This is a genomic window from Pantoea sp. X-Soil-MYKO-1289 (genome assembly GCF_059730625.1).
Map to the genome: position 1 here is coordinate 3,157,638 of NZ_AP036004.1, position 57,671 is coordinate 3,215,308.

Sequence of the window (57,671 nt, forward strand, 5' to 3'; positions counted from 1 at the left end):
CGTACCCGCGCCTGGACCGGCTGTCTCTCTTTCGCCAACTTTAGCGTGCTCTGGACGTCGATGGCGTTTCTGCTCGCCTCGCCGCCTTACGGCTACTCTGAAGGGGAAATCGGCCTGCTGGGACTGGTCGGCGCGGCGGGCGCGCTGGCGGCGCGTCAGGCCGGATCGCTGGCGGATAAGGGCAAAGCCAGGCTCACCACCACGCTCGGCCTGCTGATTATGCTCGCCTCCTGGGGGATGACGGCGCTGGGCGCGCACTCTCTGGCCGCGCTGATTGTCGGCATTCTGCTGCTCGACCTGGCGGTTCAGGGGGTGCATATCACCAATCAGAGCGTGATCTATAGTCAGATGCCCGAGGCGCGCAATCGCCTTACCGCGGGCTACATGACCAGCTATTTTATCGGCGGCACCTTTGGTTCGGTGCTCTCCGCCAACGCTTTTCACGTTGCCGGCTGGTACGGCGTATGCGCCGCTGGCGTGGTGATGACGCTGCTCAACCTGCTGATTTGGTGGCGCGGTTACCGCTTCGAAACCCACTTAAGTAAGTAAATAAAATACCAAACATGTGATTGAGTCTGGTCACGAATGGTTAGTTTTGTTATGGTTAGCAACAAACCTATTCACACAAGTTATTTTTTCTTGCGAAATTATTTAGCAAAAAAAAAGTTTCTTCCCGTTTTAGATATCGTGCTCTGCGGCGACAAACGGCAGAGCGCGAGGGTTTCGTGCCCAGGGTCAGGGAGCGGCCTGGAACCACCTGATGACGACAGTGTGATCTTCTGAACAATTGCGCGGAGTAAAAATGACTACGCTTAATCTGTCACCATCGTTACTATATTAGTTGCAACTAGTGAGGTTTTTTTATAATGGAAAGTTCGTTTACTCCCATTGAACAGATGCTTAACATCCGCGCAAATCGCCACAAAGATTTCCCGCTGCACGAAATCATTCTGACGCGTCTGTGCATGCACATGCAGGGAAAGCTGCTGGAAAATCGCAATAAGATGTTAAAGGCGCAGGGAATTAACGAAACCTTATTCATGGCGTTGATTACGCTGGATGCGCAGGAAAACCAGAGCATTCAGCCCTCCGAGCTGAGCGCCGCGCTGGGTTCTTCACGCACCAACGCCACGCGCATCGCCGATGAACTGGAGAAACGCGGCTGGATCGAACGTCGCGAGAGCGATAACGATCGTCGCTGCCTCCATCTGCATCTCACCGAAAAAGGGAATGAGTTCCTGCGTCAGCTGCTGCCGCCTCAGCATCAGAGCCTGCAATATCTCTGGTCTTCGCTGTCGAACGACGAGAAATCGCAGCTGGAAGGCATCACGCGTAAATTGCTCAATCGTCTCGACAAAATGGACGAAGACCAGGTCATCGCCTCCCTCTCTCGCTAATAGCAAGAACTGCGACACAATCACCTGTCGAAACCGTTATTTTAATCCCCTTTTATCCGGCCAGCGCCTTGTCGCTGGCTTTTTTCGACTCGGGCTCCGTGAAAAGGGACGATCGCGCCCCGGCATATGAAACAGTTGGAGACAGAGATGAGTGCAACAGCGGAGGCGCAAAACCCGCAACAGCCAGCCCAAAAAAAGAAAACGCGTAAAAAAGTGCTGATTCTGCTGGCGCTGCTTTTTGTGCTGGCTGGCATCGCCTGGGGCGTTTACTGGTTCCTGGTGCTGCGGCATTTCCAGGAAACAGACGACGCTTACGTGGCCGGAAATCAGGTGCAGGTCATGGCGCAGGTGTCGGGCAGCGTTAACAAGGTCTGGTTTGACGATACCGATTTCGTGAAGAAAGGCGACGTGCTGGTTTCGCTGGATAAAACCGACGCCGAGCAGGCGTTTGAAAAAGCGCAGACCGCGCTGGCCACCAGCGTGCGTCAGACCCATCAGCTGATGATCAACGCCAGGCAGTATCAGGCGAGCATCGCGCTGCAGCAAACCGCGCTGGCGCAGGCGGAAGCGGATCTGAAACGCCGCGAGCCGCTGGGAGCCTCTAACCTGATTGGCCGTGAAGAGCTGCAGCACTCGCGCGACGCGGTCGCTACCGCGAAAGCGCAGCTCGACGTGGCGGTGCAGCAGTACAACGCCAACCAGGCGATGATCCTCAACACGTCGCTGGAGGAGCAGCCGGCGGTAAAACAGGCCGCCGCGGAACTGCGCGACGCCTGGCTGGCGCTGCAGCGTACCGATATTCGCAGCCCGATGGATGGCTACGTATCGCGCCGCAGCGTGCAGGTCGGCTCGCAAATCAGCACCAGCACCCCGCTGATGGCGGTGGTGCCCGCCACCAATCTGTGGATCGACGCTAACTTCAAAGAGACGCAGCTGGCCGGCGTGCGCATCGGACAGGACGCGACGGTGGTGGCCGATATCTACGGTGACGACGTGGTCTATCACGGCAAAGTGGTCGGCCTGGATATGGGCACCGGCAGCGCCTTCTCGCTGCTGCCTGCGCAGAACGCCACCGGCAACTGGATCAAAGTGGTTCAGCGTCTGCCGGTGCGTATCGAGCTTAACCAGGACGATATCGCGAAGCATCCGCTGCGTATTGGTCTGTCGACGCTGGTGAAAGTCGATACCACCAATAAAGACGGCAGCGCCCTCGCCACCAGCGTTCGTCAGCAGGCCGCCTATAGCAGCAATGCGCTGGCGATTGACCTGGCGCCGGTGAACCAGCTGATCACTGATATCGTTCGCGCCAACGCCGGATGATCACGCGGAGGCTGTCATGGCACAAAAACCGCTAGAAGGCGCGCCGCTGGTCCTGATGACCATCGCGCTGTCGTTGGCGACCTTTATGCAGGTGCTGGATTCGACCATCGCTAACGTGGCGATTCCGACCATCGCAGGCAATCTGGGCGCCTCCAACTCGCAGGGCACATGGGTCATTACCTCGTTTGGGGTGGCGAACGCCATCTCTATTCCGATTACGGGCTGGCTGGCGAAGCGCGTCGGCGAGGTGAAGCTCTTTACCTGGGCGACCATTCTGTTCGCTATCGCCTCCTGGGCGTGCGGCATGTCAGAAAGCCTGGAGATGCTGATTTTCTTCCGCGTCCTGCAGGGCGTGGTGGCCGGTCCGCTGATCCCGCTCTCCCAGAGCCTGTTGCTCAGCAACTATCCGCCCGCCAAGCGCAGTATCGCCCTCTCGCTATGGGCGATGACGGTGATCGTCGCGCCCATCTGCGGGCCGATTCTTGGCGGCTGGATCAGCGATAACTACCACTGGGGCTGGATCTTCTTTATCAACGTGCCGATCGGCGCGGTGGTGGTGATGCTGACGCTGCAGACGCTGCGCGGCCGCGAAACCCGCACCGAGGTTCGCCCTATCGACGTGGTGGGTCTGGTGCTGCTGGTGGTGGGCATCGGCTGTCTGCAGGTGATGCTGGACCGCGGTAAGGAGCTTGACTGGTTTAACTCCACCGAGATTGTGGTGCTGACGGTGGTCGCCGTGGTGTCGCTGGCGGTGCTGCTGGTGTGGGAGCTAACCGACGATCACCCGATTGTCGATCTGGCGCTGTTTAAGTCGCGCAACTTCACCATCGGCTGCCTCTCTATCAGCCTGGCCTATATGCTCTACTTCGGCTCGATCGTGCTGCTGCCGCAATTGTTGCAGGAGGTATACGGCTACACGGCGACCTGGGCCGGTCTGGCGTCCGCGCCGGTAGGGATTATTCCGGTGATCCTGTCGCCGATTATCGGCCGTTTCGCCCACAAGCTCGATATGCGACGGCTGGTGACCTTCAGCTTTATCATGTACGCCGTCTGCTTCTACTGGCGCGCCTATACCTTCGAACCTTCGATGGACTTTGGCGCGTCGGCCTGGCCGCAGTTTATCCAGGGCTTTGCGGTCGCCTGCTTCTTTATGCCGCTCACGACCATTACCCTTTCGGGTCTGGCGCCCGAGCGGCTGGCGGCAGCGTCGAGCCTGTCGAACTTCGTGCGTACCCTGGCGGGCTCGATCGGCACCTCGATTACCACCACTATGTGGACTAACCGGGAATCGATGCACCACAGCACCTTTACCGAGTCGATTACGCCCTACAACCCCAATGCGCAGCAGATGTATACGCAGCTGGAGGGCATGGGGATGAGCCATCAGCAGGCATCGGCCTATATCGCGCAGCAGATCACCAACCAGGGGTTGATTATCTCCGCCAACGAGATCTTCTGGGCCTCGGCCGGCGTGTTTTTGATTCTGCTGGTGCTGATCTGGTTTGCCCGCCCGCCGTTTGGTTCCGGCAGCGGCGGCGGCGGCGCGCACTGATTTAAGAGGTGGGTAAACAGCGCTGACATGACAAAGTGGGTGGTACAGGCAGAAGAGCAAAGCGCCACAAGGACAGAAACAAAAACGGGCCTTTCGGCCCGTTTTTTTATGCGTTCTGGCGCCACCATTCGGCAAGCAGTATGCCGGTAGCCACCGAGACGTTAAGACTCTCGACGTTGCCGGTGCCGCCAATCGACAGGCTGATATCGCCCTGCTGGAACGCGCTGTCGGACAGGCCTTCGCTCTCCTGCCCCAGTACCAGCACCATCTTCGCCGGCAGCTCGGCTTTCGCCAGCGGCGTGCCTTCATGGCTAGAGGTGGTAACAATGGTATAGCCCGCCTTGCGGAACGCTTCCAGACCGGCGGCAAAGCTTTCGCCGCTGATCGCCTGAACGTGTTCTGCGCCGCCTTCAGCGGTACGCACCGCCGCGCCCGACTCCAGCAGCGAGGCGTCGTTCACCAGCAAACCTTTCACGCCGAAATGCGCGCAGCTGCGCATAATTCCGCCCAGGTTGTGCGGGTTGCTGACATCTTCCAGCGCCAGCACGCAATCTTTCTCACCGGCCTGGCTCAGCCACTCGCTGACCGCCATGCCCATGCGTTTTTTGATAATAAAGCAGACGCCGCCGTGGTGTTCGGTGCCGGAGGCCTTCGCCAGCTCGGCATCCTCAACGACGTGATAGGCTTTGCGGTTCGCCGCCAGCCAGCGCAGCGCTTCGCGGAAACGCGGCGTTACGCTCTGCACGAACCAGGCGCGCACGATCGCTTCGGGGCGGCTCTGGAACAGCGCCTGACAGGCGTTTTCGCCGTAGACGCGCGTCTCTTCCTGACGCTGGCGACGGATCACTTCCGGATCGATAGCGACTTTGCCGCCCTGCTCCGGCTGTTTCTCTTCTACGGAGGCGCGCTCGCTCGGCGGACGCGACACGGTACGCCAGGGCGAGAAGGCTTCGTCGCTGCGCGGTTTGCGGCTACCTTCGTTGCTGCGAGGACGACGGCTGCCTTCATCGCTGCGCGGCTTGCGGCTGCCGCCCTCTTCGCTGCGGCGGCCTGGGCCAGAAGAACGACGAGAATCTTCCTGACGGGCTGGGCGGCCACCCCCTTTACCGGTACGCGGGTTCGGCGCGCGTGAGCCTGACTCGCCCTCATCTCGCACGTACATCACTTTTACCTTGCCACTTTTGCCTTTAAATTCGTCGTTCATCTGTTCCTCCTGCATTGAGAGCGCGCAGATTACCTGATGTATTAGCGCTTAGCTATCAACTATTGAACCTATTGGACAATCCAGTTTGAGGGCGGTTCGCAACCTTCTCATAATGGAGAACATTTACAAGACTGGCACCTGCAAACCCTTTGAGGTAACTATGAATACGGTATGTGCTTCCTGTCAGGCAACCAATCGCGTTCCCCCCGAGCGCGTCGCCGATGGAGCGAAATGCGGCCGCTGCGGCAGCGATCTGTTTAATGGCGAAGTCGCTAACGCGACCGCCGATACGCTGGATAAATATCTGCAGGACGATCTGCCGGTAGTGGTCGATTTCTGGGCGCCCTGGTGCGGCCCCTGCGTTAACTTCGCGCCGGTGTTTAAAGAGGTGGCGCAGGAGCGCAGCGGCCAGGTGCGTTTTATCAAGGTGAACACCGAAGCGGAACCTTCGCTGAGCGCGCGTTTTCGCATTCGCAGCATTCCGACCATTATGATCTTTAAGAAGGGCGAGATGGTGGACATGCTGAACGGCGCGATGCCGAAGGCGCCCTTCAACGAATGGCTGGATGAATCGCTGTAGGGCTCTCTGGGCCTTTTCTCCCCATTCTCAGGCCAGCCGCGCTGGCCTTTTTCTTTTCGCGCGCGCTTCGATTACACTAGCGTTTTACTTTTCTCCCTGAGCCATGACTGATAACGCCGTTCTTCGCCTGCGTGCGCAGCGCCTTGCCCGCGCCACTCGCCCTTTTCTCGCCCGAGGCAACCGCGTCGTGCGCTGCCAGCGCTGTTTGCTGCCGCAAAAAAACTGCCTGTGCGCCACTATTGCGCCGCAAAGCGCGCGCAGCCGCTTTTGCCTGGTGATGTTCGATACCGAGCCGATGAAGCCCAGCAACACCGGGCGGCTGATTGCCGATATTCTGCCGCAGACCGAGGCGTTCGGCTGGTCGCGCACCGAGCCCGACCCGGCGCTGCTTAGCGCCGTCGCGCATCCCGACTATCAGCCGATGGTGGTATTTCCCGCCTCTTATGCCGATCCCGGCCGCGAAGTGCTCACCGCGCCGCCGCTGAGCGGCAAGCCGCCGCTGTTTATTATGCTCGACGGCACCTGGACCGAAGCGCGCAAAATGTTTCGCAAAAGTCCCTGGCTCGATGCGCTGCCGGTGATGTCGCTCAACGTCACCGCGCCGTCGCGCTATACCCTGCGCGAAGCCCATGGCGAAGGCCAGCACTGTACCGCCGAAGTGGCCGCGGCGCTGCTGGAGCAGGCGGGCGATCTGGCGGCGGCGCAGGCGCTGCGACAGCACTTCGAGCATTTCCGCCACGCCTATCTGGCCGGCAAACCGCATCATCCCGCCCATCAGAGCCTCATCGCCGAAAGCCTGTAGCGCGCCGGCGCGGCGCAAATACCGGCGCGGCTCTCACCCTGCCATCGCTGAACCGGCAAAGCGCGTTAAAAGCGATTACAATCATGCCAGTCGACTTCGGGAGGGTGGGATGAGCCAACGCGGACTGGAAGCGCTGTTACGACCTAAATCCATTGCGGTGATCGGCGCCTCGGACCGGCCGGGACGCGCGGGTCACTTTATGATGCGCAATTTGCTGGCGGGCGGTTTTAGCGGCCCGGTGCTGCCGGTGACGCCCAAATATAAAGCCGTCAGCGGCGTGCTCGCCTGGCCCACCATCGACAGTTTGCCGTTCGCGCCCGACCTGGCGGTGATCTGCACCCATGCGAAACGCAACCTCGAGCTGCTGCAGCAGCTGGGCGAAAAAGGGTGCAAGGCCTGTATTATCCTCTCCGCGCCCGCCAGCCAGCTGGACGAACTCAAAAGCTGCGCCGCGCAGTGGCAGATTCGCCTGCTCGGCCCCAACAGCCTTGGGCTGCTTGCGCCCTGGCAGGGACTCAACGCCAGCTTTTCGCCGGTGCCGATAGAAAAAGGGCGCATCGCCTTTATCTCTCAGTCGGCGGCGGTCTCCAATACGATCCTCGACTGGGCGCAGCAGCGCAGTCTGGGCTTCTCCTGGTTTATCGCGCTGGGCGACAGCCTGGATACCGACGTTGACGATCTGCTCGATTTTCTGGCGCGCGACGGCAAAACCAGCGCCATTCTGCTCTATCTGGAACACCTGAGCGACGCGCGGCGCTTCGTTTCCGCCTCGCGCAGCGCCTCGCGCAATAAACCCATTCTGGTGATCAAAAGCGGCCGCAGCCATCAGGCGCAGGCGCTGCTCGGCACCCACAGCGGGCTGGACGCCGCCTGGGATGCGGCGATCCAGCGCGCCGGCCTGCTGCGAGTGCAGGATACTCACGAACTCTTCACCGCCGTAGAATCGCTCAGCCATATGCGCCCGCTGCGCGGCGACAGGCTGATGATTGTCAGCAACGGCGCCGCGCCTGCCGCGCTGGCGCTGGATGAACTCTATGCGCGCAACGGCAAGCTCGCCGTGCTGAGCGAAGAGACGCTGGCGGCGCTGGCCGCGCTGCTGCCGGAAGGCGTGGGACGCGGCAATCCGCTCGACCTGAAAGATGACGCTACGTCGCAGCGCTATGTCGACTGCCTGAATATCCTGCTGGGCAGCCACGAGCTTGATGCGCTAATGATTATCCATGCGCCCAGCGCGGTGGCGCCCGCCACCGAATCGGCGCAGCAGATGATTCAGGCTATTGCCGCCCATCCGCGCGGCAAGCAGGTAACGCTGCTGACCAACTGGTGCGGCGAGTTCTCCTCGCAGGCGGCGCGGCGCGCCTTTACTCAGGCGGGCATTCCCACCTGGCGTACCCCGGAAGGCACGGTCACGGCGTTTATGCACCAGGTGGAGTACCGCCGCAACCAGAAACAGCTGCGCGAAACCCCGGCGCTGCCCGCCAGCCTGAGGCAGGACAGCGCCCAGGCGCATCAGCTCTTGTCGCAGGCGCTGGCGAAGGGCGTCACCACGCTCGACACCCATGAGGTGCAGCCGGTGCTGCAGGCGTATGGACTGGCGACGCTGCCGACCTGGATTGCCAGCGACAGTCTGGATGCCGCCGCTATCGCCGAGCGTATCGGCTATCCCGTGGCGCTCAAGCTGCGCTCGCCCGATATCGCGCATAAATCAGAGGTTCAGGGCGTGATGCTCTATTTGCGCAACGCTGCGGAAGTGCAGCAGGCGGCCGAGGCGATCGTCGATCGGGTTAAGCAGACGCTGCCGCAGGCGCGCATCGAAGGGCTGCTGGTGCAGAGCATGGCGAACCGCGCCGGGGCGCAGGAGCTGCGCGTCGTGGTGCAGCAGGATGCGCTGTTCGGTCCGGTAATTTTGCTGGGCGAAGGCGGCGTAGAGTGGCAGGCGGACAAGCAGGCGGCGGTGGCGCTGCCGCCGCTGAATATGACGCTGGCGCGCTATCTGGTGATTCAGGCGATCAAAAGCGGCAAGATCCGCAGCCGCGGCGGGCTCGATTCGCTGGATATTCCTGCGCTCAGCCAGCTGCTGGTGCAGGTCTCCAACCTGGTGGTGGACTGCCCGGAGATCCAGCGGCTCGATATCCATCCGCTGCTGGCGGCGGGCAGTGAATTTACCCTGCTGGACGTCACCCTCGATCTGGCGCCGTTCAGCGGCGACAACGAAGCGCGGCTGGCGATACGCCCCTATCCGCAGCAGCTTGAAGAGCGAGTGACGCTGAAAGATGGGCAGAGCTGCTTGTTCCGCCCTATCCTGCCGGAAGATGAGCCGCTGCTGCGCGCCTTTATCGCACAGGTCACCAAAGAGGATCTCTACTACCGTTACTTCAGCGAGATCAACGAGTTCACCCATGAGGATCTCGCCAATATGACGCAGATCGACTATGACCGCGAAATGGCTTTCGTCGCGGTGCGTCAGCAGCAGGAGAGCAGCGAGATTATTGGCGTCACGCGTGCGATCTCCGACGCCGATAATATCGACGCCGAGTTCTCCGTGCTGGTGCGATCCGATTTAAAAGGACTCGGCATGGGACGGCGGCTGCTGGAAAAAATGATCCGCTATACCCGCGATCATGGCCTGCAGCAGCTCAACGGGATCACTATGCCGCACAACCGCGGCATGATTACCCTGGCGCGCAAGCTGGGGTTTGAGGTAGAGGTTCAGCTAGATGAAGGTATCGTCAGCCTTCATTTACCCTTACACAGGGACATCAGCTAACCTTGTAGAGAAAGGTAAAAAATGGCCGACCGCACCAGGTTGATGTTATTATTTACCGTTATGACCCTGATTTGATGGCAAAAGGCCATGCAATGAAACGAGAAGAAGCGCACTGCGATGCTGACTAAATTCAAACGCAATAAGCATCAACAACACCTCGCACAGTTGCCGAAGCTGTCACAATCCCCTGCGGACGTGACAACGCTCTACTCGCCAGCCGACTTCCGTCGCACGCTGCTGGAAAAGATCGCAGCGGCGCAGCACCGTATCTGCATCGTCGCGCTCTACATGGAAAACGACGATGCTGGCCGCGCGGTAATGGATGCGCTCTATGCGGCGAAGCGCGCGCGTCCTGAGCTGGATGTCAGCATTCTTGTCGACTGGCACCGCGCCCAGCGCGGCCGCATCGGCGCAGCGCGCGGCGTCACCAATGCCGACTGGTATTGTGAGATGGCGACGCAGCATGCGGATATCGCCATCCCGGTTTACGGCATCCCGGTCAATACGCGCGAAGCGCTGGGCGTGCTGCATCTGAAAGGCTTTATTATCGACAATACGCTGCTCTACAGCGGCGCCAGTATTAACGACGTTTACCTGCATCAGCACGATAAGTATCGCTACGACCGCTATCAGCTGATTCGCAATCCGCAGCTGGCCGACACCATGTATGAGTGGATTAACGTCAACCTTAAGCAGTCGGAAGCGGTCAACCGCCTCGACCGCGAAGAGCGTCCGTCCAGCCCGGAAATCAAAAATGAGACGCGCCAGTTCCGCCAGGATCTGCGCGGCTTCAACTACCAGTTCACCGGCGATGGCCATAACGAAGAGCTGACCGTGACCCCGCTGGTTGGACTAGGCAAACGCAGCCTGCTCAACAAAACCATTTTTCACCTGATGCCCTGCACCGAGCAGAAGCTCACCATCTGTACGCCCTACTTCAACCTGCCGGCCATTCTGGTGCGCAGCATTATTCATCTGCTGCGCGAGGGCAAAGAGGTGGAGATTATCGTCGGCGATAAAACCGCCAACGACTTCTACATTCCGCCTGAGCAGCCGTTTAAAATCATTGGCGCGCTGCCCTATCTCTATGAGATTAACCTGCGCCGCTTTCTGAGCCGTCTCCAGTATTACGTCGATAACGGACAGCTGGCGGTACGCCTGTGGAAGGATGGCGAGAACAGCTATCACCTGAAAGGCATCTGGGTCGATGATGAGTGGATGCTGATCACCGGCAATAACCTCAACCCGCGCGCCTGGCGTCTCGATCTGGAAAATGCGGTGCTGATCCACGATCCGCTGCAGCAGCTCGCCGAGCAGCGTGAAAAAGAGCTGGCGCTGATCCGCACGCATACTGAGGTAGTGAAGCATTTCCGCGATCTGGAAAGCATCTCCGACTATCCAGCTAAGGTGCGCAAGCTGATTCGTCGTCTGCGCCGTATTCGTATTGACCGTCTGATTAGCCGTATTCTCTGACGCGCTGCCTGCGGCACTCAATGCCGCAGGCAACCGCTTCTCTGTCAAAGGTGCTGGTTTTCTGCCCGCCTGGCTGCGCCATCTCCCCTCTACAGCTTGATGCCCTTGCCGCGCTTATGCAGCAGCAGCGACACCAGAAACGCCAGTGCGCCCATCGCCGAAACATACCAGAAGAAGGTAGTCTCGATGCCCTGCTGCTTCATCAGCAGCGCGACATACTCTGCCGAACCGCCGAAAATCGCATTGGCTACGGCATAGGATAAGCCGACGCCAAGCGCGCGCACTTCTGGCGGAAACATCTCTGCCTTGAGGATGCCGCTGATGGCGGTATAAAAGCTGGTGATCAGCAGCGCCAGCATAATCAGGCAAAAGGCGACAGTCGGACTTTGCACGCTTTGCAGCGCCGTGAGGATAGGTACGGTGCAGACAGCGGCGCCCGCGCCGAAAATAAGCATCGAACCCCGACGGCCAATTTTATCGGACAGCGCGCCGATAACCGGCTGTATCAGCATAAAGACCAGCAGCGCGGCGGTCATCAGGCCGCTGGCGCTTTTCGCATCCATGCCCGCCGTGTTCACCAGATACTTTTGCATATAGGTGGTAAAGGTGTAGAAGCTCAGCGAGCCGCCTGCGGTAAAACCCAGCACCATCAGGAAAGCGCGCGTATGGTTGCGCAGCAGTCCGGTAATGCTGCCGGCGTCTTTATGATGGCGACTCTGATTATCTGAGGTTTCATGCAGCGATCGCCGCAGCCAGAGAGCGACGACCGCCAGGATCGCGCCGAGGAAAAAGGGGATGCGCCAGCCCCAGCTGCGCAGATCCTCTTCGCTGAGGATAAACTGCAGCACCACCACCGTCAGCACCGCCAGCAGCTGACCGCCGATAAGCGTCACATACTGAAAGGATGCGTAAAAACCTTTGCGTCCTTCCAGCGCCACCTCGCTCATATAGGTTGCGCTGGTGCCATATTCGCCGCCCACCGACAGTCCCTGAAACATGCGCGCCAGCAGCAGGAGCGCCGGGGCCGCGATGCCGATAGCGCCATAGCCAGGCAGGCAGGCGATGACCAGCGAGCCGAAGCACATCATGCATACGGAAATAAGCATCGACTTTTTACGTCCGTGCCGATCGCCGATATAGCCAAATAGCCAGCCGCCAATGGGACGCATCAAAAACCCTGCGGCGAATACCCCTGCGGTTTGCAGCAGCTGCGTGGTGGTATCGCCTTTGGGAAAGAAGATATGCGCAAAATAGAGTGAGAAGAATGAGTAGACGTAAAAGTCGAACCATTCGACCAGATTACCCGACGATGCGCCGACGATCGCCCAGACGCGTTTTTTGCTGATCCCTGGCTCTTCTGCCCCCGTTCGGGATGAGCGCGAATTAATTTCTGCCATGCTTTACCTCAAGTTCCCTGCTGATAAGCAGCGTTAAAACAATGAGTAAAGCATTTCATCCGGGACAACGAAACGTTATCGCTGTTGTGCTGCGGTAAATGTGATGCGCAAGAGGTTTAGGTGTAACGCGTGTAACTGAGAAAGTGTTTTTTTGCAGGTCTGAAAATGCAAAAAACCCTGACCGTGAGGTCAGGGTTATCGCAGTTGGATGCCTGGCAGTTCCCTACTCTCGCATGGGGAGGCCCCACACTACCATCGGCGCTACGGCGTTTCACTTCTGAGTTCGGCATGGGGTCAGGTGGGACCGCCGCGCTAAGGCCGCCAGGCAAATTCTTGTGCTCGGAACGAATCTTTTACGCTGCTGCTGCGTTGGCTGCTCTCGTAAAGTCAGTCACATACCTCAGTATGCTCCTTCCTTTACCACGCTTGCCGCCTTGCTTCAGCGCAAAATCTTTCGTTCCCGCTAGTTCTTTATCCGGTACAAGCTGAAAATCTCGCGTCTCGCAAAACGCCTCTGGCGTTGTAAGGTTAAGCCTCACGGGTCATTAGTACCGGTTAGCTCAACGCATCGCTGCGCTTACACACCCGGCCTATCAACGTCGTCGTCTTCAACGTCCCTTCAGGAGCATCAAGTGCTCAGGGAAAACTCATCTCGGGGCAAGTTTCGTGCTTAGATGCTTTCAGCACTTATCTCTTCCGCACTTAGCTACCGGGCAGTGCCATTGGCATGACAACCCGAACACCAGCGGTGCGTTCACTCCGGTCCTCTCGTACTAGGAGCAACCCCCCTCAGTTTTCCAGCGCCCACGGCAGATAGGGACCGAACTGTCTCACGACGTTCTAAACCCAGCTCGCGTACCACTTTAAACGGCGAACAGCCGTACCCTTGGGACCTACTTCAGCCCCAGGATGTGATGAGCCGACATCGAGGTGCCAAACACCGCCGTCGATATGAACTCTTGGGCGGTATCAGCCTGTTATCCCCGGAGTACCTTTTATCCGTTGAGCGATGGCCCTTCCATTCAGAACCACCGGATCACTATGACCTGCTTTCGCACCTGCTCGAGCCGTCACTCTCGCAGTCAAGCTGGCTTATGCCATTGCACTAACCTCCTGATGTCCGACCAGGATTAGCCAACCTTCGTGCTCCTCCGTTACGCTTTGGGAGGAGACCGCCCCAGTCAAACTACCCACCAGACACTGTCCGCAGCCCGGATTACGGGCCTACGTTAGAACACCAGCCATTAAAGGGTGGTATTTCAAGGACGGCTCCACGCAGACTGGCGTCCACGCTTCAAAGCCTCCCACCTATCCTACACATCAAGGACCAGTGTTCAGTGTCAAGCTGTAGTAAAGGTTCACGGGGTCTTTCCGTCTTGCCGCGGGTACACTGCATCTTCACAGCGATTTCAATTTCACTGAGTCTCGGGTGGAGACAGCCTGGCCATCATTACGCCATTCGTGCAGGTCGGAACTTACCCGACAAGGAATTTCGCTACCTTAGGACCGTTATAGTTACGGCCGCCGTTTACCGGGGCTTCGATCAAGAGCTTCTCCTTGCGGATAACCCCATCAATTAACCTTCCGGCACCGGGCAGGCGTCACACCGTATACGTCCACTTTCGTGTTTGCACAGTGCTGTGTTTTTAATAAACAGTTGCAGCCAGCTGGTATCTTCGACTGGCCTCGGCTCCGGGAGCAAGTCCCTTCACCTACGCGCCAGCGTGCCTTCTCCCGAAGTTACGGCACCATTTTGCCTAGTTCCTTCACCCGAGTTCTCTCAAGCGCCTTGGTATTCTCTACCTGACCACCTGTGTCGGTTTGGGGTACGATTTCGTGTTGCCTGGAGCTTAGAGGCTTTTCCTGGAAGCAGGGCATTTGTTGCTTCAGCACCGTAGTGCCTCGTCGTCACGCCTCAGCCTTAAGCATCCGGATTTGCCTGGATGCTCAGCCTACACGCTTAAACCGGGACAACCGTCGCCCGGCCAACATAGCCTTCTCCGTCCCCCCTTCGCAGCAACACCAAGTACAGGAATATTAACCTGTTTCCCATCGACTACGCCTTTCGGCCTCGCCTTAGGGGTCGACTCACCCTGCCCCGATTAACGTTGGACAGGAACCCTTGGTCTTCCGGCGAGCGGGCTTTTCACCCGCTTTATCGTTACTTATGTCAGCATTCGCACTTCTGATACCTCCAGCATGCCTCACAGCACACCTTCAACGGCTTACAGAACGCTCCCCTACCCAACAGTATCGCTACTGCTGCCGCAGCTTCGGTGCATGGTTTAGCCCCGTTACATCTTCCGCGCAGGCCGACTCGACCAGTGAGCTATTACGCTTTCTTTAAATGATGGCTGCTTCTAAGCCAACATCCTGGCTGTCTGGGCCTTCCCACATCGTTTCCCACTTAACCATGACTTTGGGACCTTAGCTGGCGGTCTGGGTTGTTTCCCTCTTCACGACGGACGTTAGCACCCGCCGTGTGTCTCCCGTGATAACATTCTCCGGTATTCGCAGTTTGCATCGGGTTGGTAAGCCGGGATGGCCCCCTAGCCGAAACAGTGCTCTACCCCCGGAGATGAGTTCACGAGGCGCTACCTAAATAGCTTTCGGGGAGAACCAGCTATCTCCCGGTTTGATTGGCCTTTCACCCCCAGCCACAGGTCATCCGCTAATTTTTCAACATTAGTCGGTTCGGTCCTCCAGTTAGTGTTACCCAACCTTCAACCTGCCCATGGCTAGATCACCGGGTTTCGGGTCTATACCCTGCAACTTAACGCCCAGTTAAGACTCGGTTTCCCTGCGGCTCCCCTATACGGTTAACCTTGCTACAGAATATAAGTCGCTGACCCATTATACAAAAGGTACGCAGTCACCCCACAAAGAGGCTCCCACTGCTTGTACGTACACGGTTTCAGGTTCTGTTTCACTCCCCTCGCCGGGGTTCTTTTCGCCTTTCCCTCACGGTACTGGTTCACTATCGGTCAGTCAGGAGTATTTAGCCTTGGAGGATGGTCCCCCCATATTCAGACAGGATACCACGTGTCCCGCCCTACTCATCGAGCTCACAGAATGTGTGTTTTCGTGTACGGGAGTGTCACCCTGTACCCTGCGACTTTCCAGACGCTTCCACTAACACACAAGCTGATTCAGGCTCTGGGCTGCTCCCCGTTCGCTCGCCGCTACTGGGGGAATCTCGGTTGATTTCTTTTCCTCGGGGTACTTAGATGTTTCAGTTCCCCCGGTTCGCCTCGCAACACTATGTATTCATGTTGCGATAGTGTGTCGAAACACACTGGGTTTCCCCATTCGGACATCGCCGGCTGTTGCGGTTCATATCACCTTGCCGGCGCTTTTCGCAGATTAGCACGTCCTTCATCGCCTCTGACTGCCAGGGCATCCACCGTGTACGCTTAGTCGCTTAACCTCACAACCCACAGGCGTCTTGCGACGTCGCGGATGTGATTATTGAGAGACTCGAACGCGCCGCCTTTATTCCCTGTTACGGGGGAATAACGCCGCGCGTCGTTTCAATTTTCAGCTTGTTCCGGATTGTTAAAGAGCATAATACTTCGCAGCCCACCGTTTCCGGTACGCTCTGAAGTATTTCAGAAAACAGTATGGTGGAGCTAAGCGGGATCGAACCGCTGACCTCCTGCGTGCAAGGCAGGCGCTCTCCCAGCTGAGCTATAGCCCCATACAGTTACTGCAGAGACCGTCTACTACCAGGAGTGGCATTCTTCGTGCGAGGAATGCGATTTTTTCTCAGGCAAGGCGTGGCGATGCGAAGCATAGTTCACTATGCGAGCCGTCGTCACAACGCAGCATGAGGGAAAATCTGGTAGGCCTGAGTGGACTTGAACCACCGACCTCACCCTTATCAGGGGTGCGCTCTAACCACCTGAGCTACAAGCCTGTAGAGGTTTTTCTGCTCGTTACTTTCTATCAGACAATCTGTGTGAGCACTTCGAAGGCAGTATCTTCAGGTAAGGAGGTGATCCAACCGCAGGTTCCCCTACGGTTACCTTGTTACGACTTCACCCCAGTCATGAATCACAAAGTGGTAAGCGCCCTCCCGAAGGTTAAGCTACCTACTTCTTTTGCAACCCACTCCCATGGTGTGACGGGCGGTGTGTACAAGGCCCGGGAACGTATTCACCGTGGCATTCTGATCCACGATTACTAGCGATTCCGACTTCACGGAGTCGAGTTGCAGACTCCGATCCGGACTACGACGCACTTTATGAGGTCCGCTTGCTCTCGCGAGGTCGCTTCTCTTTGTATGCGCCATTGTAGCACGTGTGTAGCCCTACTCGTAAGGGCCATGATGACTTGACGTCATCCCCACCTTCCTCCGGTTTATCACCGGCAGTCTCCTTTGAGTTCCCGACCGAATCGCTGGCAACAAAGGATAAGGGTTGCGCTCGTTGCGGGACTTAACCCAACATTTCACAACACGAGCTGACGACAGCCATGCAGCACCTGTCTCAGAGTTCCCGAAGGCACCAAGCCATCTCTGGCAAGTTCTCTGGATGTCAAGAGTAGGTAAGGTTCTTCGCGTTGCATCGAATTAAACCACATGCTCCACCGCTTGTGCGGGCCCCCGTCAATTCATTTGAGTTTTAACCTTGCGGCCGTACTCCCCAGGCGGTCGACTTAACGCGTTAGCTCCGGAAGCCACTCCTCAGGGGAACAGCCTCCAAGTCGACATCGTTTACGGCGTGGACTACCAGGGTATCTAATCCTGTTTGCTCCCCACGCTTTCGCACCTGAGCGTCAGTCTTTGTCCAGGGGGCCGCCTTCGCCACCGGTATTCCTCCAGATCTCTACGCATTTCACCGCTACACCTGGAATTCTACCCCCCTCTACAAGACTCTAGCCTGCCAGTTTCGAATGCAGTTCCCAGGTTAAGCCCGGGGATTTCACATCCGACTTGACAGACCGCCTGCGTGCGCTTTACGCCCAGTAATTCCGATTAACGCTTGCACCCTCCGTATTACCGCGGCTGCTGGCACGGAGTTAGCCGGTGCTTCTTCTGCGGGTAACGTCAATCGACGCGGTTATTAACCACATCGCCTTCCTCCCCGCTGAAAGTACTTTACAACCCGAAGGCCTTCTTCATACACGCGGCATGGCTGCATCAGGCTTGCGCCCATTGTGCAATATTCCCCACTGCTGCCTCCCGTAGGAGTCTGGACCGTGTCTCAGTTCCAGTGTGGCTGGTCATCCTCTCAGACCAGCTAGGGATCGTCGCCTAGGTGAGCCGTTACCCCACCTACTAGCTAATCCCATCTGGGCACATCCGATGGTGTGAGGCCCGAAGGTCCCCCACTTTGGTCTTGCGACGTTATGCGGTATTAGCTACCGTTTCCAGTAGTTATCCCCCTCCATCGGGCAGTTTCCCAGACATTACTCACCCGTCCGCCACTCGCCACCCAAAGAGCAAGCTCTTCTGTGCTGCCGTTCGACTTGCATGTGTTAGGCCTGCCGCCAGCGTTCAATCTGAGCCATGATCAAACTCTTCAATTTAAGTTTGATTTGCTTAAACCAGTTAAGCGGTGCTCATCTGTAAAACGTCATAATGAATGTCATTATGTGTCCACTCGTGAGGCTTGATATTTTTTAAGCCCGAAGGCTTTGATATCTGCTCTCGAGTGCCCACACAGATTGTCTGATAAATTGTTAAAGAGCGGTGCAGTCAGCGGCTCAGCCTGCTGCTGCGAGGTGGCGTATATTACGCTACTCTCTGTGTCAGTCAAGCGTTTATTTTCGCTCTGACCGACGGTGACTTTCATCACCTCAACACCGCATTCCGTAAGCCGTTGTGCCGTGTCGATGGAGGCGCATTATAGGGAGTCGTTCAGAGAGCGCAAGCGCCTTTTTTAAAGTTTTGTGTCGTTCGTCTGATTAATGCGCAAAACGCACGTTTTTAGCGCTTTTTAATCGCCTGAGGCAGCTCGGCGAGACTATTAAGCACCCAGTCTGCGGCCGCTTCCCCTTCCGCCGTGATGGTTTTGCCGCTGCGCACCAGCACGTTTGTGCCTACGCCCGCCGCTTTGCCCGCCAGCACATCTTCCATTTTGTCACCCACCATATAAGAAGCCGCCATATCGATATCGAGATGCTTCTGCGCTGAAAGCAGCATGCCAGGATGCGGCTTGCGGCAGTCGCACGCCTGACGATAGGCTTCCACCGGCGCGTCCGGCAGATGCGGACAGAAATAGATGCCGTCGAGATCGACGTCGCGGTCCGCCAGCGACCAGTCCATCCATTCAGTCAGCTGCATGAACTGGTCTTCGCTGAACATGCCGCGAGCGATGCCGGACTGATTGGTGATCAGCACCAGCGCGAATCCCATCTTCTTCAGCTCCTGCAACGCCTCGATGGCGCCGTCGATAAACTGGAAGTTGTCGATTTCATGGACATAGCCGTGATCCACGTTCAAGGTGCCATCACGATCGAGAAATACCGCCGGGACTTTATTCGCCACTGAGAAACTCCTGCTACTAAAGATGCTACTAAAATTGCCGCCTAGTATTGCATGATTGCAATAAAAGAGAGAATGGCAGATGAGATGACTTTGATTGATTTAGACGTCTGGATGCCTTACCATCCGTTCAGCTTTCGCACGGGAGATCGGCGCGAAAGGTTCCACACCACGGATAACGCAAGACGATAATAAATAACCTAATGATTAAACTTGAAAATATTACCAAAGTGTTCCAGCAAGGCTCACGCACCATTCAGGCGCTCTCTGACGTCAGCCTGCATGTGCCTGCGGGACAGATTTATGGCGTTATCGGCTCGTCCGGCGCCGGTAAAAGCACCCTTATCCGCTGCGTTAACCTGCTGGAGCGCCCGACGTCAGGCCGCGTGCTGGTCGACGGCCAGGAGTTAACCGCCCTGAGCGAACGTCAGCTGACTCAGGCGCGCCGTCAAATCGGCATGATCTTCCAGCACTTTAACTTAATGAATTCGCGTACCGTCTTCGGCAACGTGGCGCTGCCGCTTGAGCTGGGCAGCCTGTCGCGCGATGCGATTAAACAGCGCGTGACGGAACTGCTGGAGCTGGTCGGCCTGGCCGATAAGCATGACGCCTGGCCCGCCAACCTCTCGGGCGGACAGAAACAGCGCGTCGCCATCGCCCGCGCGCTGGCCAGCAATCCTAAAGTGCTGCTGTGCGACGAAGCCACCAGCGCGCTCGATCCCGCCACTACCCGCTCTATCCTCGAGCTGCTGAAAGATATCAACCGTCGCCTTGGCCTGACCATTCTGCTGATTACGCACGAGATGGACGTGGTGAAGCGCATCTGCGATCAGGTCGCGGTAATCAGCCAGGGCGAGCTGATTGAAAAAGACAGCGTCAGCGAAGTCTTCTCTCATCCGAAAACGCCGCTGGCGCAGCAGTTTATCCAGTCGACGCTGCACCTCGATATCCCGGAGGATTATCAGCAGCGCATGGTGTCGCAGCCTGCTGCCGAGCGCGTGCCGCTGCTGCGGCTTGAGTTCACCGGCAAGTCGGTCGACGCGCCGCTGCTCTCTGAAGCCGCGCGCCGCTTCAACGTCAATAACAACATTATCAGCGCGCAGATGGATTACGCCGGCGGCGTGAAGTTCGGCATTATGCTGGCCGAAATGGACGGCGCGGAGAGCGACGCCAACACCGCTATTGCGTGGCTGCAGGAAAATCATGTGAAAGTAGAGGTACTGGGTTATGTCTGAGGCGATGATGGCTTTACTGGCGCGCGGCGTCTGGGAAACGCTGATGATGACCTTTGTCTCTGGCTTCTTTGGCTTCGTGCTGGGTTTGCCGGTCGGCGTGCTGCTCTACGTCACCCGTCCGGGACAGATTCGGGAAAACCGGACGCTCTATCGCATCCTCTCTGCGCTGGTGAATATTTTCCGTTCTATTCCCTTTATTATTCTGCTGGTCTGGATGATTCCCTTTACTCGCGCCATCGTCGGCACCTCTATCGGCCTGCAGGCGGCTATCGTGCCGCTGACCGTCGGCGCCGCGCCTTTTATCGCCCGTATGGTCGAGAACGCGCTGCTTGAGCTGCCGACCGGACTGATCGAAGCGTCGCGCGCCATGGGCGCCACGCCGCTGCAAATCGTGCGCAAGGTGCTGCTGCCGGAAGCGCTGCCGGGCCTGGTGAACGCCGCGACCATCACGCTGATCACGCTGGTCGGCTACTCCGCCATGGGCGGCGCCGTCGGCGCTGGCGGGCTGGGGCAGATTGGCTATCAGTACGGCTATATCGGCTATAACGCGACGGTGATGAATACGGTGCTCGTGTTACTGGTCGTTCTGGTGTATTTAATTCAGTTTTGTGGCGACCGCATCGTGCGTGCCGTGTCCCATAAATAAGTCAGCAATATCATTACGTCTCCATTAAGGAAGAGATATGACTTTTACATTAAAAAAGATTGCCGCTGTGGGTGCACTGATTGGCGCGATTGCGCTGGCAGGATGCGATCAGAAAGCCAAAGATCCTAACCACATCAAAGTGGGCGTGATCGTCGGCGCAGAGCAGCAGGTCGCCGAAGCGGCGCAGAAAGTCGCGAAGGATAAATATGGCCTCGACGTCGAGCTGGTGACCTTTAACGACTACGTGCTGCCGAATGAAGCGCTGAGCAAAGGCGATATCGACGTCAACGCCTTCCAGCATAAACCTTATCTGGATCAGCAGATCAAAGATCGCGGCTACAAGCTGGTGCCGGTCGGCAACTCTTTCGTTTATCCGATCGCTGGCTACTCGAAAAAAATCAAATCGCTGGACGAGCTGCAAAACGGCGCGCAGGTCGCTATCCCTAACGACCCGACCAACCTCGGCCGTTCTCTGCTGCTGCTGCAGAAAGTGGGCCTGATCAAGCTGAAGGATGGCGTCGGCCTGCTGCCGACCTCGCTGGATATCGTCGAGAACCCGAAAAACCTGAAGATTGTCGAGCTGGAAGCGCCGCAGCTGCCGCGTTCGCTGGATGACCAGCAGATCGCGCTGGCGGTGATCAACACCACCTACGCCAGCCAGATCGGCCTGACGCCGGCCAAAGACGGCATCTTCGTCGAAGATAAAGATTCGCCGTACGTGAACCTGATCGTCAGCCGCGAAGATAACAAAGACGCTGAAAACGTGAAAAAATTCGTTCAGGCCTATCAGTCTGACGAAGTCGCAGAAGCCGCGAACAAGATCTTTAACGGCGGCGCAGTGAAAGGCTGGTAATCTCTTTCCTGACACTTCTGACCAGGGCGGCGCTTAGCCGCCCTTTCTTTTGCGCCGCATCCGGCGCGACTTGTTATTTCGCCTGGTCCTTGTTTCAATAACGCCACTTTTTACAACCTTGAGGATGTTGCCATGCGTTTATTACCGCTCTGCTTGTTAGCATTGATGCTGACCGGGTGCGTTCACGAATACCACCCGATAAGCAGCGCACCCGCTCATTCGCAGCCATCCCGCGAGCCCGCGCGCAAGCCCGCGCCGCGCCCCGCGCCGGTCAAAGTCTATACCGACGCCGCCGATCTGGTCAGCAAGCCGTTCCGCGATCTGGGCGAAGTCGCCGGCGATGACTGCCAGAGCAGCCGCCAGGATTCGCCGCCGAATATCGCCACCGCGCGCAAACGTCTGCAGATTAAAGCCTCTTACCTGAAAGCCAATGCCGTTCTGCTGCATAAGTGTGAGATCGTCAGCAGCACGCCGGGCTGCTATCGTCAGGCGATCTGCCAGGGCTCCGCGCTGAAAGTGAATCAATGAGCGCTTTCGCCTTCGAGCAGATCGGCGTGATCCGTTCGCCGTGGAAAGAGAAATTCGCCGTGCCGCGCCAGCCTGGCCTGGTGCAGGACGGTCACGGCGAGCTGCATCTGATGGCGCCCTATAACCAGCCGGAGGCGGTACGCGGCCTGGAGAGTTTCAGCCATCTCTGGGTGCTGTTCGTGTTTCATCAGACCATGGCAGGCGGCTGGCGGCCCACGGTGCGCCCGCCGCGCCTGGGCGGCAACGCCCGCATGGGCGTGTTCGCGACGCGCTCGACCTTTCGCCCGAACCCTGTCGGCATGTCGCTGGTTGAGCTGAAAGCGATACGCTGCGAGAAGAATCAGGTGATCCTGCAGCTCGGCAGCCTGGATCTGGTAGACGGCACGCCGGTCGTGGATATCAAGCCCTACCTCCCCTTCGCCGAGGCGCTGCCGCAGGCGCGGGCCGGTTTCGCGCAGGAAGCGCCCGCGGCCGATATGCCGGTGCGCTTCTCGCCGCAGGCGGAACAGCAGCTGGCGCAGCAGCAGCAGCGCTATCCCCATCTGGCGCGTTTTATCCGCGACGTGCTGGCGCAGGATCCGCGTCCCGCCTACCGCAAAGGCGAAGCGCAGTCGCGCGAATATGCCGTCTGGCTGCTCGATTTCAATGTGCGCTGGCGCGTCGATGAAACCGGCACCGAGGTGACCGGCATCGACCCGCGCGAAAACGCGCTTTTGAGCCCGTGATCTCGCTGGTACACTAGCCGCCAACAAAACTTTTGTCAGTGACTCTCCGTTCAACTGGAACCTTAATCAATGCGTACTACTCAATATTTGCTCTCCACCCTTAAGGAGACGCCCTCCGACGCGGAAGTGATCAGCCACCAGCTGATGCTGCGCGCCGGGATGATCCGCAAACTGGCTTCAGGTCTCTACACCTGGCTGCCGACCGGTTTACGCGTGCTGAAAAAAGTCGAAAACATCGTGCGCGAAGAGATGAACAACGCGGGCGCGATTGAGATCTCTATGCCGGTGGTTCAGCCTGCCGATTTGTGGCAGGAGAGCGGTCGCTGGGAACAGTACGGCCCGGAACTGCTGCGCGTGGCCGATCGCCACGAGCGCCCGTTCGTGCTCGGTCCGACGCATGAAGAAGTGATCACCGATCTGATCCGCAACGAGCTTAGCTCCTATAAGCAGCTGCCGCTCAACCTCTATCAGATCCAGACCAAGTTCCGCGATGAAGTGCGTCCGCGCTTTGGCGTGATGCGCTCGCGCGAGTTCATCATGAAAGACGCTTACTCCTTCCACACCTCGCAGGAGTCGCTGCAGGAAACCTACGACGCCATGTACCGCGCCTACAGCAACAGCTTTAGCCGTATGGGCCTCGACTTCCGCGCGGTTCAGGCGGATACCGGTTCTATCGGCGGCAGCGCGTCGCACGAATTCCAGGTGCTGGCGCAGAGCGGCGAAGATGATGTGATCTTCTCAACCGACTCGGACTACGCCGCCAATATCGAAATGGCCGAAGCGGTGGCGCCGGCTGGCGATCGCCCGCAGCCGACTCAGGCGCTGGCGCAGATTGATACGCCGAACGCGAAAACCATCGCCGAGCTGGTGGAACAGTTCCAGCTGCCGATTGAGAAAACCGTGAAGACGCTGATGGTGAAAGCCAGCGAAGAGAGCGGCCATACGCTGGTTGCGCTGCTGGTGCGCGGCGATCACGAGCTGAACGAGATTAAAGCGGAGAAACTCGACATCGTCGCCTCGCCGCTGACGTTCGCCACCGAAGAAGAGATCCGCGCCGCAGTGGGCGCAGGTCCAGGCTCGCTTGGCCCTGTGGGTCTGGCGATGCCGGTTATCGCCGATCGCAGCGTCGACAAGATGAGCGACTTCAGCGCCGGCGCCAATGTCGACGGCAAACACTATGTCGGCATTAACTGGGAGCGCGATCTGCCGCAGGCGATCGTGGCCGATATCCGCAACGTGGTGGAAGGCGATCCGAGCCCGGACGGCAAAGGCACGCTGCAGATCAAACGCGGCATCGAAGTCGGCCATATTTTCCAGCTCGGCACCAAATACTCGGAAGCGATGAAAGCGGCGGTTCAGGGCGAAGATGGCCGCAATCAGGTGCTGACCATGGGCTGCTACGGTATCGGCATTACGCGCGTCGTCGCGGCGGCGATCGAGCAGAACCACGACGAGCGCGGCATTATCTGGCCTGCGGCGCTGGCGCCGTTCGACGTTGCGATTCTGCCGATGAATATGCACAAATCTTTCCGCGTGAAAGAGCTGGCGGAAGAGCTTTACCACACCCTGCGCGCCAAAGGCGTTGAGGTGATCCTCGACGACCGTAAAGAGCGTCCAGGCGTGATGTTCGCCGATATGGAGCTGATTGGCGTGCCGCACACCATCGTTATCGGCGACCGCAATCTCGACAACGAAGAGATTGAGTACAAAGCGCGCCGCGCCGGCGAGAAAGAGATGATCAAGCAGAGCGACATCGTTGACTTCCTGCTGAAAGCGCTTAACAAGTAAGTTCCTTCCCGCCCCCGTTTTCGGGGGCGTTTCTTTACAGCACCTTTCCCCGCATCGCTTTGGTCGAACTGCGCCGCGCTTTCCCGTCCAGCCGCCGCTCTTTCGACGCGCGCGTCGGCCGCGTAGCGCGCCGCGCCTTCTCTACCCGCGTCAGCTCCTGAATCAAATTGACCAGCCTCTGTACCGCCGCCTCGCGGTTCATCTCCTGGCTGCGATACTCCTGCGCTTTGATAATCACCATGCCTTCCGGCGTAATCAGATGGTGTTTGGCCGCCAGCATGCGCTGTTTGTAAAACGGCGGCAGCGAGGATGCGGCGATATCGAAACGCAGATGAATCGCGGTGCTGGTTTTATTCACATGCTGCCCGCCCGCGCCCTGGGCGCGAATGGCGCTTAGCTCGACTTCGCCGTCGGGCAGCTCGACCGTACGTGAAACTTTAATCATCTGTCACCTGAGACAGGATTGCCTCGTTTAACCTGTTCATCAACTTAACCTTTTGTGCTTGCTGTTTATGGCGCGTAGCCAGCGGATTCTGTCACTTTAGCCGCTTTCGACGCTACGATCCTGCTTTGCTCTGGCTGAAATCCTGGAAATGCCTGTGATATAGTTCCTCAGGCAACCAGAGTATTCTTGCTCTGCTGAGGAGGTGAAAGTGCAAAAATATTGTGAATTGGTTCGTCAGAAGTATGCCGAGATCGGCAGCGGCGAACTGGGATATGTGCCCGATGCGATCGGATGCGTTTTAAAGGCACTCGATGATATTGCCGCAAATTCTGCGCTAAACTCTTCTGTCAGGGAACAGGCAGCTTATGCCGCCGCAAACTTACTGGTGAGCGACTATGTTGACGAATGAAGCTTATAGACCCATCAACTGCGATGATTACGACAACCTGGAACTCGCCTGCACGAAACGCTGGACGCTTGAGCTGACCCTGAAAAACGGGGAAGCGCTGAAGGCGAAAGCGACGGATATGGTTTCACGTAAAAACGTCGAATACCTCTCTATCGATCTCTCCGGCGAAACGCGCGAGTTGCGCCTCGATCACATCGCCAGCTTCAGCCATCCTGAGCTGGGCACCGTTGTCGTCAGCGAAGAGTAACGACAGCGCCTCGGGCGGGATATTCCCGCCCCCTTCCCTAAGGTTTCAACGACCCATAGTAAGCCGACAGATCCGCCATATCCTCATCGCTTAATCCCGCCACAAACGCCTTCATGACCTCCGCCTGCCCGCCGCTGCGCTCGCCCTTTTTATAGGCCTGCAGCGCATGGTTGAGGTAAGCGGCGTTCTGTCCCGCAAGGTTGGGATAGAGCGGCATGCTGCTTTTTCCCTGCGCGCCATGGCAGGCGGCGCAGGCGGCCGACTTCTGCGCCCCCGCGTTGACGTCGCCGTCGGCCAGTGCAGGCAGCGACGCCGCCAGCAGCAAGGCGGCCAGTAATCTCTTCATGGTTGCTCTCCAGCGCTCTCGTGATTTTTCCAGATCGCCTGCCAGCCGCTGTCGTCGACGGCGGCGCCTTCCCGGGTGACGAACAGACCGGGCGCGCAGACAAGCGTCTGATTGTAATATATCAGCGGAATACGTTCGCGCTGCCACGGCGGGATCGCCAGCTCCTGCCACAGCTTTTTGATTTCGCGGCCGCCGGCGCGGCCCGCCAGATGAAAATAGCCCTGCGCATGAAAACGTACGCTCACCTCTTCGTCCGCCTCGGGCTGACGCAGCGCCGAGGGTGCGCGGTGGGCATGCAGCGCGCCGAGCCGCTGCGGCAGCATCAGCGGCGCGCGGCGATCGGGCCAGGGCAGCTGCCGATCCTTTAGCGACGCGCAGCGCGGCACCCAGTAGAGCCGATCGCGATAGCGGCGCGCCTCCGCCTCGCCAAAGCGTAAACGCGGCTGCGCATCTTCACGGCTCAGCATCACCTCCTGACGCAGACGCGTCAGCGCGGCGCGCGACACCATCGGCGCGCCCTGACGGGCGATCCAGCGTCGCAGCAGCGCGTTGGCGCGCGTCTCGCTCATCTGTAACAGCGGCGGGAAATGCAGGCTGCCGTCTGGATGCAGCAGATCGGCCAGCTGCTCCGCCAGCAGTTCGTCCAGCAGCTGCTCCTGCTCGCCGCACAGCGCCGCGCTGCGCGCGCACGCGGCGGCGAAGTGCGGCCAGCGCGCCTGCAGCGTCGGCAGCAGATGCTGGCGCAGGAAATTGCGATCGTAGCGCGCATCCTGATTGCTTTCATCTTCGATCCAGCGCAGCTGATGCTGCTGCGCGTAGGCTTCAAGCTGCTGGCGCGACTGCGCGAGCAGCGGACGCAGCAGCACGCGGCCGTGGCGCTGATGCCGCACCGGCATCGCCGCCAGCCCGGCCGGTCCGCTGCCGCGCTTCAGCGCCAGCAGCAGCGTCTCGCACTGGTCATCGAGATGCTGCGCGGTCAGCAGCCACTCATCAGGCTGCATCGCCGTGGTCAGCGCCTGATAGCGCGCCGCGCGCGCCGCGCCCTCAACGCCCTGCTCGCGCGCGTCGACCTGCACGCGCAGCACCTCGCAGCCAAGCTGCCAGGCTTCGCAGATCGCCACGCAGTGCGCCGCCCAGCTGTCGGCGTTGGGACTTAATCCGTGGTGGACATGCAGCGCGCGCAGGCGCGCTTGCGGGTGCGTCTGTTGCCAGCTGACCAGCTGATGCAGCAGCACGGTGGAGTCGAGACCGCCGCTAAACGCTACCACCAGCGCGGCATCGTCAGGCAACAGCGAAGCGAGATGAGACAAAGGCATGACGCGTTCCAGAATCAGGGCCGCCGGATGCGGCCCTTGCGCGCGCTATTTTACGCCTGATAAAGCTCCAGCGGCAAACCATCCGGATCGGCAAAGAAGGTGCACTGCTTGCCGGTCAGATCGTCGATGCGGATCGGTTCGCATACCACGCCTTTTTCCGCCAGCGCCGCGACCGCCGCGCCGACGTCCGGCACGGTAAAGGCCAGATGACGCAGGCCGCAGGCTTCAGGATGACTGACGCGCGCCGGCGGCGAAGGAAAGGAGAAAAGCTCAATGGTGTACTGGCCGTTCAGCGCCAGATCGCCTTTCCACGAATCGCGCGCTTCGCGGTAAACCTCGCCCATCAGGCTGAAGCCCAGCACATCGCAGTAAAAGGCCTTACTGCGCGCATAATCGGTGGCGATGATGGCGATATGGTGAACAGATGATAACTGCAACATGAAAAGACTCCCTGACTGTTTTGCCTATCCTGAGACGTGCGGCGGCGGCTTGCAATGCGCAATTGTCTGAAGCCGCTGCCTTTTTCCGTTATTTCAGTACCCGAACGCGATAATCGCCCTCTTCCGTCAGCGTCGCGCCGTGAATGTCGGTCTCAAAGCCGGGATAGTGACGGCCGATAGTGCAGAGCATCAGCAGGAAGTCGAGCACCGCGCGGCTCTCCTCGGTGATCATCTCCCCAGGCATCACCAGCGGCACGCCTGGCGGATAGGGCAGGATCATATTGGCGGAGACGCGTCCCACCAGCTGCTTCAGATCCACCGTCTCGACTCTGCCCTGCACCTGCTGCTGGAACGCCTGATACGGCGTCATCTTCATTTCCGGCAGCACGTCGAACGCCTTGAGCATCAGCCGCGGCAGATCGTGCTGGCGGATCAGCTGATGGATCCCCTGCGCCAGCGTCTGGATGCGCATATTGCGGTAAAAGTCGGGATCTTCGGCGTAGAGATCCGGCAGCATATTTTTCACCCGGAGGTTGAGATCGTAGGCGCGCTTGAACTCGGTCAGACCGCGCAGCACGCTCATCGCCCGGGTCTTGTCGATACCGATGCTGAAGAGAAACAGCAGGTTATAGGGCCCGGTTTTCTCTACCACGATGCCGCGCTCGTCGAGGAATTTCGCCACCAGCGCCGCCGGAATCCCCTCTTCCGCCATCTCGCCCAGCTCGCTCATGCCGGGCGTCAGAATGGTGACCTTGATGGGATCGAGATACATATGGTCGGCGTCCGCCTGGGTAAAGCCGTGCCACTCTTCTTCGCCCGGCTGGATCGGCCAGCACGCCGCTTCATCGACATGCTCTGGCTGCCAGATATCGAAGAACCAGCTGTCGGACTCCTCGCGCAGACGCTGGATCTCCCGGCGAAAATGGAGCGCGCGCTCGACCGAGCGATTGATCAGCCGCTTGCCGGGATTGCCGCGCAGCATCGCCGCCGCCGTTTCAATCGACGACACAATCGCATAGTTAGGCGATGTGGTGGTGTGCATCATGTAGGCTTCGTTGAAGGTGTGCTCGTCGTAGTCGCCTTTAATATGGATCAGCGACGCCTGCGAGAAGGCCGCCAGCAGCTTGTGGGTCGACTGGGTCTCATAGATCACTTTGCCCGGCGTACGCTCGCCGCTCATGCCGCTTTTGCCGGCATAGATAGGGTGGAAGTTGGTATAGGGCACCCAGGCGGAATCGAAATGGATCGAGGGTACCTCCAGCGTCTCCTTGATGTACTGGGTGTTATAGAGCAGGCCGTCATAGGTGGAGTTGGTGATCACGGCGTGCACCGGCCAGCTGGCGCGCGCGGTATTCGCCACCTTCTCCTCAATGCTGGCGCGGGTGAACTCCCGCTTAGGGATGCCGCCGAGAATGCCCAGCGCGTTGCGCGTCGGCTTGAGCCAGATCGGCACAATATCGCTCATCATCAGCAGATGCGTCAGCGACTTATGGCAGTTGCGGTCGATCAATACCGTGCTGCCGGTTGGCGCCGCATACATGCCGACGATTTTATTCGAGGTCGAGGTGCCGTTGGTCACCATGTAGCTCTGCTCAGCGCCGAAGGTTCTGGCGATGTACTCTTCAGCCTCCAGGTGCGGGCCGGTATGATCGAGCAGCGAACCAAGCTCGGTCACCGAGATAGAGATATCCGCCTTCAGCGTATTGGCGCCGAAGAAGTCGTAAAAGAGGCTGCCGACCGGGCTTTTTTGAAAAGCGGTGCCGCCCATATGGCCAGGCGTACAGAAGGTGTACTTTCCCTCTTTCACATAGGTGAACAGCGCTTTGGTCAGCGGCGGGGTAATCTGGTCGATATAGTCGTCGGTGTACTGGCGGATATGCAGCGCGATATCGTCCGCGGCGCTCAGCGCATATTCAAAGAAGTGCAGCGCCATGCGCATCTCGTTGATGCTGACATCCATCTGCGAATGGGTGTTGATAAAGGCGTAGAGCGGCAGATGTTCATTGAGCTGATTGATATCGGCGCAGAGCGCCGGACTGTTGTGCGCGTCCCAGTCAAAGATCACGCCGCAGATGCGCGGGTTGTGCTCTATCAGCTTCAGCAGGTCGTCGATGTTCGTCGGATAAATCAGCTGAAAGCCCTGCTGCGTCAGGGCGGTGTTCAGCTCGCGCAGCGGCTCGTCTTTGTAGAACATGCCGTGTGAACCCATGATCGCCAGAATATTCAATGCGCACCTCCCTTTTAATGTGGCAGGGCTAATCATAGCCAAGAGTGGCGGTCGGGCGCTGTCGGAATGCTCTACTCTGTTGCCAATCGGCAAATAAGAGACATAAAAAAAGCGGACCGGAGTCCGCTTTTTCACCGCTGTACGCCCTTAAGCGTAGCCGTAGCTCATCAGACGCTGATAGCGACGATCGAGCAGCTCTTCGGTGCTCAGGGTGTCGAGATCGGCCAGATCCGCCAGCAGCTGGTTTTTCAGCGACAGCGCCATATCCACCGGCTGACGATGCGCGCCGCCCAGCGGTTCAGGAATGATCGAGTCGATCAGCTTCAGCTCTTTCAGACGGTTGGCCGTGATGCCCATCGCCTCTGCCGCCAGCGGGGCTTTATCCGCGCTTTTCCACAGAATTGAGGCGCAGCCTTCCGGCGAGATCACCGAATAGGTGCTGTACTGCAGCATATTCACTTTGTCGCCCACGCCGATCGCCAGCGCGCCGCCTGAGCCGCCTTCGCCGATCACGGTGCAGATAACCGGAATTTTCAGACCCGACATTTCGCGCAGGTTGCGGGCGATCGCTTCAGACTGACCGCGCTCTTCCGCTCCCACGCCCGGATAGGCGCCCGGCGTGTCGATAAAGGTGATCAGCGGCATTTTGAAGCGCTCGGCCATCTCCATCAGACGCAGCGCTTTGCGATAGCCTTCCGGCGCCGGCATACCGAAGTTGCGGCGGATTTTCTCTTTGGTTTCGCGACCTTTTTGATGACCAATGATCATGACCGGGCGGCCGTCGAGACGAGCGATACCGCCGACAATCGCTTTGTCGTCGGCGTAGGCGCGATCGCCAGCCAGCTCGTCAAAGTCGTCAAAAGCGTTGCGAACGTAGTCAAGCGTATAAGGGCGCAGCGGATGGCGCGCCAGCTGCGCGACCTGCCATGCGCCCAAATCGGCGAAGATTTTACGGGTCAGCTCGACGCTCTTTTCGCGCAGGCGCTGCACCTCTTCGTCCAGATTAATGTGTTTATCATCCTGACGACCAATCGACGTAAGCGAATCAATTTTCGCTTCAAGTTCCGCGATCGGCTGTTCAAAATCCAGGTAATTAAGACTCATAATGTTCCTGTTTTAGTCAAACTCCAGTTCAACCTGCTCCGACCCTATCAACGAACGCAGTTCGTTGAGCAGGCGATCGCTGGGCGAAATACGCCACGCTGCACCAAAGCGTAGCTTCGCTCGCGCGTCGGCTCTCTGATAGTAGAGATTCACCGGTATCGTCCCCGAGCGATGGGGCTCGAGAGACTGGCGGAGCCGGTTTAATAGCTGGTCATCAATTTGCCTGTCCGTCAGCGAGATAGCAAGTCCGCGCGCGTATTTTTCGCGCGCTTCGTCAATGTCCATGACTTCACGAGCGGTCATTTTAAGGCCGCCGCTGAAGTCATCAAAGCTGACCTGTCCGCTGACGATCAGGATACGGTCTTTCTCCAGCAACTGCTGGTATTTATCTAACGCATCGGTAAATAACATCACCTCAAGACGACCGGAACGATCGTCCAGAGTACAGATACCAATTCGGTTGCCGCGCTTGGTCACCATCACGCGGGCCGCCACCACCAGTCCGGCGGCGACGGTAATTTTACCACGCTCGGTAGGATGCATGTCCTTGAGGCGCATGCCGCCTACATAGCGTTCAATCTCTTTCAGATACTGATTGATCGGATGGCCGGTGAGATAGAGGCCGAGCGTTTCCCGCTCGCCGTCGAGCTGCACCTGTTCCGGCCAGGGCGCCACGCTGGCGTAGGATTTCTCTACCTGCTCCGGCTCTTCCGCCAGCACGCCGAACATGTCGGCCTGGCCGATCGCCTCCGCTTTGGCGTGCTGATCCGCCGCCTTCAGCGCGTCGCCGAGCGAACTCATCAGCGCCGCGCGGTGTGGACCGAGACGATCGAAGGCGCCGGACATGATCAGCTTCTCCATCACGCGGCGGTTGATCTTTTTGGTGTCGGTGCGCGCGCAGAGATCGAACAGCTCGCGGAAATAGCCATCCTGGTTGCGCGCCTCGAGGATCGCCTCGATCGGCCCTTCGCCGACGCCTTTGATCGCGCCGATGCCGTAAACGATCTCGCCGTCGTCGTTGACGTGGAACTGATAGAGACCGGAGTTGATATCGGGCGGCAGCACCTTCAGGCCCATGCGCCAGCACTCGTCCACCAGGCCGACCACCTTCTCGGTGTTATCCATATCGGCGGTCATCACCGCCGCCATAAACTCGGCCGGATAGTGCGCCTTCAGCCACAGCGTCTGATAGGAAACCAGCGCATAGGCGGCGGAGTGCGATTTGTTAAAGCCGTAGCCGGCGAATTTCTCCACCAGGTCGAAAATCTTCATCGACAGCTCGCCGTCGATGCCCATGCGCTCCGCGCCCTCTTTAAACACCGAGCGCTGCTTGGCCATCTCTTCCGGTTTCTTTTTACCCATGGCGCGGCGCAGCATATCCGCGCCGCCCAGGGTATAGCCGGAGAGCACCTGGGCGATCTGCATCACCTGTTCCTGATAGAGGATAATGCCGTAGGTGGGTTCGAGCACCGGCTTCAGGCTTTCATGCTGCCACTGAATATCGGGATAGGAGATCGCCTCGCGCCCGTGCTTACGGTCGATAAAGTTATCCACCATGCCCGACTGCAGCGGACCGGGACGGAACAGCGCCACCAGCGCGATCATATCTTCAAAGCAGTCCGGCTTCAGACGTTTGATCAGGTCTTTCATGCCGCGCGATTCAAGCTGGAACACCGCCGTGGTTTCCGCGCGCTGCAGCATGTCGAAGCTTTTTTTATCCTCCAGCGGGATAGCGGCGATATCGATCGGCGGCAGTCCCTGCTTCTCCCGGCGCGGGTTGATCATCTTCAGCGCCCAGTCGATGATGGTGAGCGTGCGCAGGCCGAGGAAGTCGAACTTCACCAGGCCGGCGTATTCGACGTCATTCTTATCGAACTGCGTGACCGGATGGTTGCCGTTCTCGTCGCAGTAGAGCGGCGCGAAGTCAGTAATCCGCGTCGGGGCGATAACCACGCCGCCGGCGTGCTTGCCGGCGTTGCGCGTGACGCCTTCCAGCTTGCGCGCCATATCGATCAGCGCTTTGACCTCTTCGTCCGCGTCGTACATTTCCGGCAGCTGCGGCTCGACGGCGAAGGCTTTTTCCAGCGTCATGCCGGGATCCGGCGGGATCAGCTTGGAGATGCGATCGACGAAACCATACGGATGCCCCAGCACGCGGCCGACGTCGCGGATAACCGCTTTCGCCGCCATGGTGCCGAAGGTGATGATCTGCGATACCGCTTCGCGCCCGTACATTTCGGCGACGTGATCGATCACCTGGTCGCGCTTCTCCATACAGAAGTCGACGTCGAAGTCAGGCATCGAGACGCGTTCCGGGTTAAGGAAGCGTTCGAACAGCAGGTCGAACTCCAGCGGATCGAGGTCGGTGATCTTCAGCGCGTAGGCGACCAGCGAACCGGCGCCGGAGCCGCGTCCCGGACCAACCGGAATGCCGTTATCTTTCGACCACTGGATAAACTCCATTACGATCAGGAAGTAGCCAGGGAAGCCCATCTGGTTGATAACGTTAAGCTCAATCTCCAGACGCTCGTCATATTCCGGCCGCTTTTCCGCGCGCACGGCCGGATCGGGAAAGAGAAACTCCAGGCGCTCTTCCAGCCCTTCGCGCGACTTCATCACCAGAAAATCTTCGGTGGACATATCGCCGGTCGGGAACTGCGGCAGGAAGTATTCGCCGAGGCGTACCGTGACGTTGCAGCGCTTAGCAATCTCTACGCTGTTTTCCAGCGCTTCCGGGATGTCCGAGAACAGCTCGCACATCTCCTCTTCGCTGCGCATATATTGCTGAGGGCTGTAGTTGCGCGGGCGTTTGGGATCGTCCAGCGTATAGCCGTCGTGGATCGCCACGCGGATTTCATGGGCGTCGAAGTCCTCTTCGTTCAGGAAGCAGACTTCATTGGTGGCGACTACCGGCACCCCTTCAGCGATGGCGAGTTCCACCGCGGCGTGCAGATAGCTCTCCTCGTCGGCGCGTCCGGTGCGCGTCAGTTCGAGGTAGTAGCGATCGGGAAAGTGGGTCTGATAGAAGTCGAGGCACTGCGCCACCAGCGCGCTGTTGCCGCGCAGCAGGCTGCGGCCCACGTCGCCGCAGCGTCCGCCGGAGAGCAGAATCAATCCCTCGCCCAGCTCCGGCAGCCAGTCGCGATCGATAACCGGACCGGCGATGCCGTAGCCGCGCTGGTAGGCGCGCGAGATGAGCAGCGTCAGGTTCTGATAGCCGGTATTGTTGGCGGCCAGCACCGTCAGCTGGGTCAGCTCGTCGCCCATCAGTTCGCTGGCGACTTTGAAATCCGCACCGATAATCGGTTTGATCCCCGCGCCGTGCGCGCTGCCGTAGAAACGCACCAGCCCGCACAGGTTCATGAAGTCCGTGATGGCGAGCGCCGGCATACCGAGCGCAGCCGCCTTTTTGACCAGCGGCCCGGTTTTAGCCAGGCCATCGACCATAGAGTAGTCACTGTGGACACGCAGATGTATAAAACGGGGTTCAGCCATATCGGTTTCCGGTTAAAACAGCGTCAGGCTATTAAAGCGTAGCTGGCTGGCCAGCGGCCAGGACTTCAGCGTCGATCAGGGCGTTGCGCACCGGCGCAAAGCTGCGGCGATGGTGCGGCGTGGCGCCGTGCTGCGTCAGCTTTTCCATATGCAGCGCGGTAGGATAGCCTTTGTGCTGCGCGAAGCCATACTGAGGAAACAGCCGATCCAGCTCCGCCATTTCGCTATCGCGCGACACCTTGGCGATAATCGACGCCGCGCTGATCTCCGCGACCAGGCTATCGCCTTTCACTACCGCCTGTGAAGGCATCGGCAGCGCCGGGCAGCGGTTGCCGTCCACCAGCACGAAATCGGGCGCGATGGCCAGGCCAGCGACCGCGCGCTGCATCGCCAGCATAGTGGCGTGCAGAATATTGAGCCGGTCGATCTCCTCCGGCTCGGCGCGGCCCAGGCTCCACGCCAGCGCTTTTTCTTTAATCTCGTCGAACAGGGCGAGACGGCGCTTTTCCGACAGTTTCTTCGAATCCGCCAGCCCCTGAATCGGGTTGGCCGGATCGAGAATCACCGCCGCCGTGACGACCGCGCCGACCAGCGGACCGCGGCCCACTTCGTCCACGCCCGCAATCAGGCGGGCATTGGGATAGATAAAATCAGCCATTGGCGATCTCCAGTACGGCATCCGCTGCCTGTTCGTCTGCGTTCCAGCGGATCTGCTGATGCAGTTCGGTGAAGGTCGCGAGCAGCGCGTCGCGTTGCGCACCTGCATGCAGCAGCGGCTCGAGCGCCGCCGCCAGCGCGTGCGGTTCGCACTCCTCCTGCAGCAGCTCTTTCACCAGCTCGCGTCCCGCCAGCAGATTGGGCAGCGAGACGTAAGGCGTCTTCACCAGCCGCTTCGCCAGCCAGAAGGTTGAGGGCTTCATACGATAGCCGACCACCATCGGACATTTTGCCAGCATACACTCCAGCGCGGCGGTGCCGGATGCCAGAATCGCGGCGTCGCTCGCAATCATCGCCTCGCGTCCCTGACCGTCCAGCAGATGCATCGGCACTTCGGGAGCGACGTCGGCTTTGATCTGTTCGAACTGGGCGCGACGTTTCGCGTTGACCAGCGGCACCACGATTTCCAGCGCCGGATAGCGTACGCGCAGCAGCTGGGCCGCCCGCAGAAAATCGGCGCTGAGCATCTCGACTTCCGCATGTCGGCTGCCGGGCAGCAGCGCGAGGCAGAGCGCCTCGTCGCTAATGCCTAGCGTGCGGCGTGCGGCAGACTTATCCGGCTGCAGCGGCATCGCATCCGCCATGGTATGGCCGATAAAGCGGCACGGCACGTTGAAGCGATCGTAAAAGGCTTTTTCAAACGGCAGGAAGGCGAGCACCAGATTGGTATTACGACCAATTTTAAATACGCGCTTTTGTCGCCATGCCCAGACCGAGGGGCTGACGTAGTGAATGGTGCGAATGCCGTTGCGCTTCAGCCGCCCTTCCAGCCGGATATTAAAATCGGGCGCATCGATGCCGACGAAGACGTCAGGCTTGAGCTCGGTAAAGCGCTGCGTCAGGTCGCGGCCGATTTTCATCAGGCGCGGCAGACGACCGAGCACTTCCACGATGCCCATCACCGCCAGCTCTTCCATCTCATACCAGGTTTCGCAGCCTTCGGCCTGCATGCGCGGGCCGGCCACGCCGACGAAACGGGCATCGGGATGGCGCGCTTTGAGCGCGCGGATCAGACCGGCGCCAAGAATATCGCCGGAAGTTTCTCCGGCGACCAGGGCTATCGTAAGGGGACGCACTGACATGAATTAACGAATCAACCCACGCGTAGAACGAGCGAAGAAGTCGTAGAAAGGCTGCACTTCGCTATGCTGCTTCGCCAGCGCTTCGATTTCCGGCTTGGCTTCTTCCAGCGTTTTGTTACTGCGGTACAGCACTTTATAGGCATTGCGAATAGCGTGCAGCGCCTCTTTGCTGAAGCCGCGACGCTTCAGGCCTTCGATATTGATGCCGAACGGCGTCGCGTGGTTGCCCTGCGCAATAACGTAGGGCGGCACATCCTGCGCAACGCCTGAACAGCCGCCAACCATCACATGCGCGCCGATGGTGCACCACTGATGCACTGCCGTCATGCCGCCGATAATCGCGAAGTCGTCCACGGTGACGTGACCGCCCAGCGTGGCGTTGTTGGCGAAAATGCAGCGGTTGCCGATCACGCAGTCGTGCGCGATGTGCGCATTCACCATCAGCAGGTTATCGCTGCCGATAGTGGTGACGCCGCCGCCCTGCGCGGTGCCGCGATGAATGGTCACGCTTTCGCGGATGCGGTTGCGGTCGCCCACTTCAACGCGCGTCGGCTCGCCGGCGTATTTCAGATCCTGGTTCACTTCACCGATAGAGGCGAACTGATAGATCTGGTTATCTTTCCCGATACGCGTGTGGCCATTGATGACCACGTGCGATTTCAGGACCGTTCCTTCGCCGATTTCCACATGCGCGCCGATAAAGCAGAACGGGCCGATGTGAACGTTGGGGCCAATGATGGCCCCCTCTTCGATGACGGAACTGGCATGGATGGTGGCGGTTGGATCAATCACAGATTATGCCTCCCGGCTACGGGCACACATCATGGTCGCTTCACAGACGATCTTGCCGTCAACGGTAGCAACGCCTTTAAAACGCGTCAAACCGCGGCGGGTTTTCTCGAAAGTCACTTCCATGATCATTTGATCGCCCGGTACCACCGGACGCTTGAAACGGGCTTCGTCGATGCCGGCGAAATAGTAGAGCTCGCCCGGCTCCAGTTTACCCACGCTTTTAAACGCCAGGATACCGGTGGCCTGCGCCATCGCTTCGAGGATCAGAACGCCAGGGAAAATCGGTTTACCAGGGAAATGCCCCTGGAAAAACGGTTCGTTAACAGAGACGTTCTTTACCGCGCGCAGATACTTGTGCTCTTCAAACTCCAGCACGCGATCAACCAGCAGAAACGGGTAGCGGTGCGGCAGCAGCTCTAAAATTTCTTCAATTTTCAGAGTATGAGTTTCAGTAGTCAAAATACTCTTCCTGTCCTAAAAATCTGATGACATCAATAACACGGCCTGCACAGATCAAGATGATCCTCCGCAGGCCGAAATCGGTTCAATGGCGCCTGGCTTGCCTGCTTAACAGTTTTTATTAGCAAGCCGGTCGCATGTGGGATGGCGTTTAGTCGTCTTTGCCGACCTTCCGCTCGATGGCTTTTAAGCGCTTGCTCATGTCATCGATGTTCATCACCAGCGCTGCAGTTTTGCGCCAGGTTTTATTGGGTTGTAGCGGAATGCCTGAAGAGTATACCCCAGGCTCTGTGATAGGACGCATAACCATACCCATACCGGTAACAGTCACCTTGTCACAGATTTCCATATGGCCGTTAATGACGCTGGCGCCGCCAATCATACAGTAACGTCCAATTTTCAAACTACCCGCCATGATCACACCACCCGCAACCGCGGTATTGTCGCCAATAACCACGTTGTGTGCGATCTGACACTGGTTGTCTATGATAACACCATTGCCGATCAGAGTGTTATCCAGCGCGCCACGATCGATAGTGGTACAGGCGCCGATTTCTACGCGATCGCCGATAATTACAGCGCCAAGCTGCGGGATTTTCACCCAATTGCCGCGATCGTTGGCGTAGCCGAAACCGTCCGCGCCGATCACGGTGCCGGACTGAATCAGACAATCCTGACCGATTTCGATTTCGTGGTAGACGGTGACGTTGGCCCAGAGACGGCTGTTGCTGCCGATGCGCGTCTTTTTACCAACGAAGCAACCTGCGCCAATAACGACGTTGTCGCCGAGCACTACGTCCGATTCAATCACCGCATTAGCGCCGACAGAGACGTTCTGCCCCAGCTTCGCGCTGGGATCGATTACCGCGCTGGGCGCGATATTCTGCGCAGGCTGCGGCGTGGTATCCAGCAGCTGAGCCATGCGCGCATAGGTCAGATAGGGATTCTTTACTACCAGCGCGGCCGAGTGGCACCACTCCAGATCCGCTTCCGTCAGCACCACGGCCGAAGCCTGACACTGGGCGAGCTGCTCGCGGTAGCGGCTGTTGCTGAGAAATGTGATTTGGCCGGTTTGGGCGGATTGCATAGAAGCAATGCCGGAGATGGCGAGGTCGCCATCTCCGTGCAATTCTGCATCCAACTGCTGGGCTAAATCAGCCAGTCGAATTGATGACATCGATTATTTAACCTGTTTCAGCACGTCAGCAGTAATGTCTTTCGCGTTTGCCGCGTAAGCCACCGCGTTGGCGTCGATCACCACGTCATAACCTTCGTCGCTCGCGACTTTCTTCACGGCGTCCTGAATGCGGCTCAGCAGTTTGTTACGCTCTTCCATCTGACGGCGGCGGTTATCCTGCTCGAAAGCCTGAGCTTTAGAGGAGAACGCTTCGCGCTGCGACATGACATCTTTTTCCATGCGGCTGCGATCGCTGGCCTTCATGGTTGAACCGTCGCGCTGCAGGCGCTGCATTTTGGTCTGCAGATCGCGTTCCTGGCTCTGCAGCTCGGTTGCGCGGCCTTTAAACTCGTTTTCCAGCTGTTTAGCAACGGTCGCACGCTGCGGTAACTGTTGGAAAATGCTGGACACGTTTACCACTGCGATTTTGTCAGCAGCCTGAGCGCCTGCGGATACAGCTAAAGCAAGACCCAGTCCTGCGGCACACAACAACTTTTTCACTATAAACTCCTTACCATCAACGTTTGTGTCAGCGACACAGTGTTTGCTCCGAACCGCCCTAAAAACCGCGGTTCGGTAGCAAGACTTCAGCTTATGCTTCCTTGCTCAGAACCTTACCAGGTTTTACCAATGTTAAACTGGAACTGTTCTGATTTGTCCCCTTCCACTTTTTTGACCGGCTGGGCATAAGAGAAGACCAGCGGCCCCAGCGGGGACATCCACTGCAGCGCAATACCGCTTGATACGCGGATATTGTTTGGATCGCTATAGTCCGGGATGCCGGCGGCGCGGGTTTCAGCCGTATTCTGCCACTTGGTATCCCAGACGGTGCCCGCATCCACGAACAGCGAGGTGCGCACCGAGTTGGCGTATTTTTCGCTCAGGAACGGCGTCGGCGTAATCAGCTCCAGGCTGGCCACCGCCATCGCGTTACCGCCAACCGCGTCATCCGACTTACAGATGCCGTTCGGATCGCTCAGCGTACAGGTTGACGAGCGGTCGTTCAGGTAAGCCGCTTTCGGACCGATAGTGTTGGAGCGGAAACCGCGCACCGTGCTTGAGCCGCCTGCATAGAAGTTCTCATAGAACGGCATCTCTTTGCCGCCCAGACCATCGCCGTAACCGACGCGGCCGCGGCCTAACACCACCCAGGTGCGATCGCGGTTAAGCGGCACGTACTGCTGGGTATCCAGCGTCGCTTTATAGAAGCTGTTGTCCGATCCCGGGATGGTGACCTTACCGTTCAGGTTGGTACGGTTACCCGAGGTCGGGAAGAAGCCGCGATCCAGGGTGTTGTACGTCCAGCCGTAGTTGAAGGTGAAGTCATCCGCGGAGAAATCGCCCTTGTCGTTCAGCTCCTGCGGCTTGCCGACCGAATCGAGATAGCGCCACATCGCCACCTGCGGCTGCATGTTGGAGAGGTCGTTGTGCACATAGCCCAGACCCACACGCAGCGTGTTGTTTTCGTTGACCGGGAAGCCCAGCGTGCCGTCTACGCCATAACTTTTATTGGTGTAGTCGGACAGGTCGGCATCGTCCGCTTTAAAGTCGTTGTAGAAGACGCGTCCGCCCAGGCTCACGCCGTCGACCGTAAAGTAGGGATCGGTCAGCGAGAATTCGGCATAGGTCTGATAATCATTTTTGGTACCGCTGATGCTCACCGTGTTGCCGGTGCCCAGCCAGTTGTCCTGGGTAACGCCAACCTGGAAGCTGACGCCGCTTTCGGTGCCGTAGCCGACGCCGAAGTTAAAGGTACCGGTGTTGCGCTCTTTCACCTTGTAGACCACGTCTACCTGATCGGGCGCGCCCGGCACGCGCTGGGTGTCGACATCAACGCTTTCAAAGTAGCCGGTGCGGTTCAGGCGCTCTTTGCCCTGCTCCACCAAATCGCTACCCAGCCATGCGCCTTCCATCTGACGCATTTCGCGACGCAGCACCGCATCTTTCGAAGTATCGTTGCCTTCGAAGCGCACTTTACGCACGTAGTAGCGGTTGCCAGCATCGACGCTGATATGCAGCTTCACCGTTTTATCGGCGTCGTTGATTTCCGGCTGCGTCATGACGCGCGGATAAGCGTAGCCGTAACGGCCCAGCAGCTTCTTGATGTCATCTTCCATCTGGGTGACTTTGGTGCCGTTATAAAGCTCGCCCGATGGAATCTGCGTCAGATGTTCGATTTCTGCCGAGTGGCCCGCCATGCTGCCGTTGACGATCACGCCGGCGATTTTGTACTGATCGCCCTCGGTGATGTTAACGGTGATGTAGATGCCTTTTTTATCCGGCGTCAGGCTGACCTGCGTCGAATCGATGTTAAAGCGCGCATAGCCGCGATCGAGATAGAAGCTGCGCAGCGTCTCAAGGTCGCCCGCCAGTTTTTGCTTCTGGTATTTGCGATCGCCAACCACGTTCCACCACGGCACTTCGTCGCGCAGCTGGAAGCGGGAGATCAGCTCGTCAGAGCTAAACGCTTTGTTGCCGACGATGTTAATCTGCTGAATCTTGGCGGAGACGCCCTCGGTGAAGACCAGTTTCAGGTCGACGCGGTTGCGCGGCAGCGGCGTTACCACGGCCTTCACGTTGGCGGTGTATTTACCGACGCTGTAGTAGAAATCCTCCAGTCCCTTCTCAATCGAAGAGATGGTGGTGCGGTCCAGGGCTTCGCCTACGCGTACGCCAGAGGCCTCAAGGTTCTGCTTGAGCTGCTCCTCTTTCACCGCTTTGTTGCCGGTAAAGGTAATGCTGGCAATGGTAGGACGTTCTTTCACCTGAACAATCAGCGTAGTTCCGTCGCGCAGGACCTGAACATCCTCAAAGTTGCCGGTCGCGAACAGTGAACGAATGGTATTTTTGACATCTTCGTCATTAACCGTATCGCCAACTCGTACCGGCATGCTCAGCAGAGCCGCGCCGACGGCGACTCGCTGCAGCCCTTCGAAATGAATATCCTTCACCACGAAATCGTCTGCACCGTAAACGGTGGCGCTGCTAAACAGCAGCGACGCTATGAGCAACTTTTTCATCGCCATCGTTATTATGCGTTTTCCTAACACATCCCGCGTCTGTCTGCGTTCCAGCGATTACAGACGTGAGAAATCATTGAAAAGTGCAAGCCCCATTAACAACACCAGCAGAATTGAGCCGATGCGATAACTGAAGTCCTGAACTCGTTCGGACACCGGTCCACCTTTGATCTTTTCGATCGCCAGGAAGAGCAAATGCCCACCATCTAACACCGGCAGCGGGAAGAGATTGATGATTCCAAGGTTGACGCTAATCAACGCCAGAAACATCAGGTAGTAAATCATCCCATATTCCGCTGATAATCCTGCGCCCTGCGCAATCGAAATCGGCCCGCTCAGGTTGTTCAGCTTTACATCGCCGGTAATTAACTTGCCCAGCATGGAGACCGTCAGCTTCATCAGTTGCCAGGTTTTCGCGCTGGCCTCACCGACAGCGTCAAACGCGCCATACTGCCTTACCGTTTTGTAGGCTTCCGGCAGCGGGACAACGCGCGGGATAACCCCGGCGAACCCCTCTGCCTTCGCGCCCGGCCTGGCTTGCGGCGTCAGGTGCAGCTGCACCGTTTCGCCGTTGCGATCGACGTCCAGCACCATCTCTTTGCCAGGATTATCCCGCACCTGCATGACAAAAGTTTGCCATTGCGTTAACGGCTGACCATCGACTTTAACGATCCTGTCGCCCGCTTGCAAACCGGCGACGCTCGCGGGCGAATCTGCCTGCACTTCCGCCAGCGTGGTTTCGATTTGCGGACCACGCGGACGAATGCCCAGCGCCACAACCGGATCCTCTTTGTCTGGCTCGAACTGCCAGTTGCGCAGATCGACCGCTTTCTGCTGCGTCGCCTCTTCGCCGAAGCGCGAGACGGTCAGCACCGTCTGCGCGTCGCCGATTTTGCCGATCAGCGCCATACGCACGGCATCCCAGTCAGGCGTTTCGATACCGTCGACTGCTTTAAGTTCCATTCCGCTGACAATTTGCGCCTGCGCCGCCACCGATCCGTTCACAATTTCGCCAACAACCGGGCGCACGCCTGGAACGCCGTGAATAAACACGACCCAGTAGGCGAACACGGCGAAGATGAAATTGGCGACGGGACCGGCGGCGATAATCGAGGCGCGCTGCCAGATGGCTTTATTGTTGAAAGCCTGATGACGCAGTTCGGCGGGCACGCTTTCCACGCGCTCGTCGAGCATTTTGACATAGCCCCCGAGCGGGATCAGCGCGATAACGTATTCGGTCCCCTGCTTATCGCGGCGCTGCCAGAGCGCCTTGCCGAAGCCGATGGAGAAGCGTTCAACGCGCACGCCGCAGCGGCGCGCTACCCAAAAATGGCCGAACTCGTGAACGGTGATCAGCACGCCAAGGGCGATGATAAAGGCGACAAAACTCCACAATATACTCAACATCTACGCCTGTCCTCAGAGAGTGCGGAACACCAGCAGCAGCAAACAGGCGAAAACCGGCACCGCCGCGGTAAGGCTGTCGATGCGATCGAGTATGCCGCCGTGACCCGGGATCAGGCTACCGCTGTCTTTAATGCCCGCTTCACGTTTGAACATGCTTTCCGTTAAATCGCCCAGCACCGAGGCGAGCGTCGCCAGCACGGCGCAGACGATCAGCGTACCGGTGGAAACGGTCAGCGGCGCGAAGCTGGCGAACAGCCAGGCGAGCAGCGCGGAAGAGACCAGACCGCCGAGAAAGCCTTCCCAGGTTTTACCGGGCGAGACTTTAGGCGCCAGCTTATGTTTGCCGAACATCTTGCCGAACATGTAGGCGCCGGAATCCGCGCCCCACACCAGGAACATCACGAACAGCAGCCACCATGAGCCGGCGTAGTGATCGCTCTCGTAGTGATACTGACGCAGCGCCATCATGCCCCAGAAAAAGGGGATCAGGGTGAGAATGCCGAACACCAGGCGCAAAGGGCGCGAATGCCGCCACAGAGAGGCCGATGCGGGATAAGAGAGAACCAGCAGCAGCGCCGCAATCCACCACGCCAGCGACGCCCAGAGCGAAATGGCGACCTGCGGCAGATGCACGTCACGCTGATAGGGAGGAAGAGTAAAGAGCATCCCCGCCAGCAGCAGCCCGCACAGCAGGGAAAGCCAGATGCGCTGTTGGCGCGACGCCATGCCCGCAAGCTGGCCCCATTCCCAGGCGCCGAGCATGCAGATGATAATCGTCGTAATCGCAAAACCAACGGGCGGTAACCAGAAAAGCGCAGCAATCACCAGCGGAATAAGAATAAGCGCGGTAATCAGACGAGACTTCAGCAAAGGTTACCCCCTGTTTGCTCAGGCGCCGCCTGGTGCAGCGCCGCCAAAACGACGCTCCCGCAGAGAGAATGCATTCAGTGCACCTTCAAAAACGTGTTCATCAAAATCAGGCCAGAGAACATCGGTAAAATAAAACTCAGCATAGGCGATCTGCCACAGCAGGAAGTTGCTAATCCGATGCTCTCCCCCGGTCCTTATCACTAAATCCACTGGAGCCAGTCCCTGCATGCACAAATGGGCAGACAGGTTTTCCTCGGTGATTTGGTCAGGACGCAGCAAACCTTCCTGAACCTGCTCAGCGAGTTTTTTCACTCCCTGGATAATATCCCAACGTCCGCCATAGTTCGCGGCAATATTGAGAGTCAGTCCACTATTTTGCTGAGTCAGTTCCTCGGCGCGACGAATACGCTCCTGAATACGGTTACTGAAACGGCTCACGTCGCCGATGATGCGCAGACGCACGTTGTGCTTGTGCAGGCTCTTTACTTCGCTGTCGAGCGCCCAGACAAACAGCTCCATCAGCGCCGTCACTTCCTGAGGCGGACGGCTCCAGTTTTCACTGCTGAAGGCATAGAGCGTCAGCGCTTCGAGATTATTGCTGACGGCGAAGCTGACGGAGCGGCGCACCGCTTTAACGCCCGCTTTATGGCCGGAAATACGCAGTTTTCCCTGATTTTTAGCCCAACGACCATTGCCATCCATAATGATAGCCACGTGACGCGGGCCTGTTCCCTGTTGGTCATCGGTTTTGTTGTGATTATTAGACGACATAACGCGTAATTAATTCCTGTTGTCAGAAATGCTGCGGTTTCTGAATACATTGCGCCCGGTCTTCTCTCGCCCAAAAGGGGCGAGGCGCATCAGATGCGATGCCATACCCGGAAACGCGAGCGAGCGACTATACCATTTTCGCTACAGGCGAACAAATAGCGGCGCGCGTTAACGCGAGGTCGCGAAACGCGGCAGCATCTCTGTGGCGCTGGCGCGCGCGGCGCGGTCGATATCCAGCACGGCGTCCACCGAGTCTGGCTCCGCACATGTCTGCGCCGCCAGCACTTCGCTGTTGATCGCCGCGATGTCGGTAAAGCGGATCTGGTTATCCAGAAAGGCCGCCACCGCAACCTCATTGGCCGCGTTCAGCGTCGTGGTCGCCGCCTGCCCTGCCTCGCAGGCATCTATCGCCAGTTTCAGGCAAGGGTAGCGGGCAAAGTCAGGTTCAGCGAACGTCAGCGCGGACATGCGGGTGAAGTCCAGCGGCGTAACGCCTGCCGCGATACGCGCGGGCCAGGCCATGCAGTGTGCAATGGGGGTGCGCATATCCGGTGAACCGAGCTGAGCCAGCACACTGCCGTCGCAGTAGCGCACCATGGAGTGGATCATCGACTGCGGATGCAGGATCACCTCCATTTGCGCTGCGCTGGCGTTAAATAACCAGCGGGCTTCAATGTATTCGAGACCTTTATTCATCATGGTGGCCGAGTCGACGGAGATTTTACGTCCCATCGACCAGTTCGGATGCGCGCAGGCCTGCTCTGGCGACATGGTCGCGAGGTCAGCCAGCGGCGTGTCACGAAAAGGGCCACCCGATCCCGTAAGGATAATGGACTCAATGCCATTTTCCCGCAGGTCAGCGTATCCTAACTGATGCTGGATGGAAGCGGGCAAACTCTGAAAAATCGCGTTATGCTCGCTGTCGACGGGCAGCAGCTGCGCCTGATGATGGCGTACCGCCTCCATAAACAAACGGCCGCAGGTGACAAGAGACTCTTTATTGGCGAGCAGCACGCTTTTCCCGGCGCGGATCGCCGCCAGCGTCGGCAGCAAGCCCGAAGCGCCGACGATCGCCGCCATCACCTGGTCGACCTCGTCAAGCGCCGCCAGCTCGCACGCGGCCTGAACGCCGGAGAGCACTTCGGTAGAGACGTTGAGTGCTTTCAGTCGTTCACGCAGCGCCTGCGCGGAGGCTTCATCCGCCATTGCGGCATAGCGCGGCTGAAAGGCCTGACACTGTTCCGCCATCAGCGCAACGTTCTGCCCGGCCACCAGCGCGGTGATTTGATAGAGCTCAGGATTGGCGCGAACCACCGCCAGCGTGCTGGCGCCGATTGATCCGGTAGAACCCAGCAAGGTTAATCGCTTCATTAAGCTATCCCTGTGAAGACGTCGAATAACTCCGCAAGCGCGGAAGGCATAATGTAAAACGCCGCCAGAGCGCATTCGCAATGAACACAGCCCTGAACGGCGTTTTATACCCAAGGATATCGGGTATAGAGAGCAACCGATGGGATTAGAACTCCATCAGCTCCTTCTCTTTTTCGGCCAGCGCCGCATCGACGTTCTTGATGCGCGCATCGGTCATTTTCTGGATCTCTTCCTGAGTACGACGCTCATCGTCTTCGCTGATCTCTTTATCTTTCAGCAAGGCTTTGATTTTGTCGTTAGCGTCGCGGCGCACGTTGCGCACGGAGACGCGGCCCTGCTCGGCTTCGCCGCGTACGATCTTGATCAGATCTTTACGACGCTCTTCGGTCAGCGCAGGCAGCGGAACGCGGATGTCGCTACCGGCTGAGTTCGGGTTCAGGCCGAGGTCAGAAGCCATGATGGCTTTTTCCACTGCCGGGCCCATGGAGCGGTCGAACACGTTGATTTTCAGCGTGCGTGAGTCTTCTACGGTGACGGAAGCGAGCTGACGCAGCGGCGTCGGCGTACCGTAGTATTCGACCACGATACCGTCGAGCAGTGAAGGTGAAGCGCGACCGGTGCGCACTTTGCTGATGGTGTTTTTAAACGCTTCGACGCATTTGTCCATGCGCGTTTCAGCATCTTTTTTGATGTCGTTAATCACGTTGAAACCCTTGGATTCGGTTTGACCTGGCCATTCCGGCGGCGCCGGAAGCGGTATCGCTGTTGAGCGATAATCCTGAATGGTGCGCGGTGAAGTTCACCGCGCCGACAGAATATACCTTATTTTATCTTGCGTCGGGTATTAATGCGTAATCAGGGTGCCTTCTTTTTCGCCCATGACTACGCGACGCAGCGCGCCAGGTTTGTTCATATTAAATACGCGGATCGGCAACTGGTGGTCACGCGCCAGCGTAAAGGCCGCCAGATCCATTACTTTCAGCTCTTTTTCCAGCACTTCGGCGTAGGAGAGCTGATCGTAAAGCGTCGCATCCGGGTTTTTCACCGGATCGGCGGAGTAAACGCCGTCGACTTTGGTCGCCTTCAGCACCACATCCGCTTCGATCTCGATGCCGCGCAGGCAGGCCGCCGAGTCGGTGGTAAAGAACGGGTTGCCGGTGCCGGCGGAGAAAATCACCACGCGGTTGTTGCGCAGCAGGCTGATCGCTTCGGCCCAGCTGTAGTTGTCGCACACGCCGTTGAGGGGAATAGCGGACATCAGGCGCGCGTTTACGTAGGCACGATGCAGCGCGTCGCGCATCGCCAGGCCGTTCATTACGGTCGCCAGCATACCCATATGGTCGCCTACGACACGGTTCATTCCCGCCTGCGCCAGACCTGCGCCGCGGAACAGGTTGCCGCCGCCAATCACCACGCCTACCTGAATGCCCAGCTCGACCAGTTCTTTCACCTCTTGCGCCATGCGGTCAAGCACGCTCGCGTCGATACCAAAACCTTCGGCACCTTGCAGTGCTTCGCCACTCAGTTTCAGCAGGATACGTTGATATACAGGTTTTGCGTTGGTCGCCATGGTCGGTTCTTCCTGGAAGAGTTGAAAAGGAGAAGTTAAATCTGATCGATCATCCGCTTAGCGCGCATAAATTACTATTGGGATGAGACTGAAAAGCGTCTGCTTAGCGTAGCAGACAAAAAAGAACCGCCTTCTGGCGGTTCCTTTCACAGCATTAAGACTGTTTGGACATTGCCGCTACTTCAGCAGCGAAGTCGCTTTCGACTTTCTCAATGCCTTCGCCCACTTCGAAGCGGATGAAGTTGATGACGTCAGCGCCCTGCTCTTTCAGCGCCTGGCCAACGGTTTTGCTCGGATCGATAACGAAAGCCTGACCGGTCAGAGAGACTTCGCCGGTGAATTTCTTCATGCGGCCTTCAACCATCTTCTCTGCGATCTCTTTCGGCTTGCCAGACTGCATCGCGATGTCCAGCTGAACCTGGTACTCTTTCTCAACCACGTCGGCAGAGACGTCTTCCGGCTTAACGAATTCCGGCTTGCTGGCTGCAACGTGCATAGCGATCTGCTTGATCAGCTCTTCGTCAGCGCCTTTCGCGGAGATCAGTACGCCGATGCGCGCGCCGTGCAGGTATGAACCCAGCTGCTCGCCTTCCAGCACTGCGATACGACGGATGTTGATGTTTTCGCCGATTTTCGCTACCAGCGCAACGCGCTCTTCTTCGAATTTCGCTTTCAGCGCTTCAACGTCGGTGATGCGTTCTGCGGTCGCCGCGTCCAGCACTTTGTCAGCGAAGGCCTGGAAACCAGCGTCTTTCGCAACGAAGTCAGTCTGGCAGTTAACTTCCAGGATCACGCCGTAGTTGCCGTCGATTTTGGTTTTGATCACGCCGTCAGCAGCCACGTTGCCTGCTTTTTTCGCCGCTTTGATCGCGCCGGACTTACGCATGTTCTCAATCGCCAGCTCGATGTCGCCATTCGCTTCGGTCAGCGCTTTTTTGCAGTCCATCATGCCCGCGCCAGTACGCTCGCGCAGTTCTTTTACCAGTGCAGCGGTAATTTCAGCCATTCCAGAATCCTCGGTTCGTACCCCCGTGCTTACGCACTAAGGCACCTGTTGCGGAAAATTTACTCTGTCCCGCCCGCCTGAAAGGAGGCGTGACAGACGGAGATAAAATAAAGGGGCCAAGACTGGCCCCTTAACAGATTACATCTGATGTCTAAGGGCTCTTTGTCAGAGCGAACCTTATTAAGCGTTTTCTAAAGACGCTTCTTCAGCCTGCTCAGCCAGGTCCTGTGAACGGCCTTCGCGCACGGTAGTGGCAACGGCAGTCAGGTACAGGCTAACAGCACGGATCGCATCGTCGTTACCCGGGATAACGAAGTCAACGCCGTCTGGATCAGAGTTGGTATCAACGATCGCGAATACCGGGATACCCAGGTTGTTCGCTTCTTTGATCGCGATGTGCTCGTGATCGGCGTCGATAACGAACAGCGCGTCCGGCAGACCGCCCATGTCTTTGATACCGCCCAGGCTGTTTTCCAGCTTGGCCAGTTCGCGACCGCGCATCAGCGCTTCTTTCTTGGTCAGTTTGTCGAAGGTGCCGTCCTGAGACTGAGTCTCAAGATCTTTCAGACGTTTGATAGACTGACGAACGGTTTTCCAGTTGGTCAGCATACCACCCAGCCAGCGGTGGTTTACAAAGAACTGGTCGCAGCTCAGTGCAGACTCTTTAATCGCTTCGCTGGCAGCGCGCTTGGTACCGACGAACAGGATCTTGCCTTTACGGGCAGAGATTTTGTTCAGCTCAGCCAGAGCGTTGTTGAACATCGGTACAGTCTGCTCAAGGTTGATGATGTGAACTTTGTTACGCGCACCGAAGATGAACGGCTTCATTTTCGGGTTCCAGTAACGGGTCTGGTGACCGAAGTGAACACCAGCCTTGAGCATGTCGCGCATGGAAACAGTTGCCATGATTACCTCTAGATTAAGTTTGGGGTTGGGCCTCCATGTATCCCATACGACCGACCTCTTTCGAAGCACCCCGGCGTATGTGTCGATACATGTGTGTTTTAGTACACAAAGTGAGTTTTTCGCGTTTCTCGCCGGCCATAACGGCCTGACAGAGAATCGTCGGCGCGCTTTATACCACAACCACGCTGCTGAAGCCAGAATTTGTTCAGCGCGCGGCCGCGCGACGCGAACTGTTTGGCGGCCTTGTTTTCGGCTGCTAACATGACAGCACATCGTTCATTATTGCTGAAATTTTCGGCAACTGCGGATTAATTTAATGGCAATTTCAATTAAAACCCCTGAAGAAATCGAAAAAATGCGCGTCGCCGGCCGACTGGCCGCCGAGGTGCTGGAGATGATCGCCCCGCACGTCAAACCCGGCGTCTCTACCGGCGAACTGGACCGCATCTGCCACGATTACATCACCAACGAGCAGCACGCCGTCTCCGCCTGCCTCGGCTATCACGGCTTTCCGAAATCGGTCTGCATCTCGGTCAACGAAGTGGTGTGTCACGGCATTCCCAGCGACGATCGTCTGCTGAAAGATGGCGACATCATCAACATCGACGTCACCGTGATTAAAGATGAGTACCACGGCGACACCTCGAAGATGTTTATCGTCGGCAAGCCGACCATCCAGGGCGAACGTCTGTGTCAGATCACCCAGCAGAGCCTCTACCTGGCGCTGCGCCTGGTGAAGCCGGGCATTCGTCTGCGCGAGCTGGGCCGTGCCATTCAGAAATATGTCGAATCGCATGACTTCTCCGTGGTGCGCGAGTACTGCGGCCACGGCATCGGCAAAGGCTTCCACGAAGAGCCGCAGGTGCTGCACTACGACGCAGACGACGGCGGCGTGGTACTGCAAACGGGCATGACCTTTACCGTCGAGCCGATGGTCAACGCCGGCGACTACCGTATTCGCACCATGAAAGATGGCTGGACGGTAAAAACCAAAGATCGCAGCTTGTCCGCGCAGTACGAGCATACTATTGTGGTGACCGATAACGGCTGCGAAATCCTGACCCTGCGTAGCGACGACACCATCGACGCGGTGCTGGTCAACGAAGGGTAATCGTCCCCCACTGATAAAAAGCCGGCCCTGCGCCGGTTTTTTTATGGCTCAAGAAGAGAGATGCGGTATGAGCGCTATCCTGACGGATGAGGTCATTGACGGCCTGAAAGACTCCCCGGCGCACTGGGATGACGCGGTGCTGACCCGCGACGCCCTGAAGCAGAAGCTGGAAACCTTTAACGCCTTTCTCTCCACGGCGTTCGACGCCGGCGAATCGGCAGAAACGCTGATTGACGCGCGCACCCTGTTTATCGACCGCCTGCTGCGTCGCCTGTGGCGCTTTTACGGCTTCGACGCCCAGCCCGCTATCGCGCTGGTAGCGGTCGGCGGCTACGGCCGAGGCGAGCTGCATCCCCTTTCCGACGTCGATATCCTGATCCTCAGCCGTGAACCGCTCGACGACGCGAGCGCGCAGCAAACCAGCGAACTGCTGACGCTGCTGTGGGATCTCAAGCTAGAGGTGGGCCACAGCGTGCGCACGCTGGAGGAGTGCCTGCTGGAAGGCCTGGCCGATCTGACCGTCGCCACCAACCTTATCGAGTCGCGCATGCTGACCGGCGACGTCGCCCTGTTTCTGGAGATGCAAAAGAATATCTTCAGCGAAGGTTTCTGGCCGTCGGCGACCTTTTACGCCGCCAAGATCGAAGAGCAGCAGGCGCGCCATCAGCGCTATCACGGCACCAGCTATAACCTTGAGCCGGACATTAAAAGCAGCCCCGGCGGCCTGCGCGATATCCATACGCTGCAGTGGGTGGCGCGCCGCCACTTCGGCGCCACTACGCTGGATGAAATGGTGGGGTTCGGCTTCCTCACCGAAGCGGAGCGCAACGAGCTTAACGAATGTCAGGCTTTTCTCTGGCGCATCCGCTTCGCGCTGCATCTGACGCTGACGCGCTACGACAACCGGCTGCTGTTCGACCGTCAGCTCAACGTCGCGCAGCGCCTTAACTACCAGGGCGAAGGCAACGAGCCGGTAGAACGCATGATGAAGGATTTCTTCCGCGTCACGCGCCGCATCGGCGAGCTGAACCAGATGCTGCTGCAGCTGTTCGACGAAGCGATCCTGGCGCTCTCCACCACCGAAAAGCCGCGTCCGCTGGACGACACCTTTCAGCTGCGCGGCAACCTGATCGACCTGCGCGACGAAACGCTGTTCGAACGCGAGCCGCAGGCGATCCTGCGCATGTTCTACGTGATGGTGCGCAACGAAAACATTCGCGGCATCTACTCCACCACGCTGCGCCAGCTGCGCTACGCGCGTCGTCATCTCAAACAGCCGCTGTGTCAGATCCCGGAAGCGCGCCAGCTTTTTATGTCGATTCTGCGCCATCCGGGCGCGGTCAAGCGCGCGCTGCTGCCGATGCACCGCCACAGCGTGCTCTGGGCTTACACGCCGCTGTGGGGACATATCGTCGGACAGATGCAGTTCGACCTGTTCCACGCCTACACCGTCGATGAGCACACCATTCGCGTGCTGCAAAAGCTAGAGAGCTTCGCCAGCGAGACGACGCGCCCGATGCATCCGCTCTGCGTCGAACTCTGGCCGCGCCTGCCGCAGCAGGAGCTGCTGCTGATGGCGGCGCTGCTGCACGACATCGCCAAGGGCCGCAACGGCGATCACTCGATTCTCGGCGCGCAGGACGCGCTGGAGTTCGCCGAGCTGCACGGCCTCAACTCGCGCGAGATGCAGCTGGTCGCCTGGCTGGTGCGCCATCATCTGCTGATGTCGGTGACCGCGCAGCGCCGCGATATTCAGGATCCCACCGTAATCCAGCAGTTCGCCGAGGTGATGCAGAACGAGAACCGGCTGCGCTATCTGGTCTGCCTGACCGTGGCCGACATCTGCGCCACCAACGAAACGCTGTGGAACAGCTGGAAACAGAGCCTGCTGCGCGAGCTTTTCTTCGCCACCGAGAAGCAGCTGCGGCGCGGCATGGAGAACAGCCCGGATCTGCGCGAGCGCGTGCGTCATCACCGGCTGCAGGCGCTGGCGCTGCTGCGCATGGACAATATCGACGAAGAGCGGCTGCACAATATCTGGAACCGCTGCCGCGCCGACTATTTCCTGCGCCACACGCCAAACCAGCTCGCGTGGCACGCGCGTCATTTAATGGAGCACGATCTGCGCCAGCCGCTGGTGCTGGTCAGCCCGCAGGCGACGCGCGGCGGCACCGAGATTTTTATCTGGAGCCCCGACCGCCCTTATCTCTTCGCGACCGTCGCGGGCGAGCTGGACCGTCGCAATCTCAGCGTGCACGACGCGCAGATTTTCACCAGCCGCGACGGCATGGCGATGGATACCTTTATCGTGCTGGAGCCGGACGGCAGTCCGCTGGCGCCCGATCGCCACCTGATGATCCGCCAGGCGCTGGAGCAGGCGATCGCTCAGACCAGCTGGAATCCGCCGCGCACGCGCCGCGCGTCGGCGAAGCTGCGCCACTTCAGCGTCGATACCGAAGTCAACTTTTTGCCGACCCATACCGATCGCCGCAGCTATCTGGAACTGGTGGCGCTCGATCAGCCCGGCCTGCTGGCGCGCGTGGGCGAAGTCTTCGCCGATATGGGCGTCTCGCTGCACGGCGCGCGTATCAGCACCATCGGCGAGCGCGTCGAGGATTTATTTATTCTGGCCAACAGCGAGCGGCGCGCGCTTGACGCGGAAATGCGCAAAGCGTTGCAACAACGGTTGACAGAAGCCCTTAATCCAAACGATAAAGTGTGACCGCAATCGATTTACTTATTTACTCTTTGTGCCGGGACGTGGTCCGGCATGCACCAGACAGATCAGGAAAAAATTATGCAACAGTTACAGAGCGTTATTGAAACGGCCTTCGAGCGTCGCGCCGAGATTACTCCGACGAGCGTCGATCCGGTGACGCGTGAAGCTATCAACCAGGTGATCGCTCAGCTGGACAGCGGCGCGCTGCGCGTAGCAGAAAAGATCGACGGTCAGTGGGTAACGCATCAGTGGCTGAAGATGGCGGTTCTGCTGTCGTTCCGCATTAACGAAAACCAGGTGATGGAAGGCGCAGAAACCCGCTTTTACGACAAGGTGCCGATGAAGTTCGCCGGCTGGGACGACGCGCGCTTTAAAGCCGCTGGCTTCCGCGTGGTGCCGCCGGCGGCGGTTCGCCAGGGCGCCTATATCGCGCGCAATACCGTGCTGATGCCGTCCTACGTCAATATCGGCGCTTACGTCGACGAAGGCAGCATGGTCGATACCTGGGCGACCGTAGGCTCCTGCGCGCAGATTGGCAAAAACGTTCACCTCTCCGGCGGCGTCGGCATCGGCGGCGTGCTGGAGCCGCTGCAGGCGAACCCGACCATCATCGAAGATAACTGCTTTATCGGCGCGCGCTCTGAGATCGTGGAAGGCGTGATCGTGGAAGAAGGCGCGGTGATTTCGATGGGCGTTTACATCGGCCAGAGCACCAAAATCTACGATCGCGAAACCGGCGAAGTGCACTACGGCCGCGTACCGGCGGGTTCCGTGGTGGTTTCCGGCAACCTGCCCTCTAAAGATGGCAGCTACAGCCTCTACTGCGCGGTTATCGTGAAGAAAGTCGACGCGAAAACGCGCGGCAAAGTAGGCATCAACGAACTGCTGCGTACCATCGACTAAGCCTCTGTGACGGGCCTCTGCGGCCCGTCATTTTTTCTTTACACTTCTCCCCGCTGTTACCTGATTCGCGAAACGAATTAACAGGTGCGTTTACTTTTTACCCAGGTCATAATCCGCGCCAGTTATCTCCCGTCGCGCAGTGTTCAATCCGTTTTTTGTCTACAGTTATTTTTGTGCCATGAACACAGATGCGCGCTTCTCTCTTTTTGGTGGAAAAATCGCTATGTATGACAACCTTAAAAGCTTAGGCATTAATAACCCGGACGATATCGATCGCTACAGCCTGCGTCAGGAAGCCAACAACGACATCCTTAAAATTTACTTTCGCAAAGATAAAGGTGAGTTCTTCGCCAAGAGCGTGAAGTTTAAATATCCGCGCCAGCGCAAAACCGTGGTCGCCGACAATATCAATCAGGGCTACAAAGAGGTGCAGGAGATCAGCCCGAACCTGCGCTATGTGATCGACGAACTGGATCAGATCTGCCAGCGCGATCAGGTGGAAGTGGATCTGAAGCGTAAGATCCTGGCGGATCTGCGCCATCTTGAGAGCGTGGTGACCAACAAAATTGCCGAGATTGAAGGCGATCTGGACAAGCTGACGCGCAATAATCGGTAATGTGCCTGCTGTTGCTTGCTACAGAAGGCGCCAGCGCTCATACCAGTCGACAGAAGGCCAGCCAACGCTGGCCTTTTTGTCATCTCAGCTCTGCTCGTCCAGCTGCAACGCCACATAGAGCAGCAGACGATCGTCAAACTGGCTGAGATTCAGTCCGGTCAGCTCGGAAATGCGGTTCAGCCGATACTCCAGCGTGTTGCGGTGAATAAAAAGCGCGCGTGCCGTAGCGCTGGGCTGCACGTTATGGGTAAACCAGGCCACCAGGGTGCGCCGCAGCAGACCGTTATTATCCATGCTTTTCAGCCGCGCCAGCGGACGCGCCAGCTCATTCGCCTGCCAGCCGCCGCGCAGGCTGTCGAGCAGCACCGGCAAGACTAAATCCTGATAGAAATAGCTGCGCAGCTCCGGCATACGCTGCTTGCCGACCATCATGGTGGTGCGCGCGGTGCGATACGAGCGCGCAATGCTGCCCGGCCCGGTAAAATAGTTGCCGAGCGCGATGCGCATCCGCACCTGACCGCTCTCTTTCATACGCTGCAGCAGCTGTTCGACGCGCTTGCGGTGATCGTCCTGATCGTAGCGCCCGTGCGCATTCAGCGCCGGCTTCAGCACCACCATCTCCGTCAGGGAAACAATGGCGATCAGGTTATCGCGCTCCGGGGTAGTCAGCAGCGTTTGCAGCTGCTGCAGCTCTGACATAGCGCTGTCGACGCCGAGCTGTCCGCTGTCGACCTCTACCACCGCCGCCACGCGCGGCTGATTGAGATCGATGCCGAGACGCTGCGCCCATTCGGTGAGCTGCGGCGTCAGGCTTTCGCTGCGGATAAGGTTCAGCACCAGCTCTTCGCGCAGGCGGCTGTCCTGCGCCAGCATATGCAGCAGCCGGGTCTGCTCCAGCATCATCTCCGCCGTCATGCAGACCAGCTCGCCGTAGTGACGCAGCGCGACCGGATCGCCGGTCAGACCGATGACGCCGACAATTTCGCCGTCGATGCGCAGCGGCAGATTAATGCCAGGCCGCACGCCGTGCAGATGTTTCGCCACCGCCTCGTCGATGTCCACTACGCGCCCCTGGGAGAGCACCAGCAACGCGCCTTCGTGCAATTCGCCAATACGCTCGCGATCGCCGCTGCCGATGATACGGCCGCGCGCATCCATCACGTTGACATTGCTGTCAATAATCTTCATGGTGCGCGCCACGATATCCTGCGCAAGGCGCGCATCGAGATGATAGGTTGCCATCTGTAAATCCTGACAGAGAGTGGATGCTACAGCATACGCATGGCGGCGAAGCCAGGCATTGTGCAAATGCACAGAGCCAGACGGGGATTTACAGGTTTTGCGGCTCCGGTCACACTCTGAATCGCGCCCATAAAAAAGGCGGACCGAAGTCCGCCTGATGAGACAAATAGCGTTACTGCATCAGCAGATAGATGCTGCTGTCGCCGCGCTTAACGTTCAGCGCCAGCACCGACGGTTTAGTGTCGAGGATTTTACGCAGTTCGCCCAGGTTGGCGACGCGCTGCTGGTTGACGCCAAGGATGATGTCGCCTTTTTTCAGGCCGATACGCGCTGCGGCGCTGTTGGGCTTCACGTTGTCTACGCGCACCCCTTTATCGCTGCCGTTGTCGTTGCTCAGGTCTGCGCCTTCGATGCCGGTGTAGATGGTGGCAGACTGCACTTTATCCTGCGTGCTCTGCTGCAGCTCGACGGTCACGCTTACCGGTTTGCCGTCGCGCAGCAGGCCAAGCTGCAGTTTGGTGCCGATCGGCAGCGAACCGACTTCGGCGCGCAGGGCGGCAAAACTGCTCAGCGGCTTGCCGTTCATCGACACCACCACGTCGCCCGCCTTCACGCCCGCTTTCGCCGCGGCGGAGTTCGGCAGCACCTGGCTGACGAAGGCGCCGCGCTGCGCGTCGACCTTCATCGCTTTCGCCAGCTCGGAGTTAAGCTCGGCGCCGAGAATGCCCAGCTCGCCGCGTTTCACCTGACCGAACTCCACCATCTGTCCGGTGAGGTTTTTCACCATATTACTCGGGATAGCAAAGCCGATGCCGATATTGCCGCCGTCCGGCGCGAGGATCGCGGTGTTGATGCCGATCAGCTCGCCGTTGAGGTTCACCAGCGCGCCGCCGGAGTTGCCGCGGTTAATCGCCGCATCGGTCTGAATAAAGTTTTCATAGTTTTCGACGTTAAGCCCGCTGCGTCCCAGCGCCGAGACGATGCCTGATGTGACGGTTTCGCCCAGGCCGTACGGGTTGCCGATAGCGACGGTGTAGTCACCGACGCGCAGGTTGTCGGAGTCGGCGATTTTAATCGCCGTCAGGTTTTTGGCGTCGATCAGCTGCACCAGCGCGATATCGGAACGCGGATCTTTGCCAATGACTTTGC

The 57,671-nt window shown here is 58.5% G+C and carries 47 protein-coding genes, 2 tRNA genes and 3 rRNA genes (2 of these 52 cut by a window edge); 20 read left to right on the forward strand and 32 right to left on the reverse strand.

What is annotated here, in order from left to right; translation table 11 throughout:
• The 4 genes from AC6I7Z_RS15155 to emrB form a co-directional block, all read left to right on the forward strand.
• A protein-coding gene (locus AC6I7Z_RS15155; RefSeq protein WP_497814824.1) for an MFS transporter crosses the window boundary here: on the forward strand, positions 1-549 show its end. Its footprint begins 639 nt before the window's first position; the window shows 549 of its 1,188 coding nt (coding positions 640-1,188); its start codon lies off the left edge, out of view; it ends in the stop codon at positions 547-549.
• Between the two features lie 317 nt (positions 550-866).
• Positions 867-1,397 carry a transcriptional repressor MprA gene (gene mprA, locus AC6I7Z_RS15160; protein WP_033754123.1) on the forward strand — a complete coding sequence of 177 codons (531 nt, stop codon included), beginning with the start codon at positions 867-869 and terminating at the stop codon, positions 1,395-1,397.
• A gap of 147 nt (positions 1,398-1,544) precedes the next feature.
• A complete protein-coding gene (gene emrA, locus AC6I7Z_RS15165; protein ID WP_497814825.1) occupies positions 1,545-2,717 on the forward strand; it encodes a multidrug efflux MFS transporter periplasmic adaptor subunit EmrA in 1,173 nt (390 codons plus the stop codon).
• Positions 2,718-2,733: 16 nt separating this feature from the next.
• On the forward strand, positions 2,734-4,269 hold the full coding sequence (emrB, locus tag AC6I7Z_RS15170) for a multidrug efflux MFS transporter permease subunit EmrB (RefSeq protein WP_033754128.1): 1,536 nt from the start codon (positions 2,734-2,736) through the stop codon (positions 4,267-4,269).
• Between the two features lie 106 nt (positions 4,270-4,375).
• On the opposite strand, the gene AC6I7Z_RS15175 is transcribed toward emrB, so the two are convergent.
• Entirely contained in the window at positions 4,376-5,473 is a 1,098-nt protein-coding gene (locus AC6I7Z_RS15175; protein WP_497814826.1) for a tRNA/rRNA methyltransferase, read from the reverse strand.
• A 160-nt stretch (positions 5,474-5,633) separates the two neighbouring features.
• Between AC6I7Z_RS15175 and trxC the strand changes: the two genes are divergently transcribed.
• The 4 genes from trxC (at position 5,634) to pssA (ending at position 11,095) form a co-directional block, all read left to right on the forward strand.
• Complete coding sequence (trxC, locus tag AC6I7Z_RS15180) at positions 5,634-6,053, forward strand: thioredoxin TrxC (protein ID WP_096073933.1); 420 nt, start codon at positions 5,634-5,636, stop codon at positions 6,051-6,053.
• A 103-nt stretch (positions 6,054-6,156) separates the two neighbouring features.
• Entirely contained in the window at positions 6,157-6,855 is a 699-nt protein-coding gene (locus AC6I7Z_RS15185; RefSeq protein ID WP_497814827.1) for a tRNA-uridine aminocarboxypropyltransferase, read from the forward strand.
• A 109-nt stretch (positions 6,856-6,964) separates the two neighbouring features.
• Positions 6,965-9,622, forward strand: a complete 2,658-nt coding sequence (locus AC6I7Z_RS15190) for a bifunctional acetate--CoA ligase family protein/GNAT family N-acetyltransferase (RefSeq protein ID WP_497814828.1) — start codon at positions 6,965-6,967, stop codon at positions 9,620-9,622.
• 117 nt (positions 9,623-9,739) lie between these two features.
• A complete protein-coding gene (pssA, locus tag AC6I7Z_RS15195) occupies positions 9,740-11,095 on the forward strand; it encodes a CDP-diacylglycerol--serine O-phosphatidyltransferase (protein WP_497814829.1) in 1,356 nt (451 codons plus the stop codon).
• A gap of 89 nt (positions 11,096-11,184) precedes the next feature.
• Here pssA and AC6I7Z_RS15200 read toward each other — a convergent pair whose 3' ends face one another.
• The 7 genes from AC6I7Z_RS15200 to gmhB all read right to left on the reverse strand — a co-directional run bounded on the left by AC6I7Z_RS15200 (position 11,185) and on the right by gmhB (position 18,982).
• A complete protein-coding gene (locus AC6I7Z_RS15200) occupies positions 11,185-12,492 on the reverse strand; it encodes an MFS family transporter (protein WP_497814830.1) in 1,308 nt (435 codons plus the stop codon).
• Between the two features lie 210 nt (positions 12,493-12,702).
• Positions 12,703-12,818, reverse strand: a 5S ribosomal RNA gene (rrf, locus tag AC6I7Z_RS15205).
• A gap of 198 nt (positions 12,819-13,016) precedes the next feature.
• Positions 13,017-15,919, reverse strand: a 23S ribosomal RNA gene (locus AC6I7Z_RS15210).
• 194 nt (positions 15,920-16,113) lie between these two features.
• A tRNA-Ala gene (locus tag AC6I7Z_RS15215) sits at positions 16,114-16,189 on the reverse strand.
• 142 nt (positions 16,190-16,331) lie between these two features.
• Positions 16,332-16,408: transfer RNA gene (locus AC6I7Z_RS15220), tRNA-Ile, on the reverse strand.
• 71 nt (positions 16,409-16,479) lie between these two features.
• A 16S ribosomal RNA gene (locus AC6I7Z_RS15225) occupies positions 16,480-18,021 on the reverse strand.
• Together the 16S, 23S and 5S rRNA genes with 2 tRNA genes alongside form the textbook arrangement of a ribosomal RNA operon.
• 400 nt (positions 18,022-18,421) lie before the next feature.
• Complete coding sequence (gmhB, locus tag AC6I7Z_RS15230) at positions 18,422-18,982, reverse strand: D-glycero-beta-D-manno-heptose 1,7-bisphosphate 7-phosphatase (protein ID WP_497814831.1); 561 nt, start codon at positions 18,980-18,982, stop codon at positions 18,422-18,424.
• 200 nt (positions 18,983-19,182) lie between these two features.
• On the opposite strand from gmhB, the gene metN reads away from it, so the two are divergent.
• From metN to proS, 6 genes are all read left to right on the forward strand, one after another.
• Positions 19,183-20,214, forward strand: coding sequence for a methionine ABC transporter ATP-binding protein MetN (metN, locus tag AC6I7Z_RS15235; protein WP_497814832.1), 1,032 nt, complete (start codon positions 19,183-19,185; stop codon positions 20,212-20,214).
• The gene (locus AC6I7Z_RS15240) at positions 20,207-20,860 is read left to right on the forward strand and encodes a methionine ABC transporter permease MetI (protein WP_033749615.1); all 654 of its coding nucleotides are present in this window, start codon (positions 20,207-20,209) and stop codon (positions 20,858-20,860) included. Before metN ends, AC6I7Z_RS15240 begins: the two co-directional genes overlap by 8 nt.
• A gap of 37 nt (positions 20,861-20,897) precedes the next feature.
• Positions 20,898-21,713, forward strand: a complete 816-nt coding sequence (locus tag AC6I7Z_RS15245; protein ID WP_497814833.1) for a MetQ/NlpA family lipoprotein — start codon at positions 20,898-20,900, stop codon at positions 21,711-21,713.
• Positions 21,714-21,845: 132 nt separating this feature from the next.
• Entirely contained in the window at positions 21,846-22,241 is a 396-nt protein-coding gene (rcsF, locus tag AC6I7Z_RS15250) for an envelope stress sensor lipoprotein RcsF (protein WP_033749612.1), read from the forward strand.
• Positions 22,238-22,966: a tRNA (N6-threonylcarbamoyladenosine(37)-N6)-methyltransferase TrmO gene (tsaA, locus tag AC6I7Z_RS15255; protein WP_497814834.1), complete on the forward strand. Its 729-nt coding sequence runs from the start codon at positions 22,238-22,240 to the stop codon at positions 22,964-22,966. Before rcsF ends, tsaA begins: the two co-directional genes overlap by 4 nt.
• Before the next feature lie 69 nt (positions 22,967-23,035).
• Positions 23,036-24,754, forward strand: coding sequence for a proline--tRNA ligase (proS, locus tag AC6I7Z_RS15260; RefSeq protein WP_497814835.1), 1,719 nt, complete (start codon positions 23,036-23,038; stop codon positions 24,752-24,754).
• Positions 24,755-24,788: 34 nt separating this feature from the next.
• On the opposite strand, the gene arfB is transcribed toward proS, so the two are convergent.
• A complete protein-coding gene (gene arfB / locus AC6I7Z_RS15265; RefSeq protein ID WP_497814836.1) occupies positions 24,789-25,199 on the reverse strand; it encodes an alternative ribosome rescue aminoacyl-tRNA hydrolase ArfB in 411 nt (136 codons plus the stop codon).
• 208 nt (positions 25,200-25,407) lie between these two features.
• Here arfB and AC6I7Z_RS15270 point away from each other — a divergent pair, with 208 nt between their 5' ends.
• Together AC6I7Z_RS15270 and rof are read left to right on the forward strand one after the other, a co-directional pair.
• Positions 25,408-25,608 (forward strand): YaeP family protein, encoded by a 201-nt coding sequence (locus AC6I7Z_RS15270; RefSeq protein ID WP_033749608.1) that lies wholly within the window; start codon positions 25,408-25,410, stop codon positions 25,606-25,608.
• Positions 25,595-25,855 carry a Rho-binding antiterminator gene (rof, locus tag AC6I7Z_RS15275; protein ID WP_033749607.1) on the forward strand — a complete coding sequence of 87 codons (261 nt, stop codon included), beginning with the start codon at positions 25,595-25,597 and terminating at the stop codon, positions 25,853-25,855. Before AC6I7Z_RS15270 ends, rof begins: the two co-directional genes overlap by 14 nt.
• Before the next feature lie 37 nt (positions 25,856-25,892).
• On the opposite strand, the gene AC6I7Z_RS15280 is transcribed toward rof, so the two are convergent.
• The 21 genes from AC6I7Z_RS15280 to rpsB form a co-directional block, all read right to left on the reverse strand.
• A complete protein-coding gene (locus AC6I7Z_RS15280) occupies positions 25,893-26,201 on the reverse strand; it encodes a c-type cytochrome (protein WP_497814837.1) in 309 nt (102 codons plus the stop codon).
• Positions 26,198-27,517: a tRNA lysidine(34) synthetase TilS gene (gene tilS, locus AC6I7Z_RS15285; protein WP_497814838.1), complete on the reverse strand. Its 1,320-nt coding sequence runs from the start codon at positions 27,515-27,517 to the stop codon at positions 26,198-26,200. Before tilS ends, AC6I7Z_RS15280 begins: the two co-directional genes overlap by 4 nt.
• A gap of 50 nt (positions 27,518-27,567) precedes the next feature.
• Complete coding sequence (locus AC6I7Z_RS15290; RefSeq protein ID WP_033793578.1) at positions 27,568-27,957, reverse strand: VOC family protein; 390 nt, start codon at positions 27,955-27,957, stop codon at positions 27,568-27,570.
• 88 nt (positions 27,958-28,045) lie between these two features.
• Positions 28,046-30,184 carry a lysine decarboxylase LdcC gene (locus tag AC6I7Z_RS15295; protein ID WP_497814839.1) on the reverse strand — a complete coding sequence of 713 codons (2,139 nt, stop codon included), beginning with the start codon at positions 30,182-30,184 and terminating at the stop codon, positions 28,046-28,048.
• A 147-nt stretch (positions 30,185-30,331) separates the two neighbouring features.
• Complete coding sequence (gene accA, locus AC6I7Z_RS15300) at positions 30,332-31,288, reverse strand: acetyl-CoA carboxylase carboxyl transferase subunit alpha (protein ID WP_033749600.1); 957 nt, start codon at positions 31,286-31,288, stop codon at positions 30,332-30,334.
• A 12-nt stretch (positions 31,289-31,300) separates the two neighbouring features.
• Positions 31,301-34,783, reverse strand: coding sequence for a DNA polymerase III subunit alpha (gene dnaE, locus AC6I7Z_RS15305; RefSeq protein WP_497814840.1), 3,483 nt, complete (start codon positions 34,781-34,783; stop codon positions 31,301-31,303).
• A gap of 31 nt (positions 34,784-34,814) precedes the next feature.
• The gene (rnhB, locus tag AC6I7Z_RS15310) at positions 34,815-35,441 is read right to left on the reverse strand and encodes a ribonuclease HII (protein WP_033749598.1); all 627 of its coding nucleotides are present in this window, start codon (positions 35,439-35,441) and stop codon (positions 34,815-34,817) included.
• The gene (gene lpxB, locus AC6I7Z_RS15315; RefSeq protein ID WP_033749596.1) at positions 35,434-36,582 is read right to left on the reverse strand and encodes a lipid-A-disaccharide synthase; all 1,149 of its coding nucleotides are present in this window, start codon (positions 36,580-36,582) and stop codon (positions 35,434-35,436) included. Before lpxB ends, rnhB begins: the two co-directional genes overlap by 8 nt.
• A gap of 3 nt (positions 36,583-36,585) precedes the next feature.
• Complete coding sequence (gene lpxA, locus AC6I7Z_RS15320; protein WP_084885441.1) at positions 36,586-37,374, reverse strand: acyl-ACP--UDP-N-acetylglucosamine O-acyltransferase; 789 nt, start codon at positions 37,372-37,374, stop codon at positions 36,586-36,588.
• 3 nt (positions 37,375-37,377) lie between these two features.
• Positions 37,378-37,833 carry a 3-hydroxyacyl-ACP dehydratase FabZ gene (fabZ, locus tag AC6I7Z_RS15325; protein WP_013507953.1) on the reverse strand — a complete coding sequence of 152 codons (456 nt, stop codon included), beginning with the start codon at positions 37,831-37,833 and terminating at the stop codon, positions 37,378-37,380.
• 151 nt (positions 37,834-37,984) lie between these two features.
• Positions 37,985-39,010 carry a UDP-3-O-(3-hydroxymyristoyl)glucosamine N-acyltransferase gene (lpxD, locus tag AC6I7Z_RS15330; protein ID WP_497814841.1) on the reverse strand — a complete coding sequence of 342 codons (1,026 nt, stop codon included), beginning with the start codon at positions 39,008-39,010 and terminating at the stop codon, positions 37,985-37,987.
• A gap of 3 nt (positions 39,011-39,013) precedes the next feature.
• Positions 39,014-39,511, reverse strand: coding sequence for a molecular chaperone Skp (gene skp / locus AC6I7Z_RS15335; protein ID WP_033749591.1), 498 nt, complete (start codon positions 39,509-39,511; stop codon positions 39,014-39,016).
• Between the two features lie 113 nt (positions 39,512-39,624).
• Positions 39,625-42,036: an outer membrane protein assembly factor BamA gene (gene bamA, locus AC6I7Z_RS15340; RefSeq protein ID WP_497814842.1), complete on the reverse strand. Its 2,412-nt coding sequence runs from the start codon at positions 42,034-42,036 to the stop codon at positions 39,625-39,627.
• 51 nt (positions 42,037-42,087) lie between these two features.
• Positions 42,088-43,437 carry a sigma E protease regulator RseP gene (gene rseP, locus AC6I7Z_RS15345; RefSeq protein WP_497814843.1) on the reverse strand — a complete coding sequence of 450 codons (1,350 nt, stop codon included), beginning with the start codon at positions 43,435-43,437 and terminating at the stop codon, positions 42,088-42,090.
• 12 nt (positions 43,438-43,449) lie between these two features.
• Positions 43,450-44,307 (reverse strand): phosphatidate cytidylyltransferase, encoded by an 858-nt coding sequence (cdsA, locus tag AC6I7Z_RS15350; protein WP_497814844.1) that lies wholly within the window; start codon positions 44,305-44,307, stop codon positions 43,450-43,452.
• An 18-nt stretch (positions 44,308-44,325) separates the two neighbouring features.
• Complete coding sequence (ispU, locus tag AC6I7Z_RS15355; RefSeq protein ID WP_033793566.1) at positions 44,326-45,078, reverse strand: (2E,6E)-farnesyl-diphosphate-specific ditrans,polycis-undecaprenyl-diphosphate synthase; 753 nt, start codon at positions 45,076-45,078, stop codon at positions 44,326-44,328.
• A 168-nt stretch (positions 45,079-45,246) separates the two neighbouring features.
• Positions 45,247-46,449 carry a 1-deoxy-D-xylulose-5-phosphate reductoisomerase gene (ispC, locus tag AC6I7Z_RS15360; protein WP_497814845.1) on the reverse strand — a complete coding sequence of 401 codons (1,203 nt, stop codon included), beginning with the start codon at positions 46,447-46,449 and terminating at the stop codon, positions 45,247-45,249.
• Between the two features lie 145 nt (positions 46,450-46,594).
• Positions 46,595-47,152, reverse strand: a complete 558-nt coding sequence (gene frr, locus AC6I7Z_RS15365; RefSeq protein WP_033749583.1) for a ribosome recycling factor — start codon at positions 47,150-47,152, stop codon at positions 46,595-46,597.
• A gap of 141 nt (positions 47,153-47,293) precedes the next feature.
• Entirely contained in the window at positions 47,294-48,019 is a 726-nt protein-coding gene (pyrH, locus tag AC6I7Z_RS15370) for a UMP kinase (protein ID WP_033793563.1), read from the reverse strand.
• Positions 48,020-48,173: 154 nt separating this feature from the next.
• On the reverse strand, positions 48,174-49,025 hold the full coding sequence (tsf, locus tag AC6I7Z_RS15375; RefSeq protein ID WP_033749580.1) for a translation elongation factor Ts: 852 nt from the start codon (positions 49,023-49,025) through the stop codon (positions 48,174-48,176).
• Positions 49,026-49,205: 180 nt separating this feature from the next.
• On the reverse strand, positions 49,206-49,931 hold the full coding sequence (gene rpsB, locus AC6I7Z_RS15380; RefSeq protein ID WP_048781339.1) for a 30S ribosomal protein S2: 726 nt from the start codon (positions 49,929-49,931) through the stop codon (positions 49,206-49,208).
• 316 nt (positions 49,932-50,247) lie between these two features.
• Here rpsB and map point away from each other — a divergent pair, with 316 nt between their 5' ends.
• The 4 genes from map to AC6I7Z_RS15400 all read left to right on the forward strand — a co-directional run bounded on the left by map (position 50,248) and on the right by AC6I7Z_RS15400 (position 55,280).
• The gene (gene map, locus AC6I7Z_RS15385; RefSeq protein WP_497814846.1) at positions 50,248-51,042 is read left to right on the forward strand and encodes a type I methionyl aminopeptidase; all 795 of its coding nucleotides are present in this window, start codon (positions 50,248-50,250) and stop codon (positions 51,040-51,042) included.
• Positions 51,043-51,109: 67 nt separating this feature from the next.
• Positions 51,110-53,764 carry a bifunctional uridylyltransferase/uridylyl-removing protein GlnD gene (glnD, locus tag AC6I7Z_RS15390; RefSeq protein WP_497814847.1) on the forward strand — a complete coding sequence of 885 codons (2,655 nt, stop codon included), beginning with the start codon at positions 51,110-51,112 and terminating at the stop codon, positions 53,762-53,764.
• Positions 53,765-53,839: 75 nt separating this feature from the next.
• Positions 53,840-54,664, forward strand: a complete 825-nt coding sequence (gene dapD / locus AC6I7Z_RS15395) for a 2,3,4,5-tetrahydropyridine-2,6-dicarboxylate N-succinyltransferase (RefSeq protein WP_033749576.1) — start codon at positions 53,840-53,842, stop codon at positions 54,662-54,664.
• Between the two features lie 223 nt (positions 54,665-54,887).
• Positions 54,888-55,280 (forward strand): DUF3461 family protein, encoded by a 393-nt coding sequence (locus AC6I7Z_RS15400; protein WP_033749575.1) that lies wholly within the window; start codon positions 54,888-54,890, stop codon positions 55,278-55,280.
• A gap of 84 nt (positions 55,281-55,364) precedes the next feature.
• On the opposite strand, the gene AC6I7Z_RS15405 is transcribed toward AC6I7Z_RS15400, so the two are convergent.
• Positions 55,365-56,522: a CdaR family transcriptional regulator gene (locus AC6I7Z_RS15405; protein ID WP_497814848.1), complete on the reverse strand. Its 1,158-nt coding sequence runs from the start codon at positions 56,520-56,522 to the stop codon at positions 55,365-55,367.
• A gap of 172 nt (positions 56,523-56,694) precedes the next feature.
• On the reverse strand, positions 56,695-57,671 hold the 3' portion of the coding sequence (gene degP, locus AC6I7Z_RS15410; RefSeq protein WP_497814849.1) for a serine endoprotease DegP. It continues 451 nt past the right edge of the window; the window shows 977 of its 1,428 coding nt (coding positions 452-1,428); the start codon falls outside the window, past its right edge — the gene reads right to left on this strand; the stop codon is at positions 56,695-56,697.

What these genes read in the sequence shown, in the direction of transcription:
- rcsF (WP_033749612.1), top strand. Translation starts at nt 21,846, where the DNA reads ATGCGTTTATTACCGCTCTGCTTGTTAGCATTGATGCTGACCGGGTGC.
- tilS (WP_497814838.1), bottom strand. Translation starts at nt 27,517, where the DNA reads ATGCCTTTGTCTCATCTCGCTTCGCTGTTGCCTGACGATGCCGCGCTG.
- proS (WP_497814835.1), top strand. Translation starts at nt 23,036, where the DNA reads ATGCGTACTACTCAATATTTGCTCTCCACCCTTAAGGAGACGCCCTCC.
- trxC (WP_096073933.1), top strand. Translation starts at nt 5,634, where the DNA reads ATGAATACGGTATGTGCTTCCTGTCAGGCAACCAATCGCGTTCCCCCC.
- tsaA (WP_497814834.1), top strand. Translation starts at nt 22,238, where the DNA reads ATGAGCGCTTTCGCCTTCGAGCAGATCGGCGTGATCCGTTCGCCGTGG.
- mprA (WP_033754123.1), top strand. Translation starts at nt 867, where the DNA reads ATGGAAAGTTCGTTTACTCCCATTGAACAGATGCTTAACATCCGCGCA.
- pssA (WP_497814829.1), top strand. Translation starts at nt 9,740, where the DNA reads ATGCTGACTAAATTCAAACGCAATAAGCATCAACAACACCTCGCACAG.
- arfB (WP_497814836.1), bottom strand. Translation starts at nt 25,199, where the DNA reads ATGATTAAAGTTTCACGTACGGTCGAGCTGCCCGACGGCGAAGTCGAG.
- metN (WP_497814832.1), top strand. Translation starts at nt 19,183, where the DNA reads ATGATTAAACTTGAAAATATTACCAAAGTGTTCCAGCAAGGCTCACGC.
- dnaE (WP_497814840.1), bottom strand. Translation starts at nt 34,783, where the DNA reads ATGGCTGAACCCCGTTTTATACATCTGCGTGTCCACAGTGACTACTCT.
- tsf (WP_033749580.1), bottom strand. Translation starts at nt 49,025, where the DNA reads ATGGCTGAAATTACCGCTGCACTGGTAAAAGAACTGCGCGAGCGTACT.
- AC6I7Z_RS15200 (WP_497814830.1), bottom strand. Translation starts at nt 12,492, where the DNA reads ATGGCAGAAATTAATTCGCGCTCATCCCGAACGGGGGCAGAAGAGCCA.
- AC6I7Z_RS15405 (WP_497814848.1), bottom strand. Translation starts at nt 56,522, where the DNA reads ATGGCAACCTATCATCTCGATGCGCGCCTTGCGCAGGATATCGTGGCG.
- AC6I7Z_RS15185 (WP_497814827.1), top strand. Translation starts at nt 6,157, where the DNA reads ATGACTGATAACGCCGTTCTTCGCCTGCGTGCGCAGCGCCTTGCCCGC.
- lpxD (WP_497814841.1), bottom strand. Translation starts at nt 39,010, where the DNA reads ATGTCATCAATTCGACTGGCTGATTTAGCCCAGCAGTTGGATGCAGAA.
- emrB (WP_033754128.1), top strand. Translation starts at nt 2,734, where the DNA reads ATGGCACAAAAACCGCTAGAAGGCGCGCCGCTGGTCCTGATGACCATC.
- map (WP_497814846.1), top strand. Translation starts at nt 50,248, where the DNA reads ATGGCAATTTCAATTAAAACCCCTGAAGAAATCGAAAAAATGCGCGTC.
- rof (WP_033749607.1), top strand. Translation starts at nt 25,595, where the DNA reads ATGTTGACGAATGAAGCTTATAGACCCATCAACTGCGATGATTACGAC.
- rseP (WP_497814843.1), bottom strand. Translation starts at nt 43,437, where the DNA reads ATGTTGAGTATATTGTGGAGTTTTGTCGCCTTTATCATCGCCCTTGGC.
- lpxB (WP_033749596.1), bottom strand. Translation starts at nt 36,582, where the DNA reads ATGTCAGTGCGTCCCCTTACGATAGCCCTGGTCGCCGGAGAAACTTCC.
- ispC (WP_497814845.1), bottom strand. Translation starts at nt 46,449, where the DNA reads ATGAAGCGATTAACCTTGCTGGGTTCTACCGGATCAATCGGCGCCAGC.
- emrA (WP_497814825.1), top strand. Translation starts at nt 1,545, where the DNA reads ATGAGTGCAACAGCGGAGGCGCAAAACCCGCAACAGCCAGCCCAAAAA.
- ispU (WP_033793566.1), bottom strand. Translation starts at nt 45,078, where the DNA reads ATGTCGTCTAATAATCACAACAAAACCGATGACCAACAGGGAACAGGC.
- glnD (WP_497814847.1), top strand. Translation starts at nt 51,110, where the DNA reads ATGAGCGCTATCCTGACGGATGAGGTCATTGACGGCCTGAAAGACTCC.
- rpsB (WP_048781339.1), bottom strand. Translation starts at nt 49,931, where the DNA reads ATGGCAACTGTTTCCATGCGCGACATGCTCAAGGCTGGTGTTCACTTC.
- accA (WP_033749600.1), bottom strand. Translation starts at nt 31,288, where the DNA reads ATGAGTCTTAATTACCTGGATTTTGAACAGCCGATCGCGGAACTTGAA.
- AC6I7Z_RS15290 (WP_033793578.1), bottom strand. Translation starts at nt 27,957, where the DNA reads ATGTTGCAGTTATCATCTGTTCACCATATCGCCATCATCGCCACCGAT.
- AC6I7Z_RS15190 (WP_497814828.1), top strand. Translation starts at nt 6,965, where the DNA reads ATGAGCCAACGCGGACTGGAAGCGCTGTTACGACCTAAATCCATTGCG.
- pyrH (WP_033793563.1), bottom strand. Translation starts at nt 48,019, where the DNA reads ATGGCGACCAACGCAAAACCTGTATATCAACGTATCCTGCTGAAACTG.
- rnhB (WP_033749598.1), bottom strand. Translation starts at nt 35,441, where the DNA reads ATGGCTGATTTTATCTATCCCAATGCCCGCCTGATTGCGGGCGTGGAC.
- bamA (WP_497814842.1), bottom strand. Translation starts at nt 42,036, where the DNA reads ATGGCGATGAAAAAGTTGCTCATAGCGTCGCTGCTGTTTAGCAGCGCC.
- AC6I7Z_RS15245 (WP_497814833.1), top strand. Translation starts at nt 20,898, where the DNA reads ATGACTTTTACATTAAAAAAGATTGCCGCTGTGGGTGCACTGATTGGC.
- AC6I7Z_RS15280 (WP_497814837.1), bottom strand. Translation starts at nt 26,201, where the DNA reads ATGAAGAGATTACTGGCCGCCTTGCTGCTGGCGGCGTCGCTGCCTGCA.
- AC6I7Z_RS15240 (WP_033749615.1), top strand. Translation starts at nt 20,207, where the DNA reads ATGTCTGAGGCGATGATGGCTTTACTGGCGCGCGGCGTCTGGGAAACG.
- AC6I7Z_RS15400 (WP_033749575.1), top strand. Translation starts at nt 54,888, where the DNA reads ATGTATGACAACCTTAAAAGCTTAGGCATTAATAACCCGGACGATATC.
- AC6I7Z_RS15175 (WP_497814826.1), bottom strand. Translation starts at nt 5,473, where the DNA reads ATGAACGACGAATTTAAAGGCAAAAGTGGCAAGGTAAAAGTGATGTAC.
- dapD (WP_033749576.1), top strand. Translation starts at nt 53,840, where the DNA reads ATGCAACAGTTACAGAGCGTTATTGAAACGGCCTTCGAGCGTCGCGCC.